The organism is Maledivibacter sp. (assembly GCA_025210375.1).
Lineage (GTDB): Bacteria > Bacillota > Clostridia > Peptostreptococcales > Caminicellaceae > JAOASB01.
Genome location: JAOASB010000004.1, coordinates 57,672 through 115,342, shown reverse-complemented (window position 1 = coordinate 115,342; position 57,671 = coordinate 57,672). Strand labels below are relative to the sequence as shown.

General features: G+C 33.3%; 55 protein-coding genes and 1 riboswitch (2 of these 56 cut by a window edge). Of the genes, 2 read left to right on the top strand and 53 right to left on the bottom strand.

The genetic code is table 11. From position 1 onward, the window contains the following. From N4A68_01545 to N4A68_01290, 52 genes are all read right to left on the bottom strand, one after another. Nucleotides 1-532: the 5' end (the start) of an ABC transporter substrate-binding protein gene (locus tag N4A68_01545; GenBank protein ID MCT4563003.1), read on the bottom strand. It extends 917 nt beyond the left edge of the window; 532 of the gene's 1,449 nt are visible here — the first part of the coding sequence; it begins with the start codon at nt 530-532; its stop codon lies beyond the left edge, outside the window. Nucleotides 533-854: 322 nt separating this feature from the next. Beyond that, nucleotides 855-1,637 carry an undecaprenyl-diphosphate phosphatase gene (locus tag N4A68_01540; protein MCT4563002.1) on the bottom strand — a complete coding sequence of 261 codons (783 nt, stop codon included), beginning with the start codon at nt 1,635-1,637 and terminating at the stop codon, nt 855-857. A 91-nt stretch (nt 1,638-1,728) separates the two neighbouring features. After that, nucleotides 1,729-3,018: a glutamate-1-semialdehyde 2,1-aminomutase gene (gene hemL / locus N4A68_01535; protein ID MCT4563001.1), complete on the bottom strand. Its 1,290-nt coding sequence runs from the start codon at nt 3,016-3,018 to the stop codon at nt 1,729-1,731. A 187-nt stretch (nt 3,019-3,205) separates the two neighbouring features. Next, nucleotides 3,206-4,186: a porphobilinogen synthase gene (hemB, locus tag N4A68_01530; GenBank protein MCT4563000.1), complete on the bottom strand. Its 981-nt coding sequence runs from the start codon at nt 4,184-4,186 to the stop codon at nt 3,206-3,208. Between the two features lie 23 nt (nt 4,187-4,209). Continuing rightward, nucleotides 4,210-4,929, bottom strand: coding sequence for a precorrin-2 C(20)-methyltransferase (cobI, locus tag N4A68_01525; protein ID MCT4562999.1), 720 nt, complete (start codon nt 4,927-4,929; stop codon nt 4,210-4,212). 61 nt (nt 4,930-4,990) lie between these two features. Then, nucleotides 4,991-6,505 carry a uroporphyrinogen-III C-methyltransferase gene (gene cobA / locus N4A68_01520; GenBank protein MCT4562998.1) on the bottom strand — a complete coding sequence of 505 codons (1,515 nt, stop codon included), beginning with the start codon at nt 6,503-6,505 and terminating at the stop codon, nt 4,991-4,993. Further along, on the bottom strand, nt 6,506-7,438 hold the full coding sequence (gene hemC, locus N4A68_01515) for a hydroxymethylbilane synthase (GenBank protein ID MCT4562997.1): 933 nt from the start codon (nt 7,436-7,438) through the stop codon (nt 6,506-6,508). Next, the gene (locus N4A68_01510; GenBank protein ID MCT4562996.1) at nt 7,439-8,089 is read right to left on the bottom strand and encodes a bifunctional precorrin-2 dehydrogenase/sirohydrochlorin ferrochelatase; all 651 of its coding nucleotides are present in this window, start codon (nt 8,087-8,089) and stop codon (nt 7,439-7,441) included. Next, complete coding sequence (cobK, locus tag N4A68_01505; GenBank protein MCT4562995.1) at nt 8,082-8,846, bottom strand: precorrin-6A reductase; 765 nt, start codon at nt 8,844-8,846, stop codon at nt 8,082-8,084. The genes N4A68_01510 and cobK overlap by 8 nt, the downstream gene beginning before the upstream one ends. Further along, nucleotides 8,843-9,583, bottom strand: coding sequence for a precorrin-3B C(17)-methyltransferase (gene cobJ / locus N4A68_01500; protein ID MCT4562994.1), 741 nt, complete (start codon nt 9,581-9,583; stop codon nt 8,843-8,845). The genes cobK and cobJ overlap by 4 nt, the downstream gene beginning before the upstream one ends. A gap of 12 nt (nt 9,584-9,595) precedes the next feature. Then, nucleotides 9,596-10,876 (bottom strand): glutamyl-tRNA reductase, encoded by a 1,281-nt coding sequence (gene hemA, locus N4A68_01495; protein MCT4562993.1) that lies wholly within the window; start codon nt 10,874-10,876, stop codon nt 9,596-9,598. Continuing rightward, nucleotides 10,877-11,980 carry a cobalt-precorrin 5A hydrolase gene (gene cbiG, locus N4A68_01490; GenBank protein MCT4562992.1) on the bottom strand — a complete coding sequence of 368 codons (1,104 nt, stop codon included), beginning with the start codon at nt 11,978-11,980 and terminating at the stop codon, nt 10,877-10,879. It abuts the gene before it with no gap. After that, nucleotides 11,910-12,668 (bottom strand): precorrin-4 C(11)-methyltransferase, encoded by a 759-nt coding sequence (gene cobM / locus N4A68_01485; protein MCT4562991.1) that lies wholly within the window; start codon nt 12,666-12,668, stop codon nt 11,910-11,912. The genes cbiG and cobM overlap by 71 nt, the downstream gene beginning before the upstream one ends. 21 nt (nt 12,669-12,689) lie before the next feature. Continuing rightward, nucleotides 12,690-13,295, bottom strand: coding sequence for a precorrin-6Y C5,15-methyltransferase (decarboxylating) subunit CbiT (cbiT, locus tag N4A68_01480; protein ID MCT4562990.1), 606 nt, complete (start codon nt 13,293-13,295; stop codon nt 12,690-12,692). After that, on the bottom strand, nt 13,276-13,911 hold the full coding sequence (cbiE, locus tag N4A68_01475) for a precorrin-6y C5,15-methyltransferase (decarboxylating) subunit CbiE (GenBank protein ID MCT4562989.1): 636 nt from the start codon (nt 13,909-13,911) through the stop codon (nt 13,276-13,278). Before cbiE ends, cbiT begins: the two co-directional genes overlap by 20 nt. Further along, nucleotides 13,911-15,029, bottom strand: coding sequence for a cobalt-precorrin-5B (C(1))-methyltransferase CbiD (gene cbiD, locus N4A68_01470; GenBank protein MCT4562988.1), 1,119 nt, complete (start codon nt 15,027-15,029; stop codon nt 13,911-13,913). Before cbiD ends, cbiE begins: the two co-directional genes overlap by 1 nt. Nucleotides 15,030-15,264: 235 nt before the next feature. Next, nucleotides 15,265-15,885, bottom strand: a complete 621-nt coding sequence (locus N4A68_01465) for a precorrin-8X methylmutase (GenBank protein ID MCT4562987.1) — start codon at nt 15,883-15,885, stop codon at nt 15,265-15,267. A 17-nt stretch (nt 15,886-15,902) separates the two neighbouring features. Then, on the bottom strand, nt 15,903-16,781 hold the full coding sequence (locus tag N4A68_01460) for a cobalamin biosynthesis protein (protein ID MCT4562986.1): 879 nt from the start codon (nt 16,779-16,781) through the stop codon (nt 15,903-15,905). After that, on the bottom strand, nt 16,771-17,853 hold the full coding sequence (cobD, locus tag N4A68_01455) for a threonine-phosphate decarboxylase CobD (protein MCT4562985.1): 1,083 nt from the start codon (nt 17,851-17,853) through the stop codon (nt 16,771-16,773). The genes N4A68_01460 and cobD overlap by 11 nt, the downstream gene beginning before the upstream one ends. A gap of 13 nt (nt 17,854-17,866) precedes the next feature. Then, nucleotides 17,867-18,820 (bottom strand): adenosylcobinamide-phosphate synthase CbiB, encoded by a 954-nt coding sequence (cbiB, locus tag N4A68_01450; protein ID MCT4562984.1) that lies wholly within the window; start codon nt 18,818-18,820, stop codon nt 17,867-17,869. Between the two features lie 2 nt (nt 18,821-18,822). Further along, nucleotides 18,823-20,331: a cobyric acid synthase gene (locus N4A68_01445; protein ID MCT4562983.1), complete on the bottom strand. Its 1,509-nt coding sequence runs from the start codon at nt 20,329-20,331 to the stop codon at nt 18,823-18,825. A gap of 7 nt (nt 20,332-20,338) precedes the next feature. Then, complete coding sequence (locus tag N4A68_01440; protein ID MCT4562982.1) at nt 20,339-21,751, bottom strand: cobyrinate a,c-diamide synthase; 1,413 nt, start codon at nt 21,749-21,751, stop codon at nt 20,339-20,341. A 117-nt stretch (nt 21,752-21,868) separates the two neighbouring features. Further along, a riboswitch (cobalamin riboswitch) is annotated at nt 21,869-22,055 on the bottom strand. 150 nt (nt 22,056-22,205) lie between these two features. Further along, nucleotides 22,206-22,796: an alpha-ribazole phosphatase gene (gene cobC, locus N4A68_01435; protein ID MCT4562981.1), complete on the bottom strand. Its 591-nt coding sequence runs from the start codon at nt 22,794-22,796 to the stop codon at nt 22,206-22,208. A gap of 96 nt (nt 22,797-22,892) precedes the next feature. Further along, nucleotides 22,893-23,624 (bottom strand): adenosylcobinamide-GDP ribazoletransferase, encoded by a 732-nt coding sequence (gene cobS, locus N4A68_01430; GenBank protein MCT4562980.1) that lies wholly within the window; start codon nt 23,622-23,624, stop codon nt 22,893-22,895. A 14-nt stretch (nt 23,625-23,638) separates the two neighbouring features. Then, nucleotides 23,639-24,235: a bifunctional adenosylcobinamide kinase/adenosylcobinamide-phosphate guanylyltransferase gene (gene cobU, locus N4A68_01425; GenBank protein MCT4562979.1), complete on the bottom strand. Its 597-nt coding sequence runs from the start codon at nt 24,233-24,235 to the stop codon at nt 23,639-23,641. 91 nt (nt 24,236-24,326) lie between these two features. Beyond that, nucleotides 24,327-24,641: a YbjQ family protein gene (locus N4A68_01420; protein MCT4562978.1), complete on the bottom strand. Its 315-nt coding sequence runs from the start codon at nt 24,639-24,641 to the stop codon at nt 24,327-24,329. 54 nt (nt 24,642-24,695) lie between these two features. Continuing rightward, nucleotides 24,696-25,394 (bottom strand): DUF2225 domain-containing protein, encoded by a 699-nt coding sequence (locus N4A68_01415; GenBank protein MCT4562977.1) that lies wholly within the window; start codon nt 25,392-25,394, stop codon nt 24,696-24,698. Between the two features lie 17 nt (nt 25,395-25,411). Next, nucleotides 25,412-26,887: a VanW family protein gene (locus N4A68_01410; GenBank protein ID MCT4562976.1), complete on the bottom strand. Its 1,476-nt coding sequence runs from the start codon at nt 26,885-26,887 to the stop codon at nt 25,412-25,414. 51 nt (nt 26,888-26,938) lie between these two features. Then, complete coding sequence (locus tag N4A68_01405) at nt 26,939-28,927, bottom strand: rod shape-determining protein (protein MCT4562975.1); 1,989 nt, start codon at nt 28,925-28,927, stop codon at nt 26,939-26,941. 163 nt (nt 28,928-29,090) lie between these two features. After that, nucleotides 29,091-29,750, bottom strand: a complete 660-nt coding sequence (gene nth / locus N4A68_01400; GenBank protein ID MCT4562974.1) for an endonuclease III — start codon at nt 29,748-29,750, stop codon at nt 29,091-29,093. Nucleotides 29,751-29,804: 54 nt separating this feature from the next. After that, on the bottom strand, nt 29,805-30,086 hold the full coding sequence (locus tag N4A68_01395; protein ID MCT4562973.1) for a DUF503 domain-containing protein: 282 nt from the start codon (nt 30,084-30,086) through the stop codon (nt 29,805-29,807). 189 nt (nt 30,087-30,275) lie between these two features. After that, nucleotides 30,276-31,466 carry a glycine C-acetyltransferase gene (locus N4A68_01390; protein MCT4562972.1) on the bottom strand — a complete coding sequence of 397 codons (1,191 nt, stop codon included), beginning with the start codon at nt 31,464-31,466 and terminating at the stop codon, nt 30,276-30,278. A 62-nt stretch (nt 31,467-31,528) separates the two neighbouring features. Further along, nucleotides 31,529-32,494 carry an L-threonine 3-dehydrogenase gene (locus tag N4A68_01385; GenBank protein MCT4562971.1) on the bottom strand — a complete coding sequence of 322 codons (966 nt, stop codon included), beginning with the start codon at nt 32,492-32,494 and terminating at the stop codon, nt 31,529-31,531. A 396-nt stretch (nt 32,495-32,890) separates the two neighbouring features. Then, nucleotides 32,891-35,242 (bottom strand): AAA family ATPase, encoded by a 2,352-nt coding sequence (locus N4A68_01380; protein MCT4562970.1) that lies wholly within the window; start codon nt 35,240-35,242, stop codon nt 32,891-32,893. Between the two features lie 200 nt (nt 35,243-35,442). Next, on the bottom strand, nt 35,443-36,567 hold the full coding sequence (gene queG / locus N4A68_01375) for a tRNA epoxyqueuosine(34) reductase QueG (GenBank protein ID MCT4562969.1): 1,125 nt from the start codon (nt 36,565-36,567) through the stop codon (nt 35,443-35,445). A gap of 37 nt (nt 36,568-36,604) precedes the next feature. Beyond that, on the bottom strand, nt 36,605-37,342 hold the full coding sequence (locus N4A68_01370; protein ID MCT4562968.1) for a ZIP family metal transporter: 738 nt from the start codon (nt 37,340-37,342) through the stop codon (nt 36,605-36,607). A 288-nt stretch (nt 37,343-37,630) separates the two neighbouring features. Next, entirely contained in the window at nt 37,631-38,470 is an 840-nt protein-coding gene (locus N4A68_01365) for a deoxyribonuclease IV (protein ID MCT4562967.1), read from the bottom strand. A gap of 161 nt (nt 38,471-38,631) precedes the next feature. Further along, the gene (locus tag N4A68_01360; protein ID MCT4562966.1) at nt 38,632-38,850 is read right to left on the bottom strand and encodes a hypothetical protein; all 219 of its coding nucleotides are present in this window, start codon (nt 38,848-38,850) and stop codon (nt 38,632-38,634) included. After that, on the bottom strand, nt 38,825-39,796 hold the full coding sequence (locus tag N4A68_01355) for a dipeptide ABC transporter ATP-binding protein (protein MCT4562965.1): 972 nt from the start codon (nt 39,794-39,796) through the stop codon (nt 38,825-38,827). Before N4A68_01355 ends, N4A68_01360 begins: the two co-directional genes overlap by 26 nt. Continuing rightward, on the bottom strand, nt 39,796-40,779 hold the full coding sequence (locus N4A68_01350; GenBank protein ID MCT4562964.1) for an ABC transporter ATP-binding protein: 984 nt from the start codon (nt 40,777-40,779) through the stop codon (nt 39,796-39,798). The genes N4A68_01355 and N4A68_01350 overlap by 1 nt, the downstream gene beginning before the upstream one ends. Nucleotides 40,780-40,784: 5 nt before the next feature. After that, nucleotides 40,785-41,708 (bottom strand): ABC transporter permease, encoded by a 924-nt coding sequence (locus N4A68_01345; protein ID MCT4562963.1) that lies wholly within the window; start codon nt 41,706-41,708, stop codon nt 40,785-40,787. Between the two features lie 12 nt (nt 41,709-41,720). Beyond that, nucleotides 41,721-42,689, bottom strand: coding sequence for an ABC transporter permease (locus tag N4A68_01340; GenBank protein ID MCT4562962.1), 969 nt, complete (start codon nt 42,687-42,689; stop codon nt 41,721-41,723). A gap of 106 nt (nt 42,690-42,795) precedes the next feature. Then, nucleotides 42,796-44,586, bottom strand: coding sequence for an ABC transporter substrate-binding protein (locus tag N4A68_01335; GenBank protein MCT4562961.1), 1,791 nt, complete (start codon nt 44,584-44,586; stop codon nt 42,796-42,798). A 233-nt stretch (nt 44,587-44,819) separates the two neighbouring features. Next, nucleotides 44,820-45,392: a helix-turn-helix domain-containing protein gene (locus N4A68_01330; GenBank protein MCT4562960.1), complete on the bottom strand. Its 573-nt coding sequence runs from the start codon at nt 45,390-45,392 to the stop codon at nt 44,820-44,822. A gap of 124 nt (nt 45,393-45,516) precedes the next feature. After that, nucleotides 45,517-47,184, bottom strand: a complete 1,668-nt coding sequence (locus N4A68_01325; GenBank protein ID MCT4562959.1) for a SpoIIE family protein phosphatase — start codon at nt 47,182-47,184, stop codon at nt 45,517-45,519. A 342-nt stretch (nt 47,185-47,526) separates the two neighbouring features. Next, nucleotides 47,527-48,441 carry a glutaminase A gene (gene glsA, locus N4A68_01320; GenBank protein ID MCT4562958.1) on the bottom strand — a complete coding sequence of 305 codons (915 nt, stop codon included), beginning with the start codon at nt 48,439-48,441 and terminating at the stop codon, nt 47,527-47,529. Nucleotides 48,442-48,569: 128 nt separating this feature from the next. After that, entirely contained in the window at nt 48,570-50,234 is a 1,665-nt protein-coding gene (locus N4A68_01315; protein MCT4562957.1) for a nucleoside kinase, read from the bottom strand. A 384-nt stretch (nt 50,235-50,618) separates the two neighbouring features. Then, complete coding sequence (locus N4A68_01310; GenBank protein ID MCT4562956.1) at nt 50,619-51,047, bottom strand: CBS domain-containing protein; 429 nt, start codon at nt 51,045-51,047, stop codon at nt 50,619-50,621. A gap of 115 nt (nt 51,048-51,162) precedes the next feature. After that, complete coding sequence (gene lepB / locus N4A68_01305; protein ID MCT4562955.1) at nt 51,163-51,684, bottom strand: signal peptidase I; 522 nt, start codon at nt 51,682-51,684, stop codon at nt 51,163-51,165. Between the two features lie 68 nt (nt 51,685-51,752). After that, the gene (locus N4A68_01300) at nt 51,753-52,571 is read right to left on the bottom strand and encodes a hypothetical protein (GenBank protein ID MCT4562954.1); all 819 of its coding nucleotides are present in this window, start codon (nt 52,569-52,571) and stop codon (nt 51,753-51,755) included. A gap of 194 nt (nt 52,572-52,765) precedes the next feature. Further along, nucleotides 52,766-53,680 (bottom strand): RluA family pseudouridine synthase, encoded by a 915-nt coding sequence (locus N4A68_01295; protein MCT4562953.1) that lies wholly within the window; start codon nt 53,678-53,680, stop codon nt 52,766-52,768. A 186-nt stretch (nt 53,681-53,866) separates the two neighbouring features. Beyond that, the gene (locus tag N4A68_01290; GenBank protein ID MCT4562952.1) at nt 53,867-54,706 is read right to left on the bottom strand and encodes a GNAT family N-acetyltransferase; all 840 of its coding nucleotides are present in this window, start codon (nt 54,704-54,706) and stop codon (nt 53,867-53,869) included. 370 nt (nt 54,707-55,076) lie between these two features. Between N4A68_01290 and N4A68_01285 the strand changes: the two genes are divergently transcribed. Next, nucleotides 55,077-55,640, top strand: coding sequence for an endolytic transglycosylase MltG (locus N4A68_01285; GenBank protein ID MCT4562951.1), 564 nt, complete (start codon nt 55,077-55,079; stop codon nt 55,638-55,640). 175 nt (nt 55,641-55,815) lie between these two features. Here the strand turns inward: N4A68_01285 and N4A68_01280 are convergent, their stop codons facing one another. Next, nucleotides 55,816-56,535: an rRNA pseudouridine synthase gene (locus tag N4A68_01280; protein MCT4562950.1), complete on the bottom strand. Its 720-nt coding sequence runs from the start codon at nt 56,533-56,535 to the stop codon at nt 55,816-55,818. 379 nt (nt 56,536-56,914) lie between these two features. Here N4A68_01280 and fba point away from each other — a divergent pair, with 379 nt between their 5' ends. Then, a protein-coding gene (fba, locus tag N4A68_01275) for a class II fructose-1,6-bisphosphate aldolase (protein MCT4562949.1) crosses the window boundary here: on the top strand, nt 56,915-57,671 show its 5' portion. Its footprint extends 173 nt past the window's final position; only the first 757 of its 930 coding nucleotides appear in the window; its start codon is at nt 56,915-56,917; its stop codon lies off the right edge, out of view.

Below are 57,671 nucleotides of genomic sequence, written 5' to 3'. Positions count from 1 at the left end.
AGTTCTGTACTAATATCTTTGCTGTATTTTTCTTTCCCGTAAGTATGCCTAACGTCTCTATATAATGGGAAAAATCTTTGAAATCCATTGGGTATAAAGAAACAACATTAATTCCTGCTCTCCTTAGGGTTTTAACAAACCCGGGATTTTCTTTTTCAATAAATGGAGTAATTAAAACTAAATCTGGATTTGCCCCCAAAATTTTTTCAGGATCACCTTCGTAATCATAGGTTTTCTTTTTGAGAACTCCTAAGGGAAAGTTATCAGCTTTACTCACCCCTATAATCTCCTTATCTAAATTTAAAGAAAACAAATTCTCTGTGTGTGCTGGATAAAGAGAAATAATTCTTTTAGCATAGCTATTCATTTTAATTCTAACATCTGAGTTATCAATAAAATTAACTAAATACTCTCCATTATCAAAAATATCTAATTTATCAAGCTTTTTCTCTAAAAAAGGACGAGCCCCAAAAAGTATTATTAGAACCGATAAGGAAATCATAATTAGAGTTCTTAGTTTAATTTTTTTCATTTCTATTCTATCCTCCAAGTCAAATGGGTCTATGGACGTATTTTAGTTGCAGGTTCTACGTTCCAAGTTTTGTAGTCTCTCTTTTAGATCCAAAATCTTGTCTATATGTTTAGAAAAGTAAAAGCGCCCCTAGACGCTTCAGGCTGTTGACAAACCCGAATTTCTTCGTTGTTGCCTAGGCCAAGAACCCTTACGTATGTCTGTATACGCTACGGCCTCTCGGTTTCAGCACACCTCGAACTTCGAATTGTTAGGCAGCCTGCCATCTTGTTGACTTGGTCAACAATCTGAAGCGTCTCTAGACACTTTTTACTCTTTTAATCTATACTGCTAATAAAACTATGATCCCAAGAATTATTCTATAGTATGCAAAGGGTGACAGCTTTCTCTTTTTTATATAGTTCATAAAGAAGGCGATAACAAAGTATGCCACCACAAAGGAAACAAAGGTTCCTACTGCTAATACAAGCCATTCGTAGCTTGTAAAGTCTAAACCCATTTTGAATAGCTTTAGAATAGCCGCTCCAATTAGTGTTGGAATAGCTAGGAAGAAGGAAAATTCTGCTGCAACCTTTCTTGAAAATCCAACAAATAGTCCTCCGATTATTGTAGATGCTGAACGTGACATTCCTGGCCAAAGTGCCATACATTGAGCTATACCTACTATAAAGGCTTGCTTATATGAAATGTGTTTTTCAGATATCACCCTTGCTTTTTTTTGACCCCTTTCTCCTAAAAGCAACAGAATAGCTCCAAAAATTAAAGCCGCTGCAACTGTAGTGGGATTAAAGAAGTGTTCTTCAATATAATCATCGAATAACAATCCCAAAATTACTGCCGGAATAACACCAACTACTACCTTTGTCCATAGATATATATACTCTGCCATTCTTCTTTTATTACCAAACTCTGGGAACACTTTATCCTTAAAATAAAGCACTACTGCAAATATAGCTCCAACTTGAATAACTACTGCAAAGGCATTAGCAAAGCTCCCTGTAAAATTCAAGTACCTATTCGCAATAATTAAATGTCCTGTGGAGGAAACCGGTAAAAACTCAGTTAAACCCTCAATAATTCCTAGAATAATTGCTTTGATTATCATTTCATACCTCCGAATTATGGTTTAAGATTTACTTTATAAGTATATTAATTAAAAGTACATTTTACAACTATCAAAAATGTCACAATGCTATTTATACTAGCTTCTTTAGAGCATTGTAATTAGCTTTGATAGTCTTTTCTATGTCTTCTATAGTATGGGAGGCTGAAACAAAAGAAGCTTCAAATTGTGATGGAGCTAAATAAATTCCTTGCTTTAGCATTTCTTCAAAATACTTAGTGAATTTATCTGTATCACTCTTTACAGCCGAATCATAGTCCTTTACTTCTTCATCAGTAAAATACGTACATAGCATTGACCCAACTCTATTGGATACCGTTTTTATTCCAATTTCCTCTGAATTTTTTCTAAAACCTTCCTCAAGAAGCTTTGATTTCACTTCCAAATCCTCATATATTTTAGGATTATCCCTTAATATTATTAAATTAGTCAAGCCCGCAGCAACAGCCAAGGGATTTCCAGATAAAGTTCCCGCTTGGTAAACAGGTCCAGCCGGGGACATCTTAGACATAATGTCCCTTCGTCCACCATATGCTCCTACGGGAAGTCCTCCTCCTATTATCTTACCAAAGCATGTAATATCAGGAACTATATTATAAAGGCTTTGGGCACAACCAAAAGCAACCCTAAAGCCTGTCATCACTTCATCATAAATAAGCAGTGAACCATATTCCTTAGTGATATTTCTTAGGAAATCCATAAACTCTTGAGTTGCTGGTACTACCCCCATATTTCCTGCAACAGGCTCAATAATCACCCCAGCTATATTATTTCCATGGGCCTTAAAAATACTTTTCATTCCCTCTATATCGTTGTATTTTGCTGATATAGTATTCTTTACAATATCCGCCGGTACTCCTGGACTATCGGGAACCCCATGGGTTAGTGCCCCAGACCCTGCTTTAACTAATAAGCTATCGGAATGGCCATGGTAGTTACCTATAAATTTTACAATAAGATCACGCTTAGTATATCCCCTGGCAAGTCTTAGGGCACTCATAGTAGCCTCCGTCCCTGAGTTAACCATTCTAACCATTTCCACGGATGGTACAGCCTCACATATTAGCTTTGCAAGCTCGGTTTCCTTCTCAGTGGGAGCCCCAAAGCTTGTCCCTGTTTCTAATACCCTTCTTAACTCCTCCATAACCTGCTCATGGCAGTGACCTAAAATTAAAGGTCCCCATGAACCAACATAATCAATATACATGTTATCATCTATATCATATATCCTTGAACCCTTACCCTTTTTTATAAATGGAGGGTTAACAGAAACAGATTTAAAGGCTCTTACAGGACTATTTACCCCCCCTGGAATATACCTTTTTGCTTCTTCAAAGGCTTTCTCAGATTTTAAAAAATTCATATAATTACCTCCCTAATATATACATTACAAGAATAGTTCACCCTTTAATTCAAAGTAAATATATAGATTTCCCAAAGTTAAGCTTAATTTATACATCTCAAAATATCCGATGCTTCTAGGGATTTTTGATGTGTATAAATTAATTGTTCAACTGGAATATCTATATTAAATTACTATTCTCTCAATTTTATTTAACCTTTTCTTCTAAAATCCATTTTGCCAAATCCTTGGCGAAATAAGTAATTATTATATCTGCTCCAGCTCTCTTAATGCTAGTTATCATTTCTTTTACAATCATTTTTTCATCTACCAAACCAGCCTTGGCAGCCGCTTTAATTATGGCATATTCCCCACTTACATTATATGCTGCGATGGGAAGATTAAAATTATCCTTAACTCTTCTTATTATATCTAAATAGGAAAGGGCTGGCTTAACCATTACAATATCGGCACCTTCCAATATATCCATTTCTACTTCACGTATAGCTTCGTCGGAATTACATGGATCCATTTGATAGGTTTTTCTATCTCCAAACTGTGGAGCTGAATCAGCCGCTGCCCTAAAGGGTCCATAGAATGCAGAAGCATATTTTGCACTATAGGACATAATTGATATATTTGAGTATCCATTATTATCTAGTATTTCTCTTATAGCTGCTACCCTACCATCCATCATATCGGAAGGAGCGATCATATCGGCTCCAGCTTTTACATGGGATAAAGCAATCTTGGCTAAATATTCTAAGGTCAAATCATTGTCAACTTCTGTCCCATTAATAATACCGCAATGGCCATGATCAGTATACTGGCACATACAGACATCGGTTATAACCAACATTTCATTAGTAATTTTTTTTATTTCTTTAATTCCTCTTTGCACTATCCCATCTTCATTGTATGCTTCACTACCAAATTCATCTTTATCCTTTGGTATACCAAATAACATTACAGATTTTATTCCCAGCTCAATTAATTCCTCTATTTCCTCCTTGATCATATCTATGGAAAAATGATAATTGTTTGGTAATGTGGAAATCTCTTTTTTAATATTTGTACCTTCAACTAAAAAAATAGGATATATTAGATCATCGACATTAAGCTGTGTCTCCCTTACAAGACTTCTAATCTGGGGATTTGCTCTAAGTCTTCTTGGTCTATTTACTAGCATCACTACACCTCCATATAAAGAACCTACCTTGCTTTTATGCTTTTCTTTGCAATCAAGGTAGAAAGATAATTATTTTTAATACCTCTTCTTTTTTCTATATCATTTTCTATAACTTCATCATTTAATCCAAGTCTTGAGACAAACACAGAACCCTCCTTATGACCAGTGCTTTCTAACTCATCTATAAGCTCATCAATCTCACCACTTGCTTTCATAAATACTATATTATTTATACTATCAAGTATTTTCTCTAATTTTTCATTTCCCTTTTCATAGTAAACAGAAGGAACTATGGCTATAGTTTCTTCATTCTCACCAAGGGGAACGCCTACTTTACTGGCTATTGCACAAAAGGAAGTAATGCCAGGTATAGTTTCCATCTCAACATCCTTTAGCCTCAATCTTTTAAAAAGATAGATATATGTGCTGTAAACCATAGGATCGCCAAGGGTCAAAAAAGCAATTCTTTTTCCCTCATCTACAAGCTCCTTAATGAAATCTGAAATCTCATCATAGGACTTATTTAGAACATCTACATCATAAGTCATTGGGAATTTTCTTTCTATGATCTCAACATCCTCATTCAAATGGGGTTTAGCTATATTTAAAGCTGTGCTACCCTTTCCATCCTTAGTCTCAGGTGCAAGGATAATATCGACCTCATCAAGTATTTTCTTCGCTTTGATCGTTAACAGGTCTGGATCGCCTGGGCCAACGCCTATGCCATAAAATTTACCCTTCATAATATGTCCCCCTAATCTATATTATCTTAAAATTACTTTTACTACAAAATTTGGTGTATTATTAGTTACTATAGTAGTTGATGATAGCATCCACCAACCCATCAATGGTATATTCCCTTGCCTCTATATCTACCTTGATCCCTAATTCATATGCAGTCTGGGCAGTTATAGGGCCTATAGCCGCTATAAGTATATCATCTAATAGATTCATATTGTCCTCACCAAGTATCTTACAGAAATTCTTAACCGTAGAAGAACTGGTAAATGTAATTACATCAATTGATTTACTCTTCAATATATTAGACAGCTCTCCTCTTTGATGCTTAGGAATAATGGTCTTGTAAACATGTATATTGTCTACATTAACATCAAGCTTAACTAACTCTTCTTCCAATACTTTACGGGCTATATCTGCTCTAGGTAAAAGAATATTATCGCCGGGTTCAATTTTATCCTTTAATACTTCTATTATGCTTTCAGCCCTGTATTCCTCTGGAATATACTCTACTACTAAACCCATCTGACTCAATTCATTTGCCGTGGCAGGGCCAATTGCACATAGCTTTGCATTTTTTAAAAGCCTTATATCAAATTTTAGCTTCTTCATTCTATCAAAGAAGAATTTAACACCATTTACACTAGTAAATATAATCCAGTCATATTTTTCTATCTCGCCTATTGCTTTGTCTATTTCTGAATAATCTTCATTTGGAGTTATCTCTATGGTAGGAAACTCTACGGCTTCTCCACCTAAACCCTCAATTTTCTCAGATAGTTTACTAGCTTGTAGACGAGTACGTGTTACCAAAACCCTTTTCCCAAATAATATTTTTTTATCAATCCAGCTTAGCGTCTCCCATAGATTTACTACTTCACCCACAATAATAATGGCGGGATTTTTAAAATTATTATCCTTTATTTTTTGTGCTATATCTTCTAGAGTCCCAACCAACATCTCTTGTTCAGCCGTAGTACCCCTTCTAATAACAGCTACAGGTCTTTCCTTAGGCTGTCCATGCTGAATCAGATTTTTGCATATGCTATCAATATTTCTAATCCCCATCAAAAATATAAGGGTTCCCTTTAGTTTTCCCAATGCATGAAAATCTAAAGAAGATTCTTCCTTTAGTGGGTCTTCATGTCCAGTAATAACATGAAATGATGAACTGACATTTCTATGGGTTACTGGAATCCCTGCATAGGCTGGCACTGAAATTGCCGATGTTATTCCTGGTACAATCTCAAATTCCACATTATTTTCAGTAAGCAATAGGGCTTCTTCTCCACCTCGCCCAAATACAAAGGGATCTCCCCCCTTAAGTCTTGTCACAATATTGCCTTCAAGGGCCTTATCTAAAATAAGCTTACTTATCTCTTCTTGGGAATAGGAATGGGCATTTGGGGCTTTACCAACATATATGATTTCTGCATCCTCCTTAGCATATTTTAAAAGCCTAGGATTAATCAACCTATCATATAGAACAACATCTGCCTTTTCAATACATTCAAGCCCCTTTAAGGTAATAAGCTTATAGTCTCCCGGTCCAGCCCCTACTAAATATACCTTTTTGCTCATTTATTCACCATCCTCTAAGGAATTTAGAATCTCTTTTCCACCCTTGGCTAAAACTTCTTTAGCTATTTTTTCCCCTAATGCCATATAATTCTCAATCTCATCTTCACCAGAAACCTTTATCACTTTACTTCCATCTATCTCTGCAACCAAACCTATCATTTTTAGCTTTTCACCTTCTATGAAGGCATATGCTCCGATAGGAACATGACATCCACCATTTAATATTCTCATAAAGGTTCTTTCTGCATTAATAGTAATTGCCGTATGTTTATGGTTAATTTTCGATACCACATCTTTAATAAAAAAATCATTTTTTCTAGTTTCTATACCAAGAGCCCCCTGGCCTACGGCAGGAACAATTTCATGTGTATCAAAGGCCCCCGATATACTATCTTCTAAACCCAATCTATTTAAACCCGCTGCTGCAAGTATCACACCATCTAAATTCATCTCATCTATTTTATTTATCCTAGTTTGGACATTACCCCTAACAGGTACAATCTTCACATCAGCCCTAAGTCCCCTTAATTGAGCCCCTCTTCTAAGGCTGCTTGTTCCAATTACTGCACCTTCCTTCAGTTCATAAAAACAATTATTTTCTTTTGTTATCAATACATCCCTAGCATCTTCCCTTTTAGTTATTGCAGATATCTCTAGATTTTCAGGGAACTCACTGGGTACATCCTTCATACTATGAACGGCGATATCTATATCACCCTTTAGTAAAGCAGCTTCAATCTCCTTTACAAAAAGACCCTTTCCCCCTATTTTATCTAAGGTTTTGTCTAGTATCTTATCTCCTATTGTTTTTATTTCTTTTATCTTAAAGTCTATTTGGGGATAATGTTTTTTTAGCTCATTTATTACTATATTAGTTTGAGTAAGGGCTAATTTACTTGCCCTACTTCCTATTATTATTTCCTTTTTTGCCATTCATATCAACTCCTTGCAGGCATTTAAATATAAAGCATACAGCTCCTTTTTCAAATCTGCCACTTCACCCTTTAAATATCTATCAAATATATCAGAATATACTAGATTGTAAAATATCTTTCTTCTTTTATTGATATCCTTCACTTCCATTTTCACCCTATGCCTTAATTCTCCCAATGCATCTAGATACTCCCTGTACTCCTCTGGGAATAATTTCTCAAGCTCTTCTTTAATTTTTTTAGAAAGCATTGGACTTTTCCCATTAGTGGATATAGTTATATTTAGATGCCCCCTGTTAATATTTGCTGGAACGATAAAATCACACATATCCGGACTATCCACTACGTTTAAGAAAATCTCCCTTTCTCTGCATTCCTTTAAGCAAGCTTGGTTTACATTTTCATCATCAGTGGCTGCATAAACTAAATAACTATCTTCTAAATCACCATATATATACTGCCTTTGTTTTAAGTTGATTTTTCCTTGCCCATAATACTCCAGAAGCTTATCAGAGACTAAGGGGCTTATTACCTCAACGGCTGCACCATAAGATATCAAAGAAGCTACCTTCCTTTCGGCAACCCTTCCCCCACCTATAACTTTACATTTCTTATTCCTTATATCAAGCATAATAGGATAGTAATTATCCATATATCTCACTCACCTTATCTACTAGCCTATGGATATTATCAAAAGCTACTTCTCGTTTTTCTTCGGGTCTTGATATGATTATAACATGTATTCCTTCCTGTTTTGCTGCTTCAAGCTTTTGAATTGTACCTCCTACTTTACCACTATCCTTTGTAACCAAAACATCAATATTATATTTCTTTATTATTTCAATATTCATTTCCTTTGTAAATGGGCCCTGCATTGCTATAATATTTGAAGGCTTGAATCCCAAAGTCTCACACTTCTTTAAAACTTCACTGGTTGGAAGTAGTCTAGGATAAAGTACCTTAGGGGATATTCTACCCACAAAAATATCAAGGGTCTTACTTCCCGTAGTTAATAATGCATTTCCTTTAAAACCTGCCAATATTTTTGCTGCATCTTCATAATCCATGGCCCAATCAATCATATGGGCATATTCCTTAAAACTACTTTTTTCCCTTTGATATCTAATATATGGAGTACTTGTATAACTACATGCCCTAGTTATATTCTCACTGACTTTATCTGCATAGGGATGGGTTGCATCGATTGTGAGCTTAATTGAGTTTTCTTTAATTAACTTTATCATTGCATCATAGTCCAGTCTATTGCTAATAACTTTAAGCCCCCTTCCCTCATCATAAAGAGACTTTCCATAGTCAGTCGCAGTAGAAACTAGCAAATTAAAACCCTTATCCCTAAGCCCATAGGCTATTTCTCTTCCATCCTTTGTACCGCTTAAAACTAAAATCATTTAAAATATCCCCTTGGAGTTATCATCCTGTTATCCATGGCATAGGTATTTGTATTACCAATAATAACCATGGTAAACATGTCTATCCTATGCTCAAGCATCTTTTCTAGGCTTGTAATAACCACTTCTTCCCCTTCTCTTTTAGCATTTCTCACTATACCAACAGGGGTTGAAGGCCCTCTGTGCTTCATAATTATTTCCCTTGCTTCTTCTATTTGAGTTACCCTTCCTTTACTTCTAGGGTTATAAAGGGTGATTATGAAATCTCCCAATGCCGCACAATCAATCCTCTTTTTTATAACATCCCAATCAGTAAGGAGATCACTAAGGGAGATCACCGCATAATCATGCATAAGTGGCGCTCCTAAGGATGCAGCGGCAGCATTTGCAGCAGTAATTCCTGGAACCACCTCAACCTCAACATCACTATTTCTATTGGCTACTAGTTCTAAAATAGCCCCAGCCATGCCATATACTCCTGGGTCTCCACTACTTATTATAGCTACAACCTTTCCCTTTTCAGCTTCATCTATAGTTATCTTACATCTTTCTATTTCCTTTTTCATACCGGAATTTATTATTTCTTTTCCTTCGAGTAAATCCTCAACTATACTTATATAGGTTTTGTATCCTACAATCACCTCAGATGCTTCAATAGCCCTTAGGGCTAACAAACTCATTTGTTCTCTATTTCCTGGGCCTATGCCAATAACATATATTTTCCCATTTTTATTCATTTCTTCACCTACTTATTCTTTTTTACAAGATGCATCCATAAGACCAAAAAGCTCCTTTGTGACTTTAGAATATAACTCTCCCTGTCTATCTTCTCCAGCCCTTCTAAGTTCATGTATAGGTCTTCTGAATAGCTTCTTGACTAAACCCTTTGTAAAAAGTTGTATTTGATTCAAGTCTTTTTCATCGAGATGCTTTAATCTTGATAAAAAAACTTCAAGTTCATCATTAACTACCGTCTCACTATAGACTTTTAATTCCTTTATAACAGGAAATACCGGTAAACAATTGTACCAATTTTCAAATTTTATACAGTCTTCAATGATAAGCTGGGATGCAACCTTTGCTGCTTCTACTCTAGACTTAAAATTCTCATCAGCTACATTTTTCAATTCATCCAGCTCATAAAGGGATACCCCTTTTAAAGCCTCTATCTGTGAATCAACATCCCGCGGAAGAGCTATATCAATAATACAGAGTTCTTTGCCCGAATCATAATTTTTCTCAAATACATCTTTTTTCAATACATAATGGGGTGCGCTTGTTGAACTAATGATTATATCCACATAGGGAATCATCTTATATCTATCCTTGAAGTCAATGACCCCGACTTTTTCATATCTTTTTGACAGGTCAATGGCATGTCCCTTTGTCCTATTTGTAACAAATATCTCTTCTACACCTCTATAGATAAGATTCTCTATGGCGATTCTACTCATCTTTCCTACGCCAATTACTAATAACCTTTTATTTTTCAAATCCTTAAATTTCTTTTCAATAAATTTTACAGCAATAGTACTTATGGACAAAGAATTTTCAGATATATGGGTTTCCCTCTTTATTTTCTTAGATGTTGTTATGACTTCTAAGAAAAGCTTATTTAATATTCTGCCAGTCGATTTCTTTTCCCTTGAATAATCATGGGCATTTCTTAATTGTCCTAAAATTTGATCCTCACCAATCACCAGAGAATCCAAACCAGCTGCTACATTAAAAACATGCTTAACAGCATCATCGGAACATAGTGTGATAAAATAACTGTCTATATTATTTGCTTCTAAACAAAAAAAGTCTACATAAAAATTCTTAAGCTGGGTTATACCCTTTTCAATATCCCTTGTTACAGCAATTATCTCGCTTCTATTACACGTAGAGATAATTACAAATTCCTGTATATAATGGGCCTTCATAAGAATTTGATATGCTTTTTCCCGTTGGCTTTCAGAAAAAGAAACGGATTCTCTGACATGTATAGGGGTTTTCTTATGACTCAATCCAACCACTACAATATCCATTTATACTTCACCTTCTTCTACAATAGCTATGGTAATACCGTTATACTTAGTTTTTTTCAAAATCAAACTGCCTTTGTCAGAAGATAATATGGCAACGGGCTCAGCTACGGCTCCAACACCTATAGAATTTCTAACAAAATTAGAGGTTTCAAAGCTTTTTTCTACACCTTTTACTTTTTCACTATCAATAATCCTTAAGGGAACACCATAATAATTAGCTGCATCTATTATACCCTTTTCACTTCTTTTTACATCAATAGTCGCAATATGCTTTATAGATAGCGGGCTTTTATTTACCCTATCAAGGGCATCAATTATAGCAGTAATTATTTCCTCCTCAGGCTTATCTCTTCTACATCCAATACCTATTATAATATTACGAGGTCTTAAAACCACTGTATCCACTTTAAACTTGGTCATTTTCTTTTCATTTGTAATATTTATAATTCCTTTAAAACCTTTAAAGTCTTCAATCCCCTTTAAGATAGTTAAATTATGGGGTAGTTTAATACTGTGATTATACTTACTTAGAATACCTACTTTTTCACCATTGACTATGTGGGAGGTTACCTTTGTTGCATCGGTAAGATTTTCAAATCTGCATCCTAGCTTCACTGCCAACGTATCCACAGCCAAGGTATTATTAACATCTGAAGCTGTTGTTATAACGGGATTACTGTTTAGCTTTTCAGCTATATCAATCGTTATATCATTTGCCCCTCCTAAATGTCCCGATAGCAAGGATATAACGTTTTTCCCCTTTTCATCCATTACTATAACAGCAGGGTCCTTATCCTTACTTTGGATATGGGGAGCAATAGCTCTTACAACTATACCCGTTGCCATTATAAAAACTAAACATTTGTATTTATCAAATATAGATGTCACTAATTCTCCAATACCATTATTTATTTTCTTTACCCTTTCATTGTCAGCATTAAATCTTTTATTTATATAAAGAATTGAGTCTTCATATTCATTTAATAACTTTAAGCCAAGCTCCATACCACCTTTAGTAAGGGTGATTATAGCCCTATTCATTTTTTGCTTTTCTGTACTCATGGCTAAAGTTTTTATCATACAGTTTTGAGAGTTCATATTCATCACCTAAAAAATTCCCCACTAGTATTTGGGCAGTTTTTGTTATTCCTGCAGCTTTAACCTTCTCAGCTATGTCCTCTAGGGTTCCCATAACAATTTTTTGATCCTTCCAAGATGCTTTTTGAATAACTGCAATAGGTGTATCTAATGAATAGCTAGTCAAAAGTCTATCGACTAACCTCTGAATCATGTGTACAGAAAGAAATAGACACATAGTTGCCCTATGACTTGCAAGGCTTTCAATGCTTTCCTTTTCTGGTACAGGCGTTCTGCCCTCCATCCTAGTCAATATAACAGTTTGAGAAACACTTGGCAGAGTAAATTCCTTTTTTATTGCGGCGGCAGCCGCTAAAAATGAGCTAACGCCAGGGATTACTTCATATTCAATTCCCTTTTCATCTAATATATCCATTTGTTCTCTTATAGCTCCATATATACTTGGATCACCCGTATGAACCCTAGCAATAACCTTATTTTCTTTAATTCCCTCTTCCATAACCTTTATAACTTCATCTAATGTCATTGAAGCACTATTATAAACCTCTGCCTCTTCTTTTCTATTCTCTATTACTTCCTTATTCACTAATGACCCCGCATATATTATTATATCTGCCTCAGCAATTTTCTTCGATCCCTTTAGAGTAATTAGTTCTGGATCACCGGGCCCAGCCCCTATGAAATAAACCTTCATTTTGCCCTTCTCCTCCCTTTTTTACATAGCTTTAATATTGGGTTTTCTTGCACTAATTATATATATTGGATTTAATCCTTCCATCATGGTATATCCTCCAACTTTTTTACCTTTAGATACAGTAAGGGATACAACATCTAAATCTAAATATTCTAATTCTTCTAATATATTAATAGCTCTATAAATTGTTTCAATTGTAATGGCATTTATTACTACAATCCCTTTATCAATTAATTTTTCTTTGCAAATTTCTAATATACCCTTAAGCTGCCCTCCACTCCCGCCAATAAAAGCTCTATCAAAGGAATCTATATCATTTAGAACTTCCAATGCTTTGCCATGGATTGCTTTAATGTTTTTTACACTGAATTTATGGGCATTTTCTTTAATTAGATGAATTCCTTCTATATTTCTTTCTATAGCAGTTACTTTACCAGCACTACAAACTAAAGCGGCTTCTATAGAAACCGAACCCGTACCGGCACCTATATCAACTATGTGGGAATCATCTTTTAATCTCATTTTTGATATGGCAAGGGCCCTGATTTCCTCCTTGGTCATTGGAACCTTTCCTCTTATGAAGAATTCATCGGGAATACCCGGTGTCTTATAATTCCATGTTTTCATTATTTTCAATCACCACCACTGACATGCTAAAATCCTTTATTTTTGAAATGTTTTTAGGTAAATCAATAATAATTCTTTCATTTTCATAGGACAGATTTTCTCCTACAATCATAGTCTTATTTTTAAATCCTGCTTCAACTATAATATCAGCAATTTTTGAAGGAGAATTAATATTATCAGTAAGTAAGATAACACTATCATATTTTTTTACAACAGATATAATATCAAGTTCCCTACCATGGACACTACCTACAAAGGAATTATGCCAAGTTTTTTTTAGCTTTCCCATTAAATACTGATAAGAACTGATTCCAGGTATAACTTCCATTTCATTAGCTTTAAGATTCTTCTTCAAGTAACTAAGCATACTATAAAATCCAGTATCCCCCGACAAAAGTAATGATATTTTTTTCTTATCCTTATTCTGCTTTATATATTCAATGATTTTACTAAGTTTACTATCTATATACAAAAGTTCCTTTCCATTGTTCTCAAAGTCCTTTAAAATTCTTTTTCCACCGATTAGAACATCACTTTCCCCTATAAGTCTTAAAGTAATGGGTAGAATATAGTCCTTATTGCCTGGCCCCATGCCTAGCACATATATTTTATTCATTAGAATTCCTCCAAAATATCCTTAGCTTTATGGCCTATAGCTAAAAGCCCCTTATCCATGGAAAACATAATAACTCCAACCTCAAGTTCACCATGGGTATAAGCTAAACATCTTTCCTCTGCTTTTTCACACAATACCCCATATACCCCATCATAATCATGGACCCCAATGATATCAACTGCCCCCTCCGTAGTGACACACTTAAAAACCTCTTCTATTACTTCCCTAGATGCTCCCATCAAAGCTAGATTAGCAGCAATAATTTCCAGCCTTCCATCCGCCACTCGGCTATGGGTATTAAATATGCCCCCAGCGACCTTCACAAGCTTACCAATATGTCCTATTAGCAATACTTTCTCTATTTTTTCTTCAATGCATTTATTAAGCATAAATCCAATAAAGTTGCTTGTCTTTAGTATATTTCCTTTATCTATACCAAAAAGCTTTATAGCATTTTCCTCTCCATAGTTACCAGGAACCAATACGGCTTTATCAAGTCCATTTTTTACAGCCATCTTAAGTTCAATAGCAAGGGATTCCTTAAATGCATCATCGGACATTGGCTCTACTATACCACTTGTCCCTAAAATCGATATCCCACCTAATATCCCAAGTTTAGGATTAAAGGTTTTTCTAGCAATTTTTTCACCTTCTGGCACAGTTATAGTAATAATTGCACCCTTGTCTTTTGGAAGAAGCTTTAAAACCTCTCCTTCAATCATTTTCCGAGGAACAGGATTAATTGCTGGCTCTCCAACGGGGACATACAAGCCTGGCTTCGTGACCTTTCCAACACCCTTACCCCCATTGATTATGATTTCTGGAGTGTTTATTATTTCTACCCTAGCACCAATTAAAATACCATGGGTAATATCTGGATCATCTCCAGCATCCTTCTTAATAAAGCAGAATGCCGTTTTACCTTTTGCTTCAATAATTGGGTCAACTACATCCAAGGTTAAATTCCAGCCCTTGGGAGTTTCTATATCTATCTTATCTATTATGCTATTGTTAAGCACCATATAGACAGCGGCTTTAGAAGCCGCCGCCGCACAAGAACCAGTAGTATAGCCATATCTCATTTTCTTTCCGTTTTTCACAACGTATTTCTCAAGCACGATATTACCTCATTTCGTTTGGGACAAATACCCCTATGACACATTTGTAATTCTAAGTTCTAATATGTGTGCTACTCAAACTTTAGAAACGAAAGTAGACTCTGAGGTTTCCTTTTAGCTCCCTTTATAAACCTGTTTTGTCCTCCTTTTATTCAGATGATAAACAGGTTTATAGGAGGAGCGTAAAAGGATTCTCAGTGGCTACTTGAGTAAGATATACTTTCAAAGCACACATCTATATCATGTAAAGAATAGCATTGATTATCGCCGCAGCTACGTTGCTTCCGCCCTTTCTTCCTCTTGTAACAATGTAAGGAACATCGAGCTTTAACAGCTCTTCCTTTGATTCAGCAGCTCCAACAAAACCCACAGGAACTCCTACCACTAAGGAAGGTCTGGCATTCCCCTGCTCAATTTGCTTCATCAATTCAAATAAAGCTGTAGGAGCATTTCCTATAACAAATATTCCCTCTGGATTTTCCTTTATTGCTTTCCTCATAGCTACTATGGATCTGGTCACACCTTCTTCTTTAGCCTTCTCAGCAACATCGGAATCAGAAACGAAGTTTAAAACCGCTCCTCCAAGCTCCCCTAATTTTCTTTTATTTATACCGGACATAGCCATTTTAGTATCTGTATAAATATTCTTACCAGCCTTTAACGCCTCCTTAGCTTTTTCTATAGCATCATTATTTATGATCGTAATATCAGCAAATGTAAAATCAGCAGTAGTGTGTATTATTCTTTTAACTACCTTTCCTATTTCCTCTGGAAAAGTTTTATCTCCCAATTCCTCAGTTATTATTTCAAAGCTTCTTTTCTCAATCTCATAGGGATTCTTAATATAATTATTCATAAAATCCGCTCCTTTTTTCATTTTATGGCTCTAACTCCACCTGCTACCATATTTACAGTATGAAACCTAATATAGTGTTTATTCATATTTCTTTTACATAGAGTAGCCTTCAATCTATCGACGTCGGTTTCCTTTTCATCATATAGTATGCCTATTACCGTACCGCTATGGGCTACATTGACCCCATAGGCATTTAATTTAGTGGCTATTTCCACAACTTCATTAAAGGCAGGCTTAAATAATAATTTTTGATTGGCTATTGCACTAATAGTAGCTGCCTTACCCAGTAGTTTTTTATCTTTATTCTTACATGCTAGTGAAAATATTTCATGGGCTCTCTCTATTTCATTTTGATTTTCTAATCTTATCTTTGAATAATCATTTTTTCTAAACTCTTCTGTATCTAGAATGCTATCAAGCTCTAAAATCAGAATCTTTATCGATGGATTCCACTCATATTCCTTTATGGCTCTTCCTTTGATATGATCAAACAATGTTAGCTTATCAAATATAATACTATCCGTAGGCTCCACTTTGCAGCACAGCTCTCCCAATTCTTTAGGGGTGAGCTTTTTTCCCAATAGCTCAGCCGCAGATATCACAGTAGCTGCAATATCCGCTGTACTACTTGCCATTCCCTTAGCTATAGGTATATTAGAGTTGATCTCAAGAGAAATGTTTTCAATATATTCCTTTGGTGTATTAAAGTACTCAAAGGTCCTTTGAAGGGCTTTGAAAGCTTTTTTTCTATTTGTTTTGTTTTCTGGCTTCTTTGTTTCAAATAGTGTAACCTCTGAATATATATCTATGGGAAGGGATATAAGCTTCTCACCATCTCCTATAACACCCTGAATCAACTCACCACAAGAGGCTGGACATTTAACTTTAATCTTCATATAATACCTCTCTTAACGCCTCAATTAATTTATCGTTAGACTTTTCATCCTTTATAGCAACTCTATAAAAGGCTTTTCCTAAGTTTATATAATTGTCACACTGTCTAATTAATATCTTCCTAGTAATTAATCTATCCTTTAAAGCTATATTTTCATCTAGCAGTCTAAAAAAGATATAATTAGCACGGGGTTCAAATACCCTAATTCCTTCTAATTCCTTAAGTTTCCCATGCATACGTTTTCTTTGGGAAACAAAGTATTCTTTGCTCCTACTAATATATTCCTTGTCCCCAAGCAAAACTTCTCCACAAATAGCAGCAAAACCATTTATTGTCCATGGCTCTTTTCTACTTATAATCCTTTCTTTGATACCTTTATTTGATATAAGCCCATAGCCTATTCTTAAACCGGGTATAGCAAAAAACTTAGTTAATGCTCTTATTATAAATAAATTGTCAAAGTCGTTTAATAAATCTATTAAACTACTATTTTCTTCATCATCTACGAATTCTATGAAGGCTTCGTCAAGCATAAGATTTATTGATCTACTTTTACACTTAATTAATATTTCCTTTAATATATCCCTACCAATTATCTGTCCAGTAGGATTATTTGGATTGCATAATACTAAAAAATCTATGTCATAATCTAGTTTTTGTAGCAGCTCATTTTTATCTATATTGAATTCATTATTTTCATTTAATGAATAATAGTGTACTTCACTTTCCACCCTTTTCAAGGCCCTTTCATATTCCAGAAAGGTCGGTGCTAGGAGCAGAGATTTTTTAGGCTTTACAGCCTCAACTATCTTAAAGATTATCTCTGTAGCACCATTTCCAGGTATCACGAAATCTTCATTTATATTATTATATCCTGCTATGGCTGTTACTAAATCTTTATAATCGGGGTCAGGGTAATTTCCTAACATTTCAATATTTGAAGCAATAGCCGCTTTGAGCTTATTTGGTATCCCAAGAGGGTTAATATTTGCACTAAAATCAATGATTTCATTCTGACTTATTCCATATTCTTTTGCGATCCCATAAATATTTCCCCCATGCCTAGCTCTCAATTTGATCTCTCCTTTATATAAACAAGTCCATAAAGTATTTAATGATTCCTAACAAGAAAATTCCTAAAAACGATGATAGATACATTATCCTTATTGTTCTATTTATATCTTCAATATCTATATTGCGAAGTTTGTCTCCAATGGTAGGCTTATAAACAGATTTCCCAAAGTATATATTTGTTCCTCCAAGCTGGATACCTAGAGCCCCTGCAACTGCTGACTCAGGATAGCCCGCATTTGGACTGCTATGATTTTTTCTATCTCTTATCAATATATTTAGGGAATTTTTGGTATCGTATCTTAAGAATATGCAGGATAATGTAATTAAAGCCCCTGTCAATCTAGCGGGTATAAAATTGGCAATATCATCGATTTTTGCCGATGCCCAACCAAAATCCTTATACCTATCATTTTTATAGCCAACCATAGAATCTAAAGTATTTATAGCTTTATAAGCCATACCTAAGGGTGCGCCTCCAATAAATATATATACTAAAGGAGCTATAATCCCATCGGATATATTTTCAGCAACGGTTTCAACAGTAGCTCTAGTAATTTCCTCACCATCTAAGCCAGCTGTATCCCTTCCAACTATATATGATAAAAACTTCCTTGCACCAGGAATATCCTCTTCCTTTAATGGATAATAAACCTTTCTACTTTCCTTTGAAAGACTCTTGGCAGCAAGTATTTGAAATATCATAAAAGTCTCAACAACCATAGCAGCAGGTTGACTAAAATTCTTTAAAAGAGTCAATGTTAAAAATGTTATCAAATAGGTTGACCCTATAATCCCAATAGCTAGTATCACTCCACCTAGCTTTAATTCCTTTTCCTGCTTAAAGAATCTTCTTAAGAATACTTCAAATTTACTAATTCCCTTACCTATAAATCTAATGGGATGGGGAATCCAATATGGATCACCAAAAACTATATCTAAAAAATAACCTATAAAAATATGCTCCATATCTAATCACCATTTACAATCTCATATATTTTTTCCATGTCAACATTGTTCCTAACACATTTAGCCAGCTTTCTATACTCTCTTTCCTTAAAGTCATCGAAGCTATGAACGCTGCTTTCAATTCTTCCAAGTCCCTTTAATTCCCTAACTTTATTTAGGATTTCTCTTGTAAATTCGATATTATCAAAAACCCCATGTATATAGGTTCCAAATACATTTCCTTCTTTATTTACTGCCCCATCTAAAACCTCTACATACTTATCCAACCGTTTTGTTATTTTTAGAAAAGCTGAAGTATCATCTAGAAGGATGGTTTGTCCCATATGGATTTCGTATCCCATAACCCTATGGGCTTGTATATTATCTAATATACCATTATTGTGGGTAAGAATGTCACCCTCTATCTGAGTTGTAGTCTTCTCCTGCTCAAAAACTGTTTCAGTATTTAAAAGCCCTAATCCATTTATTTCATCTATGCCACTTTCTGTTCCATGGGGGTCCTTTATCTTTGTTCCTAATATCTGATATCCTCCACAGATACCTACTATTATTTTTCCTGCTCTACTCAATCTAAGAATCTGCTCTTCAAGTCCAGAATTTCTAAGATATATTAGGTCTTCAATGGTATTTTTCGACCCAGGTATTATCAATATATCGGGATTACCTATCCCTTCTCCCCTCATAACATACCTTAAATTAACATCTTCTTGGGTTTCAAAAACATTAAAGTCCGTAAAGTTTGACACATGGGGAAGATACAGTACCTCAACATTAATTTCACCCCTACCGGCTTCTCTTCTTCTAAACCTCTCAGCAAGACTATCTTCATCTTCTATTTGAACATCCATATATGGAATAACACCTAAAACAGGTATATCTATTAAATCTTCTAACATCTTTATACCGGGCTTTAGTATTTCTACATCGCCTCTAAATTTATTGATTATTATGCCCTTAACCCTTTTTTGTTCTTCCTTAGCTAGAAGCTTTATAGTCCCATAAATAGAAGCAAATACTCCACCACGATCAATATCTCCTACTATAACCACAGGAGAATCCGATATTTCTGCCATACCCATGTTTACTAAATCATTTTCTCTAAGGTTAATCTCTGCTGGACTGCCTGCACCTTCTAAAACAACTATATCATTGTCCTTGCTGAGCTTATAATATGTCTCTTTAACCAATTCCTTAAGCTTTGGTTTAAAGTTATGATATTCCATTGCAGAAAGGTTATTATAAACCTTGCCATTCAAAATGACCTGACATTTTTTATCCGTGGTAGGCTTTAGCAATATGGGATTCATTAAAACCGAGGGGCTTTGTCCACTTGCTTCTGCTTGAACTACCTGAGCCCTTCCCATCTCAAGTCCTTCTTCAGTTATATATGAATTAAGTGCCATGTTTTGAGATTTAAAGGGGGATACCTTGTATCCATCCTCCTTGAATATCCTACAAAAAGCAGCGGTCAATATGCTTTTACCAACGGATGATGCTGTACCTTGCAGCATTAATGATTTATTCTTCAAAGCTAACACTTCCTTTTTCTTTAAATATCCTGCAATTATTTATAAAGTTCTCAGCTAATTTTTTATTAGCATAAAAGTGAATATGGGCATATGCTCCCAATGTATTATCCTTTACAAGTCCGCATTCCCATGATTTTTGAAGCTGATTTTCCCTTATCTTATCCACTCTGTATGCACAGTTTTCTCCACTACTATCATTCAAAGTCGATCTATGAAACTCATGGGCTCTCACCATTTCATTTCCCCCGGAAATAGCACAGGATTTATTTATATTTACATATACATATCCAAATCTTTGAAGTCTTTTAGTCATCCTGGCATCTCTATGGAAAGCTCCAACCATCTTGAACCTTTTATCCTCCAGGGTTGTAATAGAATTTGTTAAAAACATCAATCCACCACATTCAGCATATATAGGCATCCCATTGGCTGAAGCTTTTTTTATTGCATTTCTCATTTGTATATTTTCTTCAAGCTCCTTTGCAAAAACCTCGGGAAAACCTCCTCCTATATATAGTCCATGTAGATTTTTAGGTAAATCCTTGTCCTTTAAAGGACTAAAATAAACTAGATTAGCTCCTAAATCCTCTAGGAGGTCTAAATTGTCTTGATAGTAAAAATTGAATGCTTTGTCTAATGCAACTCCTATATTTATAGTTTTATTTATACTTATATTAGTTTTATTGCTATACTTTAACTCTATAGCCCCATCAGCAAGACTTATAATTCCATCTATATCTATGGTTCCTTCAACCATTTCAGCAAGCTCATTTAATTTATTTTCTAAGCCATCTACTTCAACACTAGGAACTAACCCCAAATGTCGACTTTCAAGCTTTATATTTAGATTTTTCTTTAAATATCCAAAACACTTTATTCCCGTATCCTTTTCTATAACCCTTTTTAATAGTTGATAGTGTTTTTCTCCGGATACATTGTTGATTATGACTCCCTTTAAGTCCATCTCAGTATCGTAGCTTTTGTATCCAAGCACCATAGCAGCAGCACTTGAAGACATACCGCCTCCATCTATTACCAAAATAACAGGAGACTTTATTATTTTTGATACATGGGCTGTACTTCCCATATCCCTTTGGATACCAAAGCCATCGTACAAACCCATTACGCCTTCTATAACAGAAATTCTTTTATCCTGGGAGTTTTTAATAAATAGACCTCTTAAAATTTCCTCTTCAAGCATCCAGCTATCTAGATTTCTGGATTTGTTACGGGTTACAAAGCTATGAAAGGCAGGGTCAATATAATCTGGCCCTACTTTAAAGGGTTGAACATCAATATCTCTTAAAACCAGCGCCCTCATTATGCCCGTGGATATTGTAGTCTTACCCACTCCACTTTGAGTTCCTGCTATAACTACTCTAGGGATTTTCACTTTTATCACCTATTTCTCTCTTATGAGTTAATTAAATTGCAATAAAAAAAACCTGACACATAGCGAGATCAGGTAAAATACATATATAATTGAGGAATATGTATGTATCCCCCCTCCCGCCGAAGGTAGTTTGCTTACTTAATAGGCAGGTCTCCTGACTTGTGGATCAACTTACTCCTAGAACCTTCCCCGATAGCACAGATCGAGTGGTTATTTCTAGTTTCATCCTCACTTACAGTAGCGGGGGCTGTAATGGATTTTCACCATTTTCCCTTTAAAGTTATTAAAAAACACCTATTAAAAGTATTAAATTATAACCCAGATTATTCATAGAAAGTTTAAAAATATAATTCAACTTTAAATTTCCTATGAATGATCTGGGTACAGCTTTATTTTATCAGAATAGCTAATTATAAACAATACATATTCTATAGTTTTCAACAAAGTAAATGTTGTTAAATAATTACTGATTGATTGAAGTAATTATGGGAAATCCATCAACTATTTGAAGCCTAGTTATCCCACAGTTCTCTATTTTAAACTTCCAGTATGCATCAATACCTCCCGATATCTGCTGTGATAAAATGCTTCTAATAACTCCCGAATGGGATACTATAAGTATTTTACCCTCTTTATGCCGAGCAATCATCCTATCAAATGCATTATTTACTCTTTGATGCATGTCAAATAAGCTTTCGCCCCTAGGTATTTTAAAATTTATAAAGTCTTTTTCCCATTCCTTTGACTTTTGTGGAAAATCCCTACAAATCCTATCATAGGAAAGTCCTTCCCAGGAGCCAAAGTGTAACTCCCTAAAATCCGGCTCTGTAGTTATATTTTTTTTATGAAAGCTATTAATTATATCCGCAGTTTTAAGACATCTATCTAAATCACTACTTATAATTAGGTCAATGTCTTCACAGGATAGCTTTTCACCCACTAGCTTAGCCTGTTCTAATCCATTTTTCGTAAGAAGGGAATTTGTCCATCCACAATATGCCCTCTCCTTGTTCATCTCCGATTCCCCATGTCTCACAAAAACTATCTCTAGCATACTTAAATCTCCTAACATACTTAATAAAGACGACTAAAGTCCCTTCTGGCTGCCTAAAAACCCGAATTTCTCCGTTGGTGATTTATCTAAGAACTTTTACCTAACCACACCAACTGCAATTAAGAGAAACACTACCTCAGACAATTCACACAATGCACCTAGAGTATCCCCTGTCATTCCATCTATTCTTCCAGTTATATGCCTTACATACCATAGGGCAAATATTAATAATATTCCTATGGAGATACTAATCCTCAAAAATATCAGTGAAGGGATTATTGCTATAATTAGTGCAAGTATAAACTCCTTTGTATTTACCCTTCCAATAAAAAGATTCCCCATACCTTGAGGCCTAGCCGGCTTAGCTATTCTAGATGCAAACACTATATTAAGCCTTGAAAACACTGGCATCAAAAGTAGTATTGGATAAGCATATACAATTTCAATACCACTTATCAGTGCAATCTTTAATATCAAGATACAAAATATGGCTAATGCTCCATTGGTTCCAAGTCTACTATCCTTCATTATCTCTAAGACCCTATCCTTCGGTCTATTACTATATATCCCATCAAAGCTATCGGCTAATCCGTCGAGATGTAGTCCACCGGTAATAAATATTTCTATAACTATTGCAAAAACAGCACCTAATAGCTTACTAGATACTCTTGTGCCTACATAATAGGCAATGACTACAAACATTCCAATAATTAATCCTACCAGTGGAAAAAATATAACTCCTTTGAAAAAGTCATCCTCATCAACCTGTAGGTTTATATTAATTGGTATCCTTGTTAAAAATTGAAGCATAAGTATAAATCTCTTCATAACCATTTTCTCCTCTATTTTATCTTCATAGGTATACCAGAAACTGTAAAATAAACTTCATCCGCACTACCTGCTATAAATTGATTGATCCTACCGGCTATATCCCTAAACACCCTAGACAATTTATTTTCAGGCACTATTCCCATCCCAACTTCGTTTGTAACTAAAATGGACTTTATTTTTGAAGCCTTCATCTCATCTATAAGCAGACTAATTTGTTTCTTTATGTGTATCTCTATTTTGTCAATTTCTTCTCTTTTAATGGTATCCCAATGGATCTCATGGTTCTCAAACATTAGGTTGGTTACTAGAATAGTTACACAATCTAATAAAATCACATCATAATTTTGTGATATCTGGTCTATATATTTATAAATATCTTTATAGATTTCATAGGTCATCCAATAATCGGGTCTGGAATTTTTATGTTTTTTTATTCTATCCTTCATTCCCTCATCGAAGGGTATCGCGGTGGCTATGTATGCTACTTTTTGGCTTAAATCAGCTGCTAGCTTTTCTGCAAAGGAACTTTTTCCACTCCTCGCTCCTCCAGTAATTAATATAATTTTAGAATCCTTATCCGATGATTTCCTTATATTGTTACTCGCCATATATGATCCCTCCATTTTTCTTTGGTTAAAAAATAATGCCCTAGTATTAGGACATCTTTATTATATGAGGGAATATTCATAAAATCAATAATTATTTAATTTTAACGGCTGTACCATATACTAACAGTTCAGCCGCCCCTTGCATTATAGCAGATGTAGCAAATCTAATATTAACAATGGCATTGGCCCCCTTACCAGTGGCTTCCTCTATCATTCTTTTAATTGCTATTTCTCTAGCTTGCTCTAGCATCTTTGTATATTCACTGATCTCTCCACCAACTATTGTTTTTAATCCCGCTAAAATGTCTTTTCCAATATGTTTTGATTGGATAGTACTTCCCTTAACCAAACCATATACTTCAACAATTTCTTTGCCAGGTATTTCATTAGTATTTACTAAAACCATCTTATTCATTTTCTCCTTTCTACCCATAGTTATGGATAAATATTTATATGGAGATTAGAAATTTTCTACAACTCTTTTCTGCTTTTTATATTGCTCCCTTGCTATACTCCATTGATCTCTAGCCTTTAATTCTATATGTCTTTTCTTCTTTATTTGTGGATTGCTTAAGACTTTATCAAACCACATTATGGATTTACTATAATTATCTACCCTTCTACTTAACTCCCCTAACAAATACAATATGGATATTTCATCATATTCATCATCATTTATTCGCTCCCCAGTATATGCATCTTCAAAGGAGTTTATTGTAAATTGGGTGAATTTTTTCTCTTCTTCTATATTTTCCTTATATCTATAGAACCACGATAATCTTAAGCATATTTTACCTAAAAGACTATCCTTTCCCCCCAAAACATTAGTACATAGCAAAGCTAATTTATATACTTCAATAGCTTCATCAAGGCTTCTTTTACCCCCGTAGCTTCTTGGATACCATTTAGGGGTTATTATATTCCTAACTTTTTCTTTATCAGTATGCTTTAGATTTGAGAACTCTCCTTCAAGTGCTGCATATCCACAGTGATTGCATATAAATGCACTATAAAACAATGGATTTTCGCTTTCATAATAAGGGCAAAAATCTGGATCTCTTTTTGAAACCCTTATAGCCGATGTTCTAACCTTTTTAGTTGTAAATTCTCCATCGCATACAGGACATTGAATACTTTTTACATATAATTCTTCATTCATTAAAAACACCTCTGCTGTCAATTATTTATCTCTGTACCATTTTGTCCATCATTATTATTAATATCATTATTATTAATTTCCTCATTTTGATTAACAGGCTTTTTAGATCCTTTTTTTATAATTTGCTTTCTTGGCCTATAATAATCATTAGCCACTAATTTTTTCTCTACAAATTTTCCACCTTGATAAACAAGCATATATGAAGATACCCTAAACCCATTTCGTCCCTTTTCTTCTATCATTTCATCTCCTTCAAACATATTAGGATCAAAAATTATCTCCGTATCTTTTTTTATAACTTTATCTATGACACTCTTTAATTTTATTTCTTTATCAAAATTTCTCTCACCATATATATTAACAGTAATCTTATTACCCTTAATAAGAGATTCTACATATATAGGTGAAGATAATGTATTTTGAAACTTAAAATCCAATACTCCGTAGGAAACTGTAGCATCTAAACCTATAGGAACATATGTAGAAGGAATTGTATGATTAGCTCTTTCTACAATACCCAAGCTGCTATATAGTACACTGTTATACAGAGTACTTGAGACCTGACAAATTCCTCCACCAACACCATCAACCAATTCACCTTTAAATATTACTGGAGCAATCTTGTATCCATTTTTTATAGTTCTAGGCCCAACTATATCATTAAAGGAGAAAATCTCTCCCGGCAAAAGTACAGTTCCATCCACAGATTTAGAAGCCAACCCAACATTATAGCTTCTACCTACCTTCCTCGTATTGAATTTTGTAGTATACGAACCCAATAAATCCTGTACTTTGCTAAGCATCTCTGATGTGTATTTTGGTGTTATGGTTTCCACAATCAAATCAACCTCATTAATATCATAAAAATTACTATCTAATAAAATTTTAGAAATTTCTTCAAGGGTTTTTTCTTTATTTAGTCTAAAACCCATAGACTCATCTTTAATGATAAATACATCATTCTCTCTTTTTATAGAAGCATTTAATCCAGGATTATTTATATCCTTTTCAATAATACTCAATATATTATTCATTTTCTCCATATCTAGGGAAGACTTTAATGACATATCATAGGGCTCATTTAAAAGATCAATCATAGTATGTATTCTATCGAAAAAAGTTCCTCGTCTTCCTATGAGATAGGCATCATTTACGGCCTTTAAAAAGTCGTATTTTAATCCTATATCTTGAGGACTAAATTTCCATGTTTTATCTTCGTACCTCAATATTAATTTATCATTATCTAAAACATATTTTAAACTTTCTTCAATTTTATTATTAGCATCAACTACCGTAAGTCCACCAACATCAACATTTTCTATAGAAATTCCATTATGAATAGAATCCTTATAAATTAATGTGAATGAAATCACAGCGGATATACAACTAAAAAAAAGAAACGCAGCAATAACTATACTAATAGTCCATGTTTTTCTTTTCTTTTTATTCTTCACTTCGTTTTTACCTTTAGCCTCATTCTTATTACTTGTCATAAATGCCTCCACCATAATAAAGTCTGTTTTAAACTACATAAATAAGATTATTTATTTCCAAAATATTTCTATATTATCACCATGATTAAGAACATCCGTATAATTTGCCCTATTCCCATTTAATCTTAATTCCAATATTCCCTTGGGATTCTTAATGTCAAAATCTATATGATTAAATATTTCTACAAAAATTGATTTTTTAGCTCCATTATTCAATTTAATTATTTTTCCGTTTACATTTATTTCGATGTAATTGGTATCTTTTTCTATTATATTCTCATTGCTTACCTTTGTATGGGAAATTGGATCAGGGATATATCCACTAGCCTTTATAACATCGCCATCTTTCAATATATAATTTGCATCTACTAAAATATCATTTGCAATGATCTCCTTTGCATCCATATCCAAATTAGTAAGCTGAAAAAGTTCCTTAATATTTTCAATTCTTGTAACAATCACATTTTCATTATTTTTTAGTATATAATTTTCATCCCTATGTTTACCATTTATATGTACAGACTTTATTAGATTTATCACATCTCCATTCAACATGATCTTTTCATTAAAATCAACAATATCCTTAAGCTTTATTGTAGGCTCTTTACCCTGGGTAGCTTCTTCAATGAGAATACTGTCATTATGCTTTAACTTTTTATCTAGACTAGTGATTTGACCATTAACATAAATCCTAGCCGATTCTCCATAGGTACCATGAAATACTTTTTCTTGTCCATTTATTATAATGGAAATTGATTTACCCCTTTTGGCGATCAGCTTCCTTGCACTAAATCCAACCAATATTAACGCATCAGAAACAGCCAGTTCCTTTGAATTAAACAGTCTTACAGGCTTATCATTTACAGTGACCTTTAAGAAATTTTGTTCCTTATCCTTAAAGGTCGAATATCCTATTCCTAGTGGAGTTATATATTCTGGCCCCTTTAGTTTCTCGCATAGAAACTCAACATTCTCTAGAGTTTCAGTTCCTCTTATAACCACACGTTCCTTGGGAAGCTTTAGATTTTCAGATATATAATCCCTTAGTTGAGGTATTTGACTACCTCCTCCAATACAAAAAACTGCACTTGGTGACTTGCCATTGTACTCCACTATTTTTTCTGATATTTTTTCGCTAAGCTCTTTAATTTTTTCCTCAACCTTTAAGACAATTTCATCCGTTGATAAATCATATTCAATACCAACAATATCACTAAACCTATGACTTTCTTTATTAACCAAATCTATTTTAAGCTTTTCAGCTGTAACAAAGTCCAGTAAAAAGGCTTGTGAAAGTGCTTCTGTTATTTCATCACCAGCATAAGAAACCATCGCATAGGAAGATATTGTTCCATTTCTAGTTATGGCAATATCCGAAGTTCCAGCTCCAATATCTACAAGGGCTAGATTTAACAGCCTAAATTTAGGTGGGATAGCAATATTTATTGCAGCTATTGGCTCAAGGGTTAAATTAATAACCTCTAACCCAAGGTTATGGACAACAGCATATAGGCTATCTACTACAACATGGGGCAAAAAGGTAGCCAATACTTCCGCACCAATTTTTTTGCCCTTATGTCCTTTAAGATTGCCTATAATATTATCATCTAAATAGTAATTAACAACTGTATACCCAACACAATAATACTTAGATTCCATGTCATTACATGTACTTTCTAAGTCTTTTTGAGCCGTCTGTATTCCGAGTAGTTCCAGGCTATTAATCATAGAATTTTCTATAGTCAAAGTAGAATCCACTATATTTTCTACAAAGGCCTTCTGTGTTTTTAATGCCCTACCTGCTGCCGCAATAGATACGTATTTGAGACTATCACCACTTCTCTCCTCAAGCTTCTCCTTTACAGCTCTAGCAACTTTTATAACTTTCTCAATATCATGTATCTGACCATCATACATAGCCCTATCAGGATGCTCCATTATCTCATAGTCTATTATTTTATAAATATCGCCTTCCATTTTTGCAAGTATTCCAACTACATTTCTTGTTCCTATATCAAGAGAAAAAATAACGTCTCCCATTATAATTCCCCCCCTTCGACATTATGTTTTATAATCACTTTTATTTAGCTCAGATAATCCAATCTGCTCTATATACAATTATACGACAAAATATTGCGATAGTATATATAAAAATAAACCTTCCATTAACATAGTTTCCATTAATTTGTGCATATCTCCTTTTCTAATCTTCAGTAACTTCTTTATAGTATAAACATAGGTTTGTCAAAGGACATATTTCACATTTGGGTTTTCTTGCTTTACATATTCTCCTGCCATGAAATATGAACCAGTGATGTGCCTGGGTCCATAGATTCTTAGGTATATTTTCCATTAATTGATATTCTGTACCCAAAACATCCTTGCTATTGGCTATACCAATTCTGTTGGTTACTCTAAAAACATGGGTATCAACTGCAATGGCATCCTTACCAAAGGCATTACTAACAACAACATTAGCTGTTTTTCTTCCTACTCCAGGCAATTCCATTAGGGCCTGTATGGTATCTGGGACCATAGAATCATATTTTTCTACTAAAATTCTGCATGTATTCAAAATATTTTTTGACTTCATCCTATAAAATCCACAGCTCTTAATCAATGTACCTAACTCTTCTTCACTTAGCTCCAAAAATTTTTCTGGTGTATTATACTCTTTGTAAACCTCCATCGTAACTTGATTAACCCGTTTATCTGTACATTGAGCTGCTAATATAGTGGATATTAGCAGTTCAAAGGGGGATTGATGTACAAGCTCACATTCAGCCTCTGGATGCAATTCTTCTAAAATTCTTAATGCTTCTTTTATTTCTTTTTCAGTGAGAATTTTCTCGTTTTTTCCCATATAAAAATCCTTTCTACATAGAGATTCTAGTCAAAACCCAGAACTCCCCATAGTTTATATTATTTCAAATTGGCAATTGACAATTTCAACCCTTCCGTCATTTTCAATAAATTTCACTACATTATTAATTATTTGATTAGCATGCTTTGTTGAGGTAGTAACACAAGCAAACCCAATTACTCCTCTTCTCCATATGTCGTTCAAGTCTACTTCTGCTACTGATACATTGAACCTAGCTTGTATTCTATTTATTATACTTTTGATTACATGTCTTTTCTCTTTTAATGAATTGACTTCAAAAATCATTAATTCAACTTCACAGCTCCCAATAATCATTTTAATCCTCTTTCATTATTATATTGTTAACTTTTCATATAATTATATAATAAAAAAAAATCCGCTTCAATGCCACATGTTGGTTAGTTTATTTTTAAATCTGGATTAGAACGAAGAAAATAAAATTAACCCATGAAGGCACTTTGCATTCAACAAAGTGCCTTCATGGGTTATAAAGTATTATATCGTTTATTTAAGTATATTCATTTCCTTACCAACTTTTTCAAACACTTTTACTGCTCTGTCAAGTTGCTCCTCAGTATGGCCTGCCGTTACCATACATCTAACTCTACCAGTTCCCTTAGGTACAGTTGGGAATACTATACCGGATACGAAAACTCCATTATCAAACAACTTTCTAGAAAACTCCATTGTCCTTGCCTCATCACCAATTATAACTGGTGTTATAGGGGTCTGACTATTTCCAGTATTAAAGCCCAATATTCCTAATTTTTCTTTGAAAAATCTAGCATTCGACCAAAGTCTATCGGTATATTCACTTGATTCCATAAGCATTTTAACCGCTTCAATTATTGCACCTACAGCAGCAGGTGGCAATGATGTACTGAACAATAAAGGTCTGCCCCTATGGCTTAACCATTCTTGCATAGTACTGCTACCAGCCACATAACCACCGATTACACCTATGGCCTTTGATAAAGTACCTATGCTAAAATCAACTCTACCATGTAATCCAAAGTGGTCTACTGTTCCACGACCATTTTCACCTAAAACCCCTGACCCATGGGCATCATCTACATAGGTCATTGCCTCATACTTTTCTGCAAGGTTAACAATCTCAGGTAGATTTGCTACATCCCCATCCATACTGAAAACTCCATCGGTTATTATAAGTATATTTTTGTATTTATCTCTATTATCCTTTAGTACTTTCTCTAGGCTATTCATATCATTATGCTTATAAATCGTTTTATCCGCCTTTGAAAGTCTAGAGCCATCTATGATACTTGCATGATTTAATTCATCGGATACGATTAAATCTCCTTTTTCAGTTATAGCTTGAATAGCCCCTGCATTACAATTAAATCCAGATTGGAATGCCATAACAGCTTCTTCTCTTTTGAACTCAGCTAAAACTCTTTCTAGTTCTTCATGAATATCCATATTTCCAACTATAGTTCTAACTGCACCAGCCCCTACGCCATACTTTTCTACTGCATTTATTGATGCTTTCTTTAGTCTTGGATGATTAGCAAAACCAAGGTAATTGTTTGAAGATAAGTTTATAACTTTTTTCCCATTTAAAATGATTTCTGCTTCATTTGCACCCTCTAGAACAGGTAATTTTCTATAAACCCCTTGTTCCTTTAGGTCTTGAATCTTTTCCTTCAAAAACTTTAATTCATGAACATTTGACATCTAAAACCCTCCTCTTTTATAAGCATAAAATCCTATGCACTACCCTTTTATTTTTCACAAAACTAAAGCCCTATATCAAGCTTTTTCTTCAATTTTTCTAGCATATCCTTTGTCATTGTCTCAAGATTGTATCTTGGATTCCATCCCCATTCATTTCGTGCATCACTATCATCTAATGAATCCGGCCATGATTCAGCTATTTTCTGCTTCACAGGGTCAACATCATATATCATCTTAAACTCTGGAATATTCTTTTTAATTTCTCCATAAATTTCTTCAGGTCCAAAACTCATAGCACCTATATTAAATGCATTCCTATGATTTAGTTTAGATCCATCGGCTTCCATTAAATTAACTATAGAATCTAGTGCATCGGGCATATACATCATATCCATCTTAGTACCTTCTTTTATATTACAAGTGAATTCCTTTGTTTTTAACGCTTCATAGTAAATATGTACAGCATAATCCGTTGTTCCCCCGCCTGGTAAAGCTTCGTAGGAAATGAGTCCAGGGAATCTAACTCCCCTAGTATCCACACCAAATCTCTCAAAATAATAATCGCATAGTAATTCTCCAGAAACCTTAGAAACCCCATATATAGTTGTAGGTCTTTGGATAGTATCCTGAGGAGTCATATCCTTTGGCGTATTTGGCCCAAAGGCAGCTATGGAGCTTGGGACAAATATTCCGCAATTTTTCTCCCTCGCAACTTCTAAAGCATTGTATAATCCATTCATATTTACATTCCAAAGCAAATGAGGCTTTGCTTCCCCTACTGCCGAAAGTATGGATGCTAAGTGTATAATAGTATCTATATTATGTTTTTCAGTTGCATCTGCCATTTGTTGTGGGTTTAAAACATCGACTATCTCAAATGGTCCAGATTGTATTAGCTCCTTACTACCTTCTTGTTCTATACTATTACTACTAGCAACAACGTTATTTTCTCCATAAATGCCTCTAAGCTTCAAAACCAACTCTGAACCAATTTGTCCTAATGCCCCTGTAACTAAAATTCTTTTCATTGCCTCACCTCATTTTATATTATTTTCAGCCATTATCGTAACTTTAGACCCTTAATATCACTTTATTTCACAATCATTTCTACATTCTTGCTGCAATAGAAGATTAAAGATTTTCTAAAATTAGCAATAAAAAGGTTTTATTATTGCTTTTGTTCCTACTCTCAAATATACACATTGCATAATTTTGACCATCTATCAAAGTTAACTGTTTTCTTGTGGTGTACATTTAAAACGTTTTCTGCTCTATTTGTGTCTAAATTGCGTACATATTTTAATTTCAGTATACTACAAAAAAATAAATAATCAAGACAAAAACAAAAAAACTACATATTTTAATCCAAAAATATATGACAGATAAAAAGCTAATCTGCCATATGGGAATTTAATATAAAAGTTTTAGTTTAAATTTTCATTTTTACTTAATACTTGATTATAGGATTCTAAATTAGTCTGAACTATATTAGATATCGCTTCAAAGCCTTTGTCTGTTAATATCTCCATTCCCTCTTCTATAGTAGATACAGCATAAATATGAAACTGTCCGTTTCTCACCGCCTCAACAACTTCATCATCTAATACCAGATCTTCCGCATTTTTAGAGGGTATAATAACTCCTTGTTTGCCTGTCAATCCAAATCCTTTGCATATATTATAAAAGCCTTCAACCTTTTCCGTTATTCCACCTACGGGCTGAATTTCGCCCTTTTGATTAACCGAACCGGTTACAGCGATATATTGCTTTATAGGTATATTTCCGATACTTGATAAAATCCCATAAAGCTCAGTACTGGAAGCACTATCACCATCTACCCCATTGTATGATTGTTCAAAGCAAATTTTTGATGTTATATTTAATGGTCTATTTTTACAGAATTTTTCATTTATATAACCTTCTAATATCATGACTCCCTTATCATGTATGTTACCACTAAGTTCAACTTCTCTTTCAATATTGATAATACCCTTAGTGCCTGCATAGGTTGATACAGTTATAACCATTGGTCTTCCAAAAGTATAATCGCCTGTGTTTAATACTGAAAGTCCATTTATTTTTCCAACTTGATTTCCTCTAACATCTATGATAATTTTGCCATCTTGATATAATTCATCCATTCTATCCTCTACCTTGTTTCTTCTCTTTCTTTTTTCTATTATAGCCTTTTTTATATGTCTATCTGTAATATATATATTTCCTTCAAGGCCTGCCCAAGCATCGGCCTCTATCAAGATTTCTGTTAGCTTATTAAAGCTTGTGGTCAATTTATTCTGGCTTCCAGCAATTTTATTACTATATTCTAAAACCTTAAAAACACCTTCTTTAGTTAAATGCTTCAAATTTTCTTTTTCTGAAAATGAATTTATAAAACCAGCTATCTTATACTGATTCTCAAGGGTATTTTCCATTACAAAATCAAAATCCACCTTGATCTTAAATAGTTTATGAAAGTCTTCGTCATATTGATAAAGTAAATTATAGATATAGGGATTTCCTATCAATATTATCTTTATATCTATTGGCATTGGCTCTGGATCAAGGGTCGTTATATCTGTAATCCCTAGCTGATGCCTTAAGCTTTCAATTTTGATTTCTTTGTTATATAATGCTCGTTTTATGGCAAGCCATGAATGGGAATTTCTGAGAAGCTCTAATGCATCAATTATAAGATATCCCCCATTTGCCCTGTGAATATCTCCTGCTTTAATCAGTGTAAAGTCTGTTCTTAAGGAACTATTCTCACTTTCGTATTCTATTACTCCTATGAGATTGCTGAAGGTGGGATTTGTCTCAATAACTACTGGAGCCCCTTGAGTCTCGCTATTATCTACAATTAAATTCACATAATATCTAGGTGCAAATTCCTTAATATCACTATTAATTGGAATATCCTCATCGGCTATAAGCTGAAAATCTGATACGTTTTCTATTACATCTTCTTCAACTTCCTTTATATACTGAACAACCTTATCAAAATCCTTATATTTATCAACAAAGGCTTCGATGCTTGGATTTACTATAAAATGGGCAGTCATCTTTTGAAAGTCATTAAGATTTTTTTTAGCTTCTTTTTCTAGCATTTTTACTTTTCTTAATACTTCCAAGGCTTTCAACTGTATGGTTTCCGCATTTTTCTCAAATGCATTCTTTTCTATTTCATCTAAATTGTCAAATTCTTCATCGCTGATTTTCTCTCCATCCTTAATGGGCTCAAATACTAATCCAGTGGATACATTTTTTATCTCAAACCCTAGTTCCTTGCTATATAGGATCAAGGAATCTAGCAATTCACTTTTTTCATCTTGATATTTTTTTAATATATCATTTTTTCTTTTTTGATATTCTTCACTAATAAATGCCTTTGGAATTTCTGCTACTAAATCCCTAATAAAAAATTCCATATCTTCTCTAAACACTTTACCCATCCCAGCAGGAAATTCAATACACTTTGGTCTATGGGGCTCTTTAAAATTGTTTACATAGCACCAATCATGCCTTTCTCCTTGCTGCTTTGCTTTTTCTTTTACCTTAGATATGCAGTAGGTAGTTTTTCCCGTCCCCTTTATACCAGATATATATATATTATACTTTGAATTCTTTACAGTTAAACCAAACTCTAATGCCTCAGCGGCCCTTTCTTGTCCAATAATATCATCGAAGGTCTCTAAATCCATAGTTGTTTTAAATTTGAAATGTCTTGGATTGTATGTCTTTTTTAGTTTATAATAATTAAGTTTATTTCTTTCCCTCATAAAATCCCCCCTTTTTGGAAGCTATATTCTATAATATTCAATAATGCATACTTTGCTTCATAAAATTTTAATTTATATAATAAAAAAACTGCTAGATTTATCATCTAACAGTAATATAGATTTCCAAAAGTTAAACTTAATTTATACATATCAAAATATCCGACGTTCCTAGGGAGTTTTGATATGCATAAATTAACTGTTTAACTGGAATATCTATAATACATATACAACTTATTAATTTCTTCAATCACTTCACCTTCATTTTCCCGCTTTAAATGCTCATCCAAGATTTTTTTGCCCCTATCTTTATCCAGTCTAATAATTGCCCAGGCAGTATATTTTCTTAGAACTATTGAGGGGCTATTTAGATACTCTGTTATATATTTTATGACTTCTTTATCTCCAGAATTACCTAAAGAAATCAAGGCATTTCTTTTTAGGGTATTATTTCCTCTCCAACCCAATGCAGAGTTCCCAAACCTTTCCTTGAACTGTCTATTGGAAAGCCTTAATAATTCCAATAAATAGGGCTTATAGTTATGGCTTTCTGGTATAAACTCAGGGCTACCCTCCATACAATCTGAATTATGGGGACAAACCAGTTGGCAAATATCACAACCATACAAGCTATTTCCCATTTTCTCCCTCAAGTCATAGGGAATATCATCCTTAGTTTGAGTAAGATATGATATACATAGCTTTGAATTATAAATATTGTTTTCCATCAATGCACCGGTGGGACATGCATCAATACATTTATTACAATTTCCACATCTAGCTTTCAAATTATCATCGGGCTCTATTTGTAAATTACATAATATATAACCTATAAAAATCCATGAACCATAGTCTTTAGAAATAATACAATTATTCTTTCCATACCATCCTATCCCTGCTTTATATGCCAAATGCCTATCAACCAGCGGCCCTGTATCAGTAAAATATTTATACTCAAAATCATTATATTTTTTTTCAATATATTCTGTAAGCCTTTTCATTTTCTCTTTTAATACAATATGATAATCCTTTCCCCAGGAGCTTCTAGTTATATTACCAACAAGCTTTGAATGTGAAGGACTTTTTATATCACTTTCATTGATATAATAGGACATTGCTACAACAATAATGGTTTTAGCATTTTTCAAGGTTAGATGGGGATTAATTCTTTTATCAATATTTTTCTCCTCAAATCCCGATAGGTAGTCATTTTCTTCTCTTGTCTTCAGTATATCCTTTAAGTCATTAAAAGTCTGTGACTTTGTAAATCCAATTAGGTCTATACCTATTGATTTAGCGTATCCAACTATTTCTTCTTTATTTATCATAGAATCCCTACTTGTTTATTTTCTTAATATGCCCAACCTATTTTACCATATAATCTATTATCAACATAGTAGCAAATCCAAATATAACTCCAAAGGTTGCTTTCATTTGATTACCGCCACAATGGCTTTCAGGAATGAGTTCATGGGATACTACATAGTACATTGCACCTGCTGCTAAACTGAATATAAATGCCTTATACTGAGCAAGTATCTCCCCCATCAGTATGCCTAAAACGGCTCCACAGGGTTGCCCAATTCCAGCTAAGAATCCAAAGGCAATCGCCTTTAGTTTGGAATATCCTTTATCTATAAGAGGTGCAGAAACAACTAATCCTTCCGGTAAATTCTGTACGGCTATAGAAATGGTCATTACTAAACCTATAGAAGCATCTCCTGAAGAATAGCCTATCCCAATGGCAAGTCCTTCAGGAATACTATGGATAATAATAGCCATAAGAACTAAAATAGTTTTCTTCATGGCCTTATCTTTAAAATCTATGGCCTTAAATCTATCTAGATGAATATGGGGGACTGTAACTTCCACCACTGCCATTATACATGCTCCTAACAATAAACCCAATATAACTTGAATAATATTTTTCTCCATTAATGCCGGCCTAATAAGGCTAAAAGAACTAGCAAAGATCATAATCCCCGCGGCAAAACCCAATAAAGAGTCCTCCACAGATTTTGAAATTCTTTTAACAAACAATAATGGCAAGGTTCCTATGCCTGTGGAAAGACCTGCTAATATGGCAGAAATCAATGCCTCCAAACATCCCACTCCCCCAGTTATTTTTTCTTTTAAAGCAAACTATTGCTTTGAGTATTAATTTGGTTTAATAATATTATGGTGAGGAATAGAAATATTTATTTATCCCATATTATTCATGGAATGTTTGAAAAATTTCAAGCAGTTTTGATTTTTGATGTGTATAAATTAACTGTTTAACTGGAATATCTATAATATGAAATTCATATAAAAATAAAACCTTTGAGTCTTTTTCCATAAAAAATAGAAAGCTTTATGACATAAAAAAACCGATAATAATATTATATCGGCTTACTTGTTATTATAACCATATTTAAGTAGTTTTATTTCCCTTATATATCCTTCCATATCATTAGGTGTCTCTAAGAATATTGGAATTCCCATGAGTTTTGGATGATTTATAAAATTTAGGATACCATTTAATCCAAGTGTTCCTTCGCCTATACGAGCATGTCTATCTTTATAGCTCCCCAATTCATGCAAGCTATCATTAAGATGTATTGCTTTTAACTTTTCTAGTCCAAGTATTCTATCAAACTCCTCAATAACCATATCTAGGTCATCTATAATATCATAGCCAGCCGAATAAGTATGACATGTATCAAAGCAAACTCCAATCCTTTCATTATATTTGATTGCATCTATTATTTCTTTTAATTGCTCAAATCTATATCCAACTTCTGTACCTTTCCCCGACATGGTCTCCAATAGGATCATGGTATTTTCATTGCCTTGTAGAACCTCATTTATACCTTCGGAAATCCTTTTAATTCCGTATTCTAATCCCTGATTGAGATGGTTTCCAGGATGCATAACTAAATAATTACAGCTTTTAAAGTGAGAAAGTCTTTGCAAGTCATCTCTGAGTAATGTTTTAGCTAATTCCCAAGTTTTATCCTTATTTGAAGCAAAGTTATATGTATAGGGCGCATGGGCTAAAAGAGGTCCAAAACCGTGCTGACCACATAATTCATCAGCATTATTTATATCTTCTAAATCTAATTTTCTTGCCTTAGCCCCCCTTGGATTTCTAGTGAAAAATTGGAATGTATTTGCACCAATATCAATTGCTTGTTTCGTTGCAGTTAAAAATCCCTTGGATACTGATAAATGAGATCCTATATACATTATTTCATCTCCTTATAAATCTTCTCACATTATAAAGGTACCCAATTAATATCTAAATAAACATAATATTAGCTAAATCCTTATTATCCTAATAATAGAAATTATTTTAAATGTAAAATGCTGATGGTATATTACAAAATATCATCAGCATTATTTTTCACCTTCTATTTTATTAGAAAATTAAAACCCACAAAGACAAATGCTATAAGAAGTGCCACAAGCAGGAACACCGGGGCTAACACCTGAAAAGCGGCAATTATCATGGCAAGTATATCCTTCCATCCGACATCCAAAGGTTTTTCTCCATATTCCTCTTCTAATTGCTTTTTACGTCCTTCAACCCATTCCTTATGTTTTTTATCTCGCGAGGTGACACGCCACAAAATGGTCATCTCCTAGCTCTCTGAATTCCGGCACTTGCTCTTTACATATTTTCTGGGCATAGGGACAACGAGTATGGAATTTACAACCCGATGGAGGATTTACATTACTTGGAATATCACCCTTTAATATTATTTGTTTTTTCTTAGCTTTAGGATTTGCAACGGGAATAGCCGATAGTAATGCCTGTGTATAAGGATGTTTTGGATGCTCAAATAATCCTTTCTTACTTGAAAGTTCAACTAATGACCCTAGATACATAACTCCAACTCTATTGCTAATATGTCTAACAACGCTAAGGTCATGGGAAATAAACAGGTATGAAAGTCCAAGCTCTTCCTGCAAATCCATCATTAGATTTAGCACCTGGGATTGGATAGAAACATCTAATGCAGATACCGGTTCATCGGCAACAATAAATGATGGATTTAGAGTCAATGCTCTAGCTATTCCAATCCTTTGTCTTTGTCCCCCAGAAAACTGATGGGGATAGCGATTAATATGGTAGCTTGCCAATCCGCATTTTTCTAAAAGCTGACATACCCTATTTTCTAGTTCCTTCCCCTTTTTCATAAATCCATGCTGCACTATAGGTTCACTGATTATTTGTCCAACTGTCATTCTTGGGTTTAATGAACTATAGGGGTCTTGAAAAACTATCTGCATTTGCCTTCTCAATTCTTGCATTTCACTTTTTGAAGCATTTATTACATCTTTTCCTTTATAATATATTTCTCCAGAAGTGGGCTCGTGCAGTCTTAATACAGCTCTACCAGTAGTAGACTTTCCACAACCAGATTCACCAACCAAACCTAGAGTTTCACCTTCTTTTATTGTAAATGAAACATCATCGGTAGCCTTAATATAGCCTACAGTCTTTTTGAAAAAACCACCGGTTACAGGAAAATATTTTTTTAAATTTTTTACTTCCAATAATGCCTGCCCCATTATTTCACCTCCTCAGTTGCTATAAAACAGCTGACCTTGTGTCCCGGTGCTATTTCTTTTAATTCTGGTTTCTGAGTTTTACATTTTTCTGTCGCATAGGGACATCTTGGCTCAAAATAGCATCCTTCAGGTAAATGAAGTGGATGTGGTACCATTCCTTCTATACTGTCAAGTCTTCTTTTATCATCATCAAGACTTGGTATTGATTTCATTAATCCCTTTGTGTAAGGATGATTTGGATTTTCAAACAGTTCTTCGACTGGAGCATCCTCAACTACTTTTCCACAATACATTACTATTACGTGATCTGCCATTTGAGCAACAACTCCAAGGTCATGGGTTATGAGCATTATAGCAGTTCCAAGCTTATGTTTGAGGTCATTCATAAGCTGCAAAATTTGTGCTTGTATTGTAACATCCAAAGCAGTTGTAGGTTCATCAGCAATAAGTAAGCTCGGCTCACATGCCAATGCCATAGCTATCATAACTCTCTGACGCATACCCCCACTAAGTTGGTGAGGATAATCATCCACTACCCTCTCAGATCTAGGTATACCAACGAGTTTCAGCATCTCAACAGCCTTATTTTTTGCTTCTTCCTTGCTCATATCTTGATGAAGCATCAGAACCTCCATTATCTGTTCTCCTATCTTAAAAACAGGATTTAATGAGGTCATAGGCTCCTGAAATATCATAGAAATTTCATTTCCACGAATGGCTTGTATCTGTGGAATAGATTTTTCCAGTAAATTCTCACCTCTAAACTTTATCGTTCCTTCCACAGTCTTACCAGGTTCTTCAACCAATTGCATAACCGACATAGAAGTAACGCTTTTCCCACTACCTGATTCTCCAACGATTCCTAGGGTTTGACCCTTTTTAATCCTAAAATTTACACCATCCACTGCCTTTACAACGCCTTTGTCAGTAAAAAAGTGGGTTTTTACATTCTGTACATCCAATAGGTATTCTGACACTTTCATTCCTCCTAACGATTTGATTTTGGATCAACTGCATCCCTTAAGCCGTCACCCATCAAATTGATACTCATAACGGAAATAAGTATACAGAATCCTGGTGGTATCCAAAGCCAAGGCATATTCTTCAAAACGTATGATCTTGTAGCATATGTAACCATCTGTCCCCATGTTGGTATAGGAGGAACTACTCCAAGACCTAAGAAGGATAGTGCTGATTCAGACATTATCGCTCCAGCAACACCTAGAGTTGCATTTACGATTATATAAGCAAAGGTATTTGGTATTAAGTGTCTAAATATTTTACGGGAATCCGATAATCCTAGAGCCGTTGCAGCCTGCATAAACTCTTGTTCTCTTAAAGTGAGTATCTGTCCTCTTATCATCCTAGCAAGACCTGGGAATCTCAGTACCCCTATGATAATCATAACCATATACATTTTATTTTGCGATGAAACCCGGGTTCCTAAAACCGCCGATAGGGTTATGGCCAGGGGTAAAAATGGAAAAGAATAGATTATTTCTGCTATACGCATTAAAATATTATCTATCTTACCACCATAAAACCCTGAAACTCCACCAAAAAATATTCCTAAAACTAATGAAACTACAACGGAAAACAAACCAACCTTAAGGGAAATTTGTCCACCATATAATATACGAGTGAAATAGTCTCTACCTAGTTCATCTGTTCCTAGCCAATGCTCTGCACTTGGGGGTTTTTTAGCATTAATTAAATTTACAGCATCCCTTTCATAGGGAGTAATGACTGGAGCTAAAATAACTAATAGTATTAAAATAGAAATTACTACCAAACCAAATACAGCTAGTTTATTCTTTTTAAAATTATCCCATACCATCTTCCAAAGTCCAATAACTTCCTGCTCTTCGTTTTTGTTTTGGACATCGGTTTTCTTAATCGCTTCTGACTTCATAAGCTCAGCCTCCTATTCTACCTTAACTCTCGGGTCAACTAGGGCATATCCAATATCCTGTAGTAGATTTCCCATAAGCATTAGTATAGCAAAGAACATATTTAGGGTCATTACTACATTATAATCTCTCATAATGACTCCCTCATACAATATTTTACCAATTCCAGGCCAAACGAATATCTTCTCCGTGATAACTGAACCCGTGAACAAGGTCGGTATCCATATACCTATTAAAGTAACTATAGGAATTAAAGCATTACGAAACGCATGTCTATATATAACAACTTTTTCTCTTAAACCCTTAGAGCGTGCTGTTCTTATATAATCCTGCTTTACAACCTCAAGCATACTATTACGAACGTATCTTACTAGGCTCGCCATACTACCTATAGTAAGAACAATTACAGGTAAAACCATATGCTTGCCCACATCTAAAGCATATTTTAGACCAGTATAATTACTTCCCGGCGTAATCATACCACTTATAGGAAATATCTTTAAATTAACAGCAAAAGCAAATATTAATAGTAGACCAAAGAAAAAGGATGGCATGGAAACACCTATCAGTGAAAATACAGTCCAAAAATTATCGGTTCTAGAATATTGTTTAACAGCACATATTATTCCTATAGGTATAGAGATAATAAATGCTAAGATAAAAACAACTATATTAAGCAAAAATGTATTCCATATAAACTGACTGACAACTTTACTTACGGGTCTTTTATATTGAATGGATTCTCCAAAATCACCGGTCACCATACGTTTTAACCAGATCACATACTGCACAGGTTTAGGTTTATCAAGTCCTAGCTTTGCCTTTATTCTTTCTTTTATTTCGGGCTTCACATTGCTATTTGCTCCTAGATAGGCTTGTATTGGATCTCCAGGCATAGCTTGCACTAAACAAAATAAAAGTATTGAAATAACAAGTATTACCGGAATCATCTGAAGCAGCCTTCTCAAAATATACTTTAGCAATACATCTCCTCCTTTAATTCAGTTAAGAAAATTTAACATTTTTCGTCATATTAAATAATGCCCGGTAATAAACCGGGCATCAAATATCATTATAAATACAGCTTTTTTACTTTTCTAGAGACAAATTAATTATATCATCTGACCAGCTATATATTGATGAAGGATTATAACCCTTAACTCTATTATTTAGCATATCTGTATAAAGGTTAGCATATAAAATCAATATTGGAATTTCATCATTTATATTCATTGCCCATTCTTCATACAGCTTTTTAGCCTTTTCTTTATCAAATTCTTTTCTAAGTTCCTCTAAAAGCTTATCGTTCTTTTCATTATGGAATCTCGCCGTATTCTCTCCTCCAACTATGTCAAACTGAGAATGCCAAGCACTATATAGATCCTTTGCTGGGTCAACCGTAGTAAATGAAGTCGCCATACTATACATATTAAAGCCTTCTTTTTCATTATATACCTTATCCATTAGTGAGTTAAAGTCCATCATACCCGGCTTAAGCTCAACACCAATTTGCTTGTAGTTTTCAGCCATTAAACCAACAACCATTTCCCACATCTCTGATTTAGATGGTGCTGACATATCAATAGTAAGCTTTTTACCATCCTTATATCTATATCCATCATCACCCATTTTCCAGCCTGCTTCGTCAAGAAGCTTAGCAGCCTCTTCTGGATTGTAGTCATAACTTGTAAGCTTTTCTTGAAGCTCCTTAGTATATCCCCAAGCTACTTGGTTTATAGGAACATCTTGTAGTTTTGCTAATCCCTTGAAGAAGGCATCAACAAATGACTTACGATCGAAACCATATACTAAAGCCTTACGAACATTTTTATCATCTGTAGGTGCTTCCTTACAGTTGAATCTAAAATATCCGTATCCAGATCTTGGATATTGATAAAAATCCACGAATCCAGATTCTTTAGCCATTTCTAGTCTATCTGGATCAATTTCTCCATCTACTATATCAATTTGACCTGCTATCAATTCTTCAGTTTCAGTAGCATCTTCAGTTTGTTTTACTACGATTCTTTGTATTTGAGGTTTCTTTTCCCCAAAATAGTTTTCATTTATCTCTACTTCAACAAATTGTCCCGGTTCATACTTAACTAATTTATATGGGCCACTACCAAGTATTTCATGCTGCTTAGCCTTTAGATCTTCTGTATTTCCCTTTTCAAATCCATAAAAATGCTCAGCCATGATACCATAACCTATAAAGTTTTCAATATTTATTCTCAATGCTTCTTTAAATGTAAAAGAAATCGTATGTTCGTCTATAACCTTTATACCTTCAATAGATTTGATTTTACCTTCTTCGTCCTTATTGTACTCATCAAATCCAACCATATCTTGTACTGTAGTAACATGACGACCATCATAGCTTGGATCCCCTAATAAATTAAAGGAAAATGCAACATCCTTAGCTGTAAGTGGAGTTCCATCAGAGAACTGTATATCATCTCTTAAATGAAATGTAAATGTCTTTTTGTCCTCTGAAACCTCATAGCTTTTTGCAACAACATTTTCGATTTCACCCTTGTTATTGTATCTTAACAATGGGCTAAAACATAATTCTGAAATATTTTTATCGGCATTTGATGTATAATAGGCATCGATAAATTGACCATTGAATCCATCATTGTTACCTACTACAAGCACATCACTTGAATCCCTTGTTTTAGCAGGATTAGGAACTGTACTATCGCTCTCCTGCTTTTGTACATTTTGAGTATCCTGTTGTCCGGCTTCGCTTATTTGATTTGCAACCTCGGGCTCTTTAGAATTCGCCCCAGCATCATCAACCTTTTTGGAACATCCTGATAAAGCTAATGTGAACATTAAACAAAATACAAGTAAAAGCACTAATGATTTTTTAAACACTTTTAATCCCCCTCAATTTTAAATAATAATCAAAAACTTTAGATTATGTACTGCTACTTATTGTCTATATCTCCCCCCTTCCCCATATTGCAACTCCATTCATGATGTTCTGATAATATCTGACAATATTAGAATAAAAAAATTATATGTGTAATTTTTTTTATATGTAAAGGCATACGTATCCATGTAAATATAAATGCAGAAAAAAATGAAGTGTTTTGAAATGAAATGAATTACTTTTTATCTTTTACCTTAGGAATCATTAATGAGGATATAGCATATCTTTTTGTATCTGGTCTATTTTTATCCTTTTTCCCTTTTAAAAATTCCATAAGTACAGACTCTAGATTTTTTTGCAAGTCGTTTATCTCATCTAAAGTTAAATAGTAATCATAATAATATAGAAACTTTTTGGGATGCTCTTTTTCATTTGTATACTCAACGGCTTTATAGAAATCCTTGGAAATACTTTCAAATAGGGATATTGATGCCTGGGCTAGTGATTCAAGTACACTTTTTTCGCTTGTATTTAAAATATTTCTATCAATAACAAGATTTTTTGCAGCAGGCATATAATATTTTTCTACTATACCAAGCTTAACTTTTTCTTCAACCAAATCCAATATACCAACTTTAAGTAAAGTCTTTATATGGTAATTGACTTTAGCATGGGGCTCATTCATCTTATCAGCAATCTGCTTCGCCGTTGCAGCAGATTCCTCAAATGATTCAATTATCTCTAGTCTATAGGGATGGGCAATTGCTTTTATCTGTTCTAATTCTCTTAATACCAAAATATCTTTCATAATCAAACTCCTTTTTTTAATAGATAACCTAATTGTAAATACTTAAAGAAAGTGTTTAACAATTATGAAATTTTATATATATTATAATATTTTTACATAGGTTAGTCAATATTTGTTATTACAGTTATAATACTTCCATAATAAAGAATGTGATATCATCATCAAAATCTTTTCTTGAATTTTTGATATTTTTTAATAATTCACTATTTAATTTCTTTATATCATTATCATGATTTTCTAATAGGGTTTTTAACAGATCTCCATGGTCAACGGTTGAATTCTTATGTATATCCGTTAAGCCATCGGTATAGAATATAACCCTATCCCCCTTATTTAATTGGATTTTTGAACTTTCATACTTCGGTGTGTAGAACTCACTAAATTGACAAATGGGAAATCCTTTACTTTTGTCTAAAAATTCATATTCACCTGTTTTTCTAACTAAAATGGGATAGCAATTCATTCCTGCTGTACAATAGGTAAGAACCTTATTAAATCTATTATATGTAGCAAAAAAAGTTACTATATGCATCTCCTCCGGAAAGCTGAGCTTATTAAATTCCCGATAAAAATTTTCAAGATTCTTATGGGGTTTTAGTCCCCTATATCTTTTTATCAATCGCTCATTTGACTTGATGCTATTAATACTAAACATAGTTAGCAATGATGCCGGTACCCCATGCCCAGCAACATCAAGTATGTACATTCCGATATTATTTTTATCTATCTCGTATATATCATAAAAATCTCCACTTAACTTCTCACATGGTAAATAATTTGAGTAAAATACTACATTATTAAAATTTATTACATCAGGAGGCAATAGGGATTGCTGTATAGCCTTAGCATAGTCCAATTCTTTGACAAGCTTATCATTTGCTTCTTTAAATTCCTTTGTCCTAATAGAAACAATTGTTTCTAGATTATCTGCATATACACTAATTCTTTCCTGGGCTTGTTTAAGTTTTCTATACGGCAGATCAATATTATATTTATAAATTGAACGATACATTAAATAGAATCCTGCAATCTTATAAATATGCCCTAAAAAATTAAAGGTATCATATGAACTTTTATAAAGAGTAAAAAGAGCTTCGCTAAATGTCATTAATATGAGCCCTGAAGATAATATTATAAGATATTTATTAGAACTTGTTTTATAGCTTTTGATAAAGTTAGCTATTGCAATTATTTGTAAAAACATTATTATATACTCAAAATATACTTTTAACCTTGTCAATCCCTGTCCTTCAATAAATAATGGAGGAAGTGTATGGGATTTATAAGTAACTATATAGAACAAAGCTAATACCATTAGTATGCTCATAAATGTAGTTAGCTTTTCGTCAGCTTTAGTATTTTTTGAGAAGGGAATAATAGAAGCTATAAGTATTCCTATAGACATTACTAACCTTGCTATAATCCAATATGTAACTGTCATCTCAATAGAACTCGGTGCAAATGTAACTGGCATTCCTTCATAGGATAATGCATGAAGAAAGTCTATGCAGCCTACTATAAAGCAAGTTGATGAAATCACTAACAACCTCAATCTCCCTGTATGCTTATATGAATAATAACAGTTATTAAAAATAATAAATGTAAAAACTACACTTATAAATTCTAAAATAGTATGCCAAGTTAAAAAATTAACCATGCTAAATACAGTATATATCTCATACTCACAGACAATGGAAAAAACAAATATTAATGATGCTACAATAAGCGTTAAGATAATAAATATATAATCACTCTTAACCTCATATAATTCTTTTCCTTTTTCTAAAATCATAGCAACACCCCAGTTTAAATAGCATTAGTATTTGTCTAGAAACAAACATATTAAAATCTATTTAGCCATTGCTTGTATATTCGACATAAGTAGAGATTATCCTGCAAAATACATCAATGTTTTTTTACATTTTAATCTATTATAGAGAGTTTAAGGTAAATCTTAATTTATACATATCCAAATATTTATCATCTCTAGGAGTCTTTGATATGCATAAACTAAAGTTCTAAATGGAATATTCATACCCCCTTCTATATAATAGTTAAAATAAAAAAGGATTGCCTCCTCGGACAACCCTAAATCCTATATACTATTCTTTATATATATTCATAAATAATCTTTCTAAAATATACTTAACTTCAATTTCTTTGATAAATCCTCTAAAACCTTGACCCCAGCCGTACTATTGCCTTTATGATCCAAGGCAGGACCTATAACCCCTATGCCCATCTTGTTAGGAACTGAACACATTATCCCTCCACTGACTCCACTCTTTGAAGGGATTCCGACATTTATAGCAAATTCCCCCGACGCATCATACATACCACATGTAACCATAAAAGTCTTAACAATTTGAGTTATATACTCAGAAGCTACCACAATTCCACTTTCCCTATCAATTCCTTGATTAGCTAAAAGCATACCCATATTTGCTATATCTTCACAAGATACCTCAATTGAGCATTGCTTAAAGTATAAATCCAGTATGCTTTCCACATCTCCATTCAATATACCTAAATCCCTCAGAAAATAGGCTATTGAGCGGTTCCTATCTCCAGTTTTTTTCTCACTTAAGTAAACTTCCATATTGATATCAAGCTTAGGGTTTTTAGATATTTTTCTAAATAACGCTAAGATTCTGTTGAATTTTTCTTCCGTAGTATTTCCCTTTATCAATGAAGTCACGGCTATAGCACCAGCATTTATCATTGGATTTAGTGGTTTTGATGGATTAAGGCTCTCTAATCTTATTATAGAATTAAAGGCATCTCCAGTGGGTTCTTTACCAACTTTTTTAAATACTTCTTCACCATTATCCATTAGTGCTAGTAACAAAACTATAGGCTTAGACATACTTTGAATAGTAAATCTTGTTTCATAGTCACCGGCTCTATAGATCTTTCCCCCTGTATCAACAACTACAATTCCTAGTTTTTGTGGGTCCATCTTTCCAAGCTCTGGTATATAATCTGCTACTTTTCCATAATTTGTCCAAGCTCTATTCTTCTCTATTAACTTATTTAATAAAAGCTGCATTTTTTTCATCTCCTAATCATATTATAGGATTTTAAATACGGACATTATATCCTTGCAACTTTTACTTTAAATTAACCTAACATATCAGTCAACTTAAAATTTCTTAATGGTTTGTGACTATAATAATTTTATTCTACAAAACAGCTTCCCCCAGTGAATTCTTTTATTATTGAAGTTTGTAAAATATATTTATCATCATCAATTGATTTAAAGTAGCTTAAGAATTTTAACAGTCTTTTGGCTTCAGCATATTCAGATTCTTTATCATCAATTTCACGCAGCAATGGTTCAGCATATTTCTTAAGTACAGCTAATTCATATACAAGTGCAGAATTAAACATAATATCGGCTTCTTCTTGAAAGGGAAAGATATTTCTCTCTTCGCCTCTTCTAACTGACTTCCATATTCTAAGTGTAGTTAATGCAGAATGTCCTCTATACTTACTGTCCCTAACAATTCTCCTTATTAATCTTGAATCCGTTGTTGGTATTCTATTGTGATTATCTATATTTAATTGAGTTAATGCACTTATGTATATTTTAAATTTCTTATCATGGGGTATATCTTGTGTTAATTTTTCATTTAATCCGTGGATACCTTCGATTATAATAGGCTGATCCTTATGTATTTTTAATTTCTTGCCTTTATATTCCCTTCTTCCAGTAAGAAAGTTAAAAGTAGGAATTTGGATCTCATGTCCTTGTATTAGCTTAGTTAGATCATCGTTAAACAATTCTACATCTACGGCATCTAATGATTCAAAATCATAATTTCCTTCTTCATCCCTTGGAGTTAATTCCCTATCCACAAAATAATCATCTGTTGATAATGTGATTGGATTAAGACCATTAACCTTAAGCTGTATTAATAATCTTTGAGCGAAGGTAGTTTTTCCCGATGAAGAGGGCCCAGCAATCAATACCAATCTTTTATTCTTTTTAGTTATTTTATCGGCAATTTGGGCAATTTTTTTCTCATGCAAAGCTTCTGCAACCCTTATAAGTTCAGGTATTTTATCCTCATCTATTGTTTCATTAAGATTAGCTACATAACCAACATTTAAAATATTTCCCCACTTTTCAGATTCATGGAAGACCGCTGCCAGCTTAGGTTGTTCCACAAATTCCGGTATACTATCAGGCTGTTCCTTTGTGGGAAACTGAATTATTAAACCAGGCATATAAAACTTAAGGCTGAACTCCTTAAGATATCCAGTACTAGGAACCATGTATCCATAAAAATAGTTTCGAAGCCATCCACAGCTGTATATATTTATAGAATCCTTTTCTCTATACTTAAGTAATTTTTCCTTGGCATCCATTCCAAATTGTTTAAATATCTCTTTAGCTTTTTCCTTAGGTATAGATTTCTTAATAAAGGGCTCATCTTGTCTAATAATTTCCCTCATTCTATTTTCAATAGCCTTTACATGATCTTCATTAATAAGCTCCTTGTAATCTATCTCACAATAAAGTCCTTTACTTAATGAATGCTCTACACTGACTTTACATCCTGTAAGTAATTCCATTGCAGCTCTAATAAACACAAAGGATAAACTTCTTTGGTATATCCTATGTCCAATAGAGGTGGATAAATCAACAAACTCTATTTCAGCATCCTCGTTCAAGGAATATTTTAATTCCCTTAGATTATTATTGACCTTCGCGGCCACTATTGAGGTATCATATTCTTCTTGAACCTTATCTTTTATCTCTTCTAAACTAATTCCTTTTTCAAACTCTAAGGTTGTCCCTCCCTTTAAAGTAATTTCGATTTTATCTTTAATAGTCATATTTCATTCCCCCTAAAAATTTACTTAAAGGTAAAGCTTTTAATTAAGAATTGAGGAAATTGCATAATTGTAACTTGACTTGGTTGCATAATAAATGATGTATGGCTTTGGATATTCTAAAACTATACATAATAGATGATTTTAACAAAAGGTAATTATGCAATTTGCTCAATCAAGTAAAAATATGAAAGCATAAAAGAATTGGCCCCAAATTTCAATCTCAAGCTTAACCTGCACTATCTAAACTTAATACTTATATATAATATATACCATTTTTTTGAGATTAAAAACTAAAAGTTCCTGTTTCCCAGGAACTTTTAGTTTTATTCAAAATTTTTCTGCTTATTTTGTGTCATACTATGTCATGGTTAATACATATTGATATTAATGTATGGGGGTACTAGGCTTTGATATATCACTTAGGGCTTCTCCAGCTTCATTTACATGGATATTTTGAGTTGCAAAATCTCCAATAGCCACTATGCCTTCTAATTTTCCGTTTTCAACAACGGGAAGTCTTCTAATCTGATTTTTTGCCATTATATTTGCAGCTTCATGGACATCTGTTTCCGGTGAAACTGATACAATATGGGTAGACATGATATCCTGGGCCTTAGAATTTTCACTACTCCCTGCAGCAACAAACCTTAGAACTATGTCTCTATCTGTAACTATTCCTACTATATTGTTATCATTATCACATACAGGAATTGATCCCACATCTAAACTTTTCATACTCTTAGCTACCTCAGTTAAAGAAGTATTAATATCAGCTGTTCTAACATCTTTAGTCATCAAATTTCTGACCTTCATTTCGCTCCTCCTTATCATAGATAATTTAAATTGTTTAATTATCAGTTATAGGATATGCATTTATTATGTAAATTAAACAAAAAACCAGAGAAAAATCTCTGGTCAAATGTATAATCTATTCAACTGCTCCAATCTTATTAAAGGGAAATAACCTAACTAAAACTTTTCCTCTAATAGTATGGACATCTACTGTACCTACTCTTTCGTCTCTACTATCCAAGCTATTTCCTCTGTTATCACCCATAACAAATACTTGTCCCTTAGGAACTTTTATATCGACTTCTCCACCCGTATAATTTTCATTAATATAATTTTCTTTAATTTCTTCACCATTCAAATAAGTTTTACCGTCATTTACAACTAATTCATCGCCTTCAACAGCTATGACTCTTTTTATTAAATCCTTTTCTTTTCCATTTAAGGTTTTTAAGGATGATTTAAAAACAACTATATCTCCTCTTTCTGGTTCATGGATCATATAGGGTATTTTATTTATAATCAAATAATTATTTGGCTCTAATGTAGGATACATTGAATGTCCTTTTACTAATGTAGGTCGTATAAACATTGTAATCATAAGGGCAATTATAACCGAAATAACTATTGTTTTAACCCACTCAAATATTTCTTTCTTCACAACCGCATCTTCCTTTCAAATCAATCACAATAAATATATATTATCATATAAATGCATAATAATAAAATTTATATTACTTTATTGATACATTCTGACTTATCCCCATCATAGCTTATGCAGGATAATTCTCGTTTTATAAGATCATTTATACAAATATACTTGTTTTTTGACACATTGATATCTAAAAGATTTAAGCAATACTTAAAATCATCTACAACATTATATGGATTTCCATAGGCTTTTTTAATATCCTCACTACTTACACCTCTAAATCCATGTCCAACAATAGAATTATTTCTTAGTGCTATAAGGCTTATCATTTTCTCAGAATTTAAGAGTCTCACTATATTAACATAATTTTTTTTGCGACTTAAATATTTATCTATATAAGTGCTAATTCCATATATGAGGTTCGTATTAAATATCTTGTATTTTTTCCTAAGTATCTTAAGTATTCTTTGTTTTGACATTGCATCAATCAAAAATGAGAACTTATTTTTGTTCAAATGATTCTTAACAAAAATATATTTAAAAATCGCTTCCTTAAATCTATATACCCGCCCTAAAAAATCAATGTATTCTTCATTAACCAGCTGAAATTCAATATTTTCTATAAGCTCAGAAAAAATTGCAGTGGGATCACCATCTATTAATTGCTGAAGATTTTTAGTTAATTTGATTATATCCTTTTCATTCTTTTTTTCTTCTGATAGACCCCTTAGAATACCATGGGCGGTTTTGAAGTCAAAGTTTACTGCATATTTACATGATTTTATTATCAGTGCAGAATCAGTATCTATCATTCCCTTTTCATTAAGTATTTCTAAAGCTCCTCCATAATCATATCTATCAATCAATTTAACTATCACATTATATGATTTAATCAAACTTAAGTCATTCCCTTCAAAAAACTTTATTTTAAAATAAAATAAAGTTTTACAGTAATTAATTATATAGGGTTTTCATAGTATAAGTTAAAGTCTATACTAAAATCCCTATAGAGATTACAGTCAAAACTTTAATTTATATACATCAAAATTCCCAAGAAACATCGGATATTTTGATATGTATAAATTAAAATTTACTTGGAACTCTCTATAGATAGTATTTTAATAATGCGTTCTATCTCTTTACTCTGCTTAATAAATTCTTTATCATCTATAACTAATTTATAGGCATGTAACACTTGAGTAGTTATATTTTTCATCTTCTTCCCCCCATACTTGGTATCACCAATAATTGGGTGGTTTATCTTGCTTAAGGATGCTCTAATTTGATGTGTTCTTCCAGTAAGTATTTCTACCTCTAGAAGAGTAAATTCACCATAACACTCTAAGGACCTATATTTTGTATGAATAAACTGACCCTTATTATTATAATTATTTTTTGCTATCTCAACAACATTTTTTTTGGTATTTTTTGAAAGATAGCCCTTTATTTCTCCTTCTTTGCTTACCTTTCCATGAACTATACAAAGATAATATTTCTTTATATCTCTATCTCTCATCATCTCGTTATATTTCTTTAGGGATTCATAGGTTTTACAAAAAATAACTAGCCCACTGGTATTCTGATCCAATCTATTAACGGAAGCTGGTTTAAATGTATGGGTTTGAAGATGCTTAAGGTAGGATTGCACCCTCGTTGCTAATGTTTTTTTATATTCCTTTTTATCTGGATGGGTTAAAAGTCCCTTGGGTTTATTAACAATAAGTATATCATTATCTTCATATACGATATCTAGGTTGAAATCTTTAACCATCTCATTGCTTTCTTCTTTAACCAGTTTATTAAAAGCTTCATCGGATAAATAAATCTGTATTTTATCATCTTTTTGTAAAAAATAATTTTCCTTTTCTCTTTTACTATTTACCTTTACAACTTTTTTTCTTAGCAATTTATAAATGTTTGCTCTTGAAGAATTATTCAAATATTTCAAGAGGAATCTATCAAGTCTTTGCCCTTTTTCATTTTCGCCTATGATTATTTCCTTCAAACAGTTCACCGCTTTCTAGTATATATATTGGCACATTCAAAAAATAAACTAGTCATCTTATTCGCTCCTTTGGTTCTTTTCTTTGTTACTCAATCACTTACATACAATGGGTATGCCCGTGACTGAGTGCATAGAAAATAATCAAAATTACTTCGTAACCTGACTTGCTTATTTTTTTCATATCCCTTAGCCGATTCGTATTTCAGACATCACATAATCATCATAGTACTCAAAACCAATATCCCTATAGGCTTGTTTTGCGGAATCATTGGATTTAGAAACTATTAATCCCGGGGTTTTCCCTCTATCCATAATATTTATGCATAATTTTGAAACTACCGCCTTTGCATATCCATTTCCCCTACACCTTGGTAAGGTGTATACCCCTTCAATTTGATTAATCCTTGAGGTCGTTGTTTTAACCACAGCTTGGGATACTATTTCTCCTTTATCCAAAAGATATAAATATTCTTCCTCACCTGTTCTTTCATATACAGAGTTTTTTAATTCATTTATAGTTTTAGGCTTTCTATTAAATGCCTTTTCAACTTCAATAAGAAAATCAATGGATTTTGAAAAATCATAGTTTTTAGCATTAATTATTTCTTTATCGCAGCAAAAACTATTAAACTTATTAGTATTTAATAACATATAATGACATTTATCATATTCATACCACTTAAAAGTTCTTTCAAGCCTTTCCCATAGGGGTGTTATTATACTTTCCATTCCAATTATGAATTTAGGCTTATATTTCTTAACTGCTTTAAGTAAGGCGACCTTATTCAACACTCTATCATCATCATAGTAGCAGGTAAAACTCCCCATATTGTTAAATGAAAATATTCCCGCTAAATTATCATTAAAATAACCATAATAATCTCCATTTTTTTTTGAAAGCATATTATTTTCCAAACCATATTTTTCAATACTATCTATGATAAATGTACTTTCAACATGTCTGTTTTCCAGATAATTCATAACTATATTCATATCGGTATTCTTTAGCAGTCTGAAATCCTCCATCTCTAATCCTCCTAATATTACAACAACATGTATATAATAAAACCTTTTGTTTAGGCTTTTATATCTACTGAGGAAATTGCATAACTCTGACTTGGCAGAATTGCATATGCGAATATCATCCTTGATTTAATTGCTTAAGATATAAGCATATTTGATGGTATAGCTTCAGAGATTTTAAAACTATATATAGTAGATGATTTTTATAGAAATTAATTATGCAATTTGCTCTACTCATAAATATTCTATTAAAATCTATTTATACCTTCAATAAATTTTAATAAGAAAATTAAATAATTTGGTCTATTGAAAATTCACTCGTTTTTGTGGTATGCTTTAGTTATTAAACTATGAAACTTGAGGAGGATTTTCAGTGTTAGAAAAGCTTAAGGATTTCTTTTACGACTTCAGTGACACTTTACTCAGCTTATTTATTGTACTAATCATGGCTCTTGTTATTGTATGGAAGCTTTCTGGGGCAATGAGTATACCTCTTTTGAAAAATATGGATGAACCATCACAAAAAATCATTGCAGAAAATCCACAGGACAATAGCACAAACTTAGTAGATAGCAACAATAATGATACCTCAACTAGTGATAATGTTTCACAGGAAGTAAGTAACAATGACACTTCTTCTGAAACTCCAGTTGATTCTAATATTAATGTTGAAGTAGTTGATAACGAGCCAAAGGATACAAAGAATATAGAAGATATAAAGGACATAAAGGTTGAAATACCTAAGGGTACCATAGGTGCAGGTATTGCTAAAATACTAAAGGAACAGGGTCTAGTTGAAACCGACAGTGAATTTCTTAATAGAGTAGAAGAGTTAGAACTCAGTCCAAAGCTGCGTTATGGGACATTTACTATAAAATCTAACAGCTCTATTGATGAAATGATATCTATTATTACCGGCGTCAGCATAAATAATTAAACTATAGATATTCCAGTTAAACTTAATTTAATAGAAACTCTGTATAACAGGCTGCAAAGCAAGAGCAAAATCATTTCAATTTTAATGAATTTCTCTTTGTTTAGCAGCCAATTTATTTCCTATAGGGATTTTAGTATAGACTTTAACTTATACTATGAAAACCCTATATAGTTTTTTACTTCGGTTTTAAGATACTTAGTTCCTCATCGGTTAATTCCCTATAATCTCCTAAATCAAGTCTAGTATCTAATCCTAATTCTCCCATAGCTATTCTCTTCAAGTATATCACTTCTTTATTACGTGCCTGAAACATTCTTTTCACCTGATGGAATTTCCCCTCGTATATTGTGAGTTCTACCTTTGATACCTCTCCACTTTCTTTGATAATTAACTGGGATGGTAAAGTGTTATATCCATCCTCTAAGGTCACACCCTTTTCAAAGGCTTCTTTATCCTCTTCATTAACATTTCCCTTTACATGGGCATAATAGGTTTTTGGAATATGCTTTTTAGGTGAGAGTATCTCATGGGATAATTTACCATCATTTGTTATGATGAGTAAACCTTCCGTATCAATATCAAGTCTTCCCATGGGGAAGGGTTGAAAATGCAAATAACTATCATCTAATAGATCCATCACAGTTTTATGTCTATTATCATATGTAGCCGATATCACCTCTTGGGGTTTATTCATCATTATGTATATATATTCTTTATACTCAACCCTTTCCCCATGGATTTCTATAATGCTATTGTAGGGATCGATACTAATAGAACTTTTTTTTACAACCTCACCATCCACTTGAACAGCTCCATATTTAATTAGTTTTTTCAAGTCCTTTCTGCTGCCGTATCCCATATTCCCAAGGACTCTATCAAGTCTCATTTTCTTCATAAATTACCTCCACTATGTTAATTGAGCAAATCCCATAATTACTTTCTATAAAAGCCATCTACCCCATGTAGTCTTAAAATCCCAAAGCCTATACCATCAAATATTATTATACACTAATCTAGATTATTTATATAAAATTCAAAACTACCTGCATATTTTCAAACTTCCTATGAATAATATGGGATTAAATATTTTTTATTCTTTTTTCAAATACCATTATATGGGGTAGTATTTTTATCTTTATTATTATATAATACTCGTGAAAAGAAAACCATTTATTATGGTCCCAAATTATAAATAGATAACTTACTGCTTAAAATAACTTACATATATTTTCTATATTAATCTGGGATACTATTTTATATAGGAGGCTATTGTTATGGCATTAATTACTTCTAAGGAAATGTTTAAAAAAGCATATGAAGGTAAATATGCAATCGGTGCTTTTAATGTTAACAATATGGAAATTATTCAGGGTATTGTTGATGCGGCTAAGGAAGAAAAATCACCTTTGATTTTACAGGTTTCTGCTGGGGCTAGAAAATATGCTAAACCCGCATATCTAAGAAAATTAGTGGAAGCAGCTATTCTAGACACAGATTTAGATGTAGTTCTTCATCTAGATCATGGTGCAGATTTTGAGATTTGTAAGCAATGTATTGATGATGGATTCACTTCTGTTATGATTGACGGATCCAAGCATCCCTTTGAAGAGAATATTGAATTGACTAAAAGGGTAGTTGAATATGCTCATCAAAAAGGAGTTGTTGTGGAAGCTGAGCTTGGTAAACTTGCTGGTATAGAAGACGATGTTAATGTAGCTGCAAAGGATGCTTCTTTTACAGACCCTGATCAAGCAGTTGAATTTGTGGAGAGAACTGGTGTTGACTCATTGGCAATTGCTATCGGTACAAGTCATGGTGCATATAAGTTTAAGGGAGAACCTAAGCTTGACTTTGAAAGACTTGAAACAATAACCCACAAGCTTTCCGGTTATCCTTTGGTGCTACACGGTGCATCAACAGTTATTCCAGAGTTTGTTGAAGCTTGTAACAAGTATGGTGGAAATATACCAGGTGCTAAGGGTGTCCCTGAGGATATGCTTAGAAGAGCAGCAAAACTTGGAGTATGCAAAA

What these genes read in the sequence shown, in the direction of transcription:
- N4A68_01540 (MCT4563002.1), bottom strand. Translation starts at nt 1,637, where the DNA reads ATGATAATCAAAGCAATTATTCTAGGAATTATTGAGGGTTTAACTGAG.
- hemL (MCT4563001.1), bottom strand. Translation starts at nt 3,018, where the DNA reads ATGAATTTTTTAAAATCTGAGAAAGCCTTTGAAGAAGCAAAAAGGTAT.
- hemB (MCT4563000.1), bottom strand. Translation starts at nt 4,186, where the DNA reads ATGCTAGTAAATAGACCAAGAAGACTTAGAGCAAATCCCCAGATTAGA.
- cobI (MCT4562999.1), bottom strand. Translation starts at nt 4,929, where the DNA reads ATGAAGGGTAAATTTTATGGCATAGGCGTTGGCCCAGGCGATCCAGAC.
- cobA (MCT4562998.1), bottom strand. Translation starts at nt 6,505, where the DNA reads ATGAGCAAAAAGGTATATTTAGTAGGGGCTGGACCGGGAGACTATAAG.
- hemC (MCT4562997.1), bottom strand. Translation starts at nt 7,438, where the DNA reads ATGGCAAAAAAGGAAATAATAATAGGAAGTAGGGCAAGTAAATTAGCC.
- N4A68_01510 (MCT4562996.1), bottom strand. Translation starts at nt 8,089, where the DNA reads ATGGATAATTACTATCCTATTATGCTTGATATAAGGAATAAGAAATGT.
- cobK (MCT4562995.1), bottom strand. Translation starts at nt 8,846, where the DNA reads ATGATTTTAGTTTTAAGCGGTACAAAGGATGGAAGAGAAATAGCCTAT.
- cobJ (MCT4562994.1), bottom strand. Translation starts at nt 9,583, where the DNA reads ATGAATAAAAATGGGAAAATATATGTTATTGGCATAGGCCCAGGAAAT.
- hemA (MCT4562993.1), bottom strand. Translation starts at nt 10,876, where the DNA reads ATGGATATTGTAGTGGTTGGATTGAGTCATAAGAAAACCCCTATACAT.
- cbiG (MCT4562992.1), bottom strand. Translation starts at nt 11,980, where the DNA reads ATGAATATGAACTCTCAAAACTGTATGATAAAAACTTTAGCCATGAGT.
- cobM (MCT4562991.1), bottom strand. Translation starts at nt 12,668, where the DNA reads ATGAAGGTTTATTTCATAGGGGCTGGGCCCGGTGATCCAGAACTAATT.
- cbiT (MCT4562990.1), bottom strand. Translation starts at nt 13,295, where the DNA reads ATGAAAACATGGAATTATAAGACACCGGGTATTCCCGATGAATTCTTC.
- cbiE (MCT4562989.1), bottom strand. Translation starts at nt 13,911, where the DNA reads ATGAATAAAATATATGTGCTAGGCATGGGGCCAGGCAATAAGGACTAT.
- N4A68_01465 (MCT4562987.1), bottom strand. Translation starts at nt 15,885, where the DNA reads ATGAATAATTATATTAAGAATCCCTATGAGATTGAGAAAAGAAGCTTT.
- N4A68_01460 (MCT4562986.1), bottom strand. Translation starts at nt 16,781, where the DNA reads ATGAAGATTAAAGTTAAATGTCCAGCCTCTTGTGGTGAGTTGATTCAG.
- cbiB (MCT4562984.1), bottom strand. Translation starts at nt 18,820, where the DNA reads ATGGAGCATATTTTTATAGGTTATTTTTTAGATATAGTTTTTGGTGAT.
- N4A68_01445 (MCT4562983.1), bottom strand. Translation starts at nt 20,331, where the DNA reads ATGCTGCAAGGTACAGCATCATCCGTTGGTAAAAGCATATTGACCGCT.
- cobC (MCT4562981.1), bottom strand. Translation starts at nt 22,796, where the DNA reads ATGCTAGAGATAGTTTTTGTGAGACATGGGGAATCGGAGATGAACAAG.
- cobS (MCT4562980.1), bottom strand. Translation starts at nt 23,624, where the DNA reads ATGAAGAGATTTATACTTATGCTTCAATTTTTAACAAGGATACCAATT.
- cobU (MCT4562979.1), bottom strand. Translation starts at nt 24,235, where the DNA reads ATGGCGAGTAACAATATAAGGAAATCATCGGATAAGGATTCTAAAATT.
- N4A68_01420 (MCT4562978.1), bottom strand. Translation starts at nt 24,641, where the DNA reads ATGGTTTTAGTAAATACTAATGAAATACCTGGCAAAGAAATTGTTGAA.
- N4A68_01415 (MCT4562977.1), bottom strand. Translation starts at nt 25,394, where the DNA reads ATGAATGAAGAATTATATGTAAAAAGTATTCAATGTCCTGTATGCGAT.
- N4A68_01410 (MCT4562976.1), bottom strand. Translation starts at nt 26,887, where the DNA reads ATGACAAGTAATAAGAATGAGGCTAAAGGTAAAAACGAAGTGAAGAAT.
- N4A68_01405 (MCT4562975.1), bottom strand. Translation starts at nt 28,927, where the DNA reads ATGGGAGACGTTATTTTTTCTCTTGATATAGGAACAAGAAATGTAGTT.
- nth (MCT4562974.1), bottom strand. Translation starts at nt 29,750, where the DNA reads ATGGGAAAAAACGAGAAAATTCTCACTGAAAAAGAAATAAAAGAAGCA.
- N4A68_01395 (MCT4562973.1), bottom strand. Translation starts at nt 30,086, where the DNA reads ATGATTATTGGGAGCTGTGAAGTTGAATTAATGATTTTTGAAGTCAAT.
- N4A68_01390 (MCT4562972.1), bottom strand. Translation starts at nt 31,466, where the DNA reads ATGTCAAATGTTCATGAATTAAAGTTTTTGAAGGAAAAGATTCAAGAC.
- N4A68_01385 (MCT4562971.1), bottom strand. Translation starts at nt 32,494, where the DNA reads ATGAAAAGAATTTTAGTTACAGGGGCATTAGGACAAATTGGTTCAGAG.
- N4A68_01380 (MCT4562970.1), bottom strand. Translation starts at nt 35,242, where the DNA reads ATGAGGGAAAGAAATAAACTTAATTATTATAAACTAAAAAAGACATAC.
- queG (MCT4562969.1), bottom strand. Translation starts at nt 36,567, where the DNA reads ATGATAAATAAAGAAGAAATAGTTGGATACGCTAAATCAATAGGTATA.
- N4A68_01355 (MCT4562965.1), bottom strand. Translation starts at nt 39,796, where the DNA reads ATGGGGCAGGCATTATTGGAAGTAAAAAATTTAAAAAAATATTTTCCT.
- N4A68_01350 (MCT4562964.1), bottom strand. Translation starts at nt 40,779, where the DNA reads ATGAAAGTGTCAGAATACCTATTGGATGTACAGAATGTAAAAACCCAC.
- N4A68_01345 (MCT4562963.1), bottom strand. Translation starts at nt 41,708, where the DNA reads ATGAAGTCAGAAGCGATTAAGAAAACCGATGTCCAAAACAAAAACGAA.
- N4A68_01330 (MCT4562960.1), bottom strand. Translation starts at nt 45,392, where the DNA reads ATGAAAGATATTTTGGTATTAAGAGAATTAGAACAGATAAAAGCAATT.
- N4A68_01325 (MCT4562959.1), bottom strand. Translation starts at nt 47,184, where the DNA reads ATGATTTTAGAAAAAGGAAAAGAATTATATGAGGTTAAGAGTGATTAT.
- glsA (MCT4562958.1), bottom strand. Translation starts at nt 48,441, where the DNA reads ATGCAGCTTTTATTAAATAAGTTAATAGAGAAGAATAGAGCTTGGACA.
- N4A68_01315 (MCT4562957.1), bottom strand. Translation starts at nt 50,234, where the DNA reads ATGACTATTAAAGATAAAATCGAAATTACTTTAAAGGGAGGGACAACC.
- N4A68_01310 (MCT4562956.1), bottom strand. Translation starts at nt 51,047, where the DNA reads ATGAAGGTCAGAAATTTGATGACTAAAGATGTTAGAACAGCTGATATT.
- N4A68_01290 (MCT4562952.1), bottom strand. Translation starts at nt 54,706, where the DNA reads ATGGAGGATTTCAGACTGCTAAAGAATACCGATATGAATATAGTTATG.
- N4A68_01280 (MCT4562950.1), bottom strand. Translation starts at nt 56,535, where the DNA reads ATGAAGAAAATGAGACTTGATAGAGTCCTTGGGAATATGGGATACGGC.